Raw genomic sequence first — 57,671 nt, 5'->3', positions numbered from 1 at the left:
CGAGGGACCAGCGGCCGCCGACTGTCGGGGGGCCGCTGCGCGAGGCGGTGGGGCGGCCCGTACGCCCGGCGGCGGCGGAGCCGTACCTGCCACGGGGGACCGACCGCCGGGCTCGGTGGGCGGTGGCACCGGCGGTCCGGCCGGAGCCCAAAAGGGCGCGCAGCGGGGCGAGGGTGTCGTTGGTGAGCCGCCCGGACCAGGCGAGATCCCAGACCGCGTCGGCGAGCTGGGGGTCGGTGGCCTCGGGGTGGGTGGTGGCGCGGACCTGGTCGGCGAGCTGGCGGAAGAACAGGCCGTAGCCCGGGGCGAGGGCGGCGAGGACGGATTCGTGCAGCGCGGTCGGCTCGAGCGGGAGCGGCGGCGCGAGCAGCAGCGGCGCGGTGTCGGCGAGATGCAGGGAGAGCCAGCCGTCCTTGCCCGGCAGCGCGCCGGCGCCGGCCCACAGCACCTCGCCGGTGGCGGTCAGCTCGTCCAGGAGGGCGGGGGTGTAGTCGCCGACCCTGGAGGGCAGGACCAGCTTTTCCAGGGCGGAGGCGGGCACCGGGGCGCCCTGGAGCTGCTCGACCGCGCGGACCAGGCCGTCGATGCCGCGCAGGGCGTGCGAGGAGCAGCCGCGCCGGCCGGCCGTCGGGGCCGGGGCGCTGACGTGCTGCCACTCCGGGAGGAAGGCGGCGAGGGCGGCGGGCGGCACCGGCTCCAGCTCCTCGCGCAGCGCGGCCAGGGAGCGGCGGCGCAGCCTGCGCAGCACTTGGGCGTCGCACCACTCCTGGCCGATTCCGGCGGGGTGGAACTCGCCCTGGACGACGCGGCCGGCGGCGGCCAGGCGCTGCAGGGCGCCGTCGGTGACGGCGCTGCCGAGGCCGAAGCGGGCGGCGGCCTGCTCGGAGGTGAACGGGCCGTGGGTGCGGGCGAAGCGGGAGAGCAGGTCGCCGAGCGGGTCCTTCACCGGTTCGGTGAACGATTCCGGGACGCCGACCGGCAGGGCCGTGCCCAGCGCGTCCCGCAGCCGTCCGGCGTCCTCGACGGCCGCCCAGTGGTCGGCCCCGGCGATGCGTACCGTGATGGCGCGGCGGGCGGCGACCAGCTCCCCCGCCCACGCCGGCTCCGCGCCGCGCTCGGCCAGCTCGGCGTCGGTCAGCGGCCCGAGCACGCGCAGGGCGTCGGCCAGGCCCTCGGTGTCCTTGACGCGCCGGTCCTCCGTGCGCCACTGCAGCTCGCGCTCCAGCTCGGCCAGCACCTCGGCGTCCAGCAGCTCGCGCAGCTCGGCCTGGCCCAGCAGCTCGGCCAGCAGCCGGGAATCGAGGGAGAGGGCGGCGGCGCGACGCTCGGCCAGCGGCGAGTCGCCCTCGTACAGGAACTGGGCGACATAGCCGAAGAGCAGTGAGCGGGCGAACGGCGACGGCTCGGGTGTGGTGACCTCCACCAGGCGGACCCGGCGGGCCTCGATGTCGCCCATCAGCTCCGTCAGGCCCGGTACGTCGAAGACGTCCTGGAGGCATTCGCGGACCGCCTCCAGCACGATGGGGAAGGACCCGAACTCGCTTGCCACCTGGAGGAGCTGGGCGGCGCGCTGGCGCTGCTGCCACAGCGGGGTGCGCTTGCCGGGGCTGCGCCGGGGCAGCAGCAGGGCGCGGGCGGCGCACTCGCGGAACCGTGCGGCGAAGAGGGCGGAGCCGCCGACCTGGTCGGTGACGAGCTGGTCGACGTCGCCGTGGTCGAAGACGACGTCGGAGGCCCCCACCGGCGACTGCTCCGGGTCCCACTCCGCGCCCCGGGCGGCCGGGTCGGCGGACGGCTCGAAGCCGTCGCCGTCGAGGAGGTCGAGTCCCATCAGGTCCGCGTCCGGCAGCCGCAGCACGATGCCGTCGTCGGCGTGCATCACCTGGGCGTCCATGCCGTAGCGCTCGGCGAGGCGGGCCCCCAGGGCCAGCGCCCAGGGGGCGTGGACCTGCGCGCCGAAGGGGGAGTGGACGACCACCCGCCAGTCGCCGAGCTCGTCCCGGAACCGCTCGACGACGATCGTGCGGTCGTCCGGGACATGCCCGCAGGCCTGCTTCTGCTCGGCTAGATAGCCCAGGACGTTGTCGGCCGCCCAGTCGTCGAGACCGGCGGCGGAGAGTCGGGCGCGGGCGTCCGCCGGCGCCAGCGAACCGATCTCGCGCAGAAACGCGCCGAGGGCGCGGCCGAGCTCCAGGGGGCGGCCCAGCTGGTCGCCCTTCCAGAACGGCAGCCTGCCCGGGACTCCGGGGGCGGGGGTGACCAGCACCCGGTCGCGGGTGATGTCCTCGATGCGCCAGGACGTCGTGCCGAGGGTGAAGACGTCGCCGACCCGGGACTCGTAGACCATCTCCTCGTCCAGCTCGCCCACCCGGCGCCCGCCGCCCCTGCCTGCATCGCCGCCCGCCAGGAAGACGCCGAACAGACCGCGGTCGGGGATCGTGCCGCCGGAGGTGACGGCCAGCCGCTGCGCCCCGGGGCGGCCCGTCACGGTCCGGGCGACGCGGTCCCACACGATGCGCGGCCGCAGCTCCGCGAAGGCGTCCGAGGGATAGCGGCCGGCCAGCATGTCCAGCACTCCGGTGAACGCCGACTCGGGGAGCGCGGCGAACGGCGCGGCCCGCCGGACGACGGCCAGCAGCTCCTCGACGTCCCAGGTGTCCATCGCGGTCATCGCGACGATCTGCTGCGCCAGCACGTCCAGAGGATTGCCGGGCACCCGCAGCGCCTCGATGGCGCCCGAGCGCATCCGCTCGGTGACCACCGCCGCCTGCACCAGATCGCCGCGGTACTTGGGGAAGACGATGCCCCGTGAGACCGCGCCGACCTGGTGGCCGGCCCGGCCGACCCGCTGCAGTCCGGAGGCGACCGACGGCGGCGATTCCACCTGGACGACCAGATCGACCGCGCCCATGTCGATGCCCAGCTCCAGGCTGGACGTGGCGACCACCGCCGGCAGCCGGCCCGCCTTGAGGTCCTCCTCCACCTGGGCGCGCTGCTCCTTGGAGACCGAACCGTGGTGCGCCCGGGCCAGCAGCGGCGGCGCGCCCCTGGCGGCCCCGGCCTCGGCCATCAGCTCGGCGGGGGAGTGGTGCTCGGGCAGCGGCTCGCCGGTGGTGCGCTCGTACGCGATTTCGTTCAGGCGGTTGCACAGCCGCTCCGCGAGGCGACGGGAGTTGGCGAAGACGATCGTGGAGCGGTGGGCCTGGACGAGATCGGCGATCTTCTCCTCGACCTGCGGCCAGATGGACGGCTTCTCGCCCGTCCCACCCTCCTGGACGGGGGAGCCGCCGAGGACGCCCATGTCCTCGACCGGGACGACGACCGAGAGGTCGAACCGCTTGCCCGACGGCGGCTGGACGATCTCCACCCGCCGCTGCGGCGACAGATAGCGGGCGACCTCCTCCACCGGGCGCACCGTCGCCGACAGGCCGATCCGCCGGGCCGGGCGGCCGGGCCCCCCGTCGCCGGCCCCGAGCAGTTGGTCCAGCCGCTCCAGGGAGAGCGCCAGATGCGCGCCGCGCTTCGTGCCGGCGACGGCGTGCACCTCGTCCAGGATGACCGTCTCGACGCCCGCCAGGGCCTCCCGGGCCGAGGACGTCAGCATCAGGAACAGCGACTCGGGAGTCGTGATCAGAATGTCCGGCGGGCGGTTGGCGATCGACCGGCGCTCGGCGGGCGGGGTGTCGCCGGAGCGGATGCCCACCGTGATGTCCGGCTCCGGCAGCCCGAGCCGGACCGACTCCTGGCGGATGCCCGTCAGCGGGCTGCGCAGATTGCGCTCGACATCGACGGCGAGGGCCTTGAGCGGGGAGACGTACAGCACCCGGCAGCGCTTCTTCGGCTCGGCGGGCGGGGGTGCGCTCGCCAGCGCGTCCAGTGAGGCCAGGAACGCGGCGAGGGTCTTTCCCGATCCCGTCGGCGCCACCACCAGCACGTCCGAGCCCGCGCCGATCGCCTGCCAGGCCCCCTCCTGCGCGGCGGTGGGCGCGCTGAAGGCGCCGCTGAACCAGCCGCGGGTGGCGGGAGAGAACGAGTCGAGCGCTGACTTGGCCATGTCCTCCATCGTGCACCGCACCACTGACAACGCCGCCGCGCGGCGACCCACGCCGCCCGGTCATGCCGCCCGGCCCCGTCGCCCGCCCATGGTCCGGGCACGCGGTCCGCGGCCGCCGGTGCGTGGCGCCCCGGTTCAGCCGACGGGACGTCCGTACGCCCGCAGGGTCAGCAGGGCCTCCAGCGTCACCATCGGGCGGCACTCCAGGGACGTCCCCGGTGCCCAGGTTCGCCAGTTGACCGGCCAGCCGCCGTCCTCCTCCTGGAGCGACGCGAGGTGGTCCAGGGCCCGGTCCAGCTCCGCGTCGCCGAACCACTGGCGGGCCAGCGAGTCGGGCGACGGGGCGAAGTCGTAGGCCAGGTGGTGCTCCCCGGGCGCGTACCCCGGCGCCACCGGGACATCCGCCGCCCGCTCCGGGTCCAGCAGCACCAGCCCCCGGTCCCGTACGAGCTTGCCCAGCCGCTGCGCCGCCGCGGCTGCCCGAGGGCGGTCCGGGGCGCCGTCCAGGAAGGCCACCGCCGCCTCGACCTCGTAGGGATGGGTCTCCTCCAGGGACTCCACCGCCGCCCAGCAGTAGTCCGTGGCCCGGAACAGCCAGGCGTGCCACACCTCGTTGCGGTGCAGCACGCCCACCACCGGGCCGGTGGACAGCAGGGCGCTGGGCGGATCGTCGACCACCGGGATCCACGGAGCCGCCGGGTAACCGCGCAGCGACGGGTGCAGCGCGGGCAGCGCGCCCTGCGGCGTCGAGATCCGCGTCAGATAGCGGCAGACCCGCTCCACCTGGCGGCCGTCGCAGCGCCCGATGCGGTGCAGGACCTTCAGGGCGTGCGCGACGTGCAGCGGCTGGCTGACCGGACCCCGCAGATCGGGCTCCAGCGCGTGCCCGTAGCCGTCGTCGTCGTTGCGGTACGCGGCGAGCGCGGTCTGCACCGGGTCCGCCCCGCCGCCGAGGAAGTGGTACTCGAAGAGCCGCTGCTCCAGCACCCGGGCGGTCAGCCAGATGAAGCGCTCGGCGCGTGCCAGAGGGGTGGCTGGTGAGCTCACGTTTTCGGCCATGGCAAAGACCGTAGGGCCGAAACCCCCCGGGGACACCGGCTCGTGCCCTGCTGCCCTCCCAGGGCGGGATACTGAGGGCATGCGGTTGACGGTCTTCTGGCAGCGGATGGCGGATCACTTCGGTGCGGCGTACGCCGACTCCTTCGCGCGCGATCATGTGATGTCCGGCCTCGGCGGCCGGACCGTCCACGAGGCGCTCGCCGCGGGCTGGAGTGCCAAAGAGGTGTGGCGGGTGGTCTGCGCGACGATGGAGGTCCCCTACGACCGGCAGTGAGCCGCGGGCCGCCCCGGGCGGCCCGCCGCCGGCCGGCGCGTTCCGGGGGAGGGCGAGGGGTGTCGGCGCGGTACGCGACACTGGCACGGTGTCCGCGACAGATGAGATCACCAGCAACGACGTCCCGCGCCCCGATGACGGGCGCGACGCACGCATGCCGCGCTGGCTGCCGCGCGCCATGGTGCTCGCGCTCGCCCTGGTGGCCTGCTTCCAGCTCGCCACCTGGGGGTTCCACCAGCTGATCACGCTGCTGCTGAACATTCTGATCGCGTTCTTCCTGGCGCTGGCCGTGGAGCCGGCCGTCGACTGGATGGCGGCCCGCGGCATGCGGCGCGGGGCGGCCACCGGAGCGGTCTTCCTCGGCATCCTCGTGGCCGCGGCCGGCTTCTTCGCCCTTCTCGGCTCCATGCTCGCCGGCCAGATCGCCAAGATGGTGGAGGAGTTCCCGCAGTATCTGGACTCCGTCATCAGCTGGTCGAACGGCACCTTCCACACGCATCTCTCGCGGGTCGAGGTGCAGAACAACCTGCTGCGGTCCGACTGGCTGCAGAAGTACGTCCAGGACAGTGCGAACAACGTCCTCGCCGTCTCCGCCACGGTGCTGGGCAGCCTGTTCAACCTCCTGTCGGTGGCGCTGTTCTCCTTCTACTTCGCCGCCGACGGCCCTCGGCTGCGGCGTGCGCTGTGCTCCGTCCTGCCGCCGCGACGCCAGACGGAGGTGCTGCGGGCCTGGGAGATCGCGGTCGCCAAGACCGGCGGCTATCTCTACTCCCGCGGGTTGATGGCGCTCATCTCCGGTGGCGCGCACTACGTCCTGCTGGAGATCCTCGGTGTGCCGTACGCCCCGGCGCTGGGCATGTGGGTCGGCCTGGTCTCCCAGTTCATCCCGACCATCGGCACGTATCTGGCGGGGGCGCTGCCCATCCTGATCGCGTTCACGGTCGACCCCTGGTACGCGGTGTGGGTGTTCGGCTTCGTGGTGATCTACCAGCAGTTCGAGAACTACCTGATCCAGCCCCGGATCACCGCCAGGACCGTGGACATCCATCCGGCCGTCGCGTTCGGCTCGGTCGTCGCGGGCACGGCCCTGATGGGCGCGGTGGGCGCACTGATCGCGATCCCGGCGACGGCGACACTGCAGGCGTTCCTGGGCGCCTACGTCAAGCGCTACGAGGTCACCGACGATCCCCGCGTCCACGGCAGGACCCGCCGGATGCGCGGCACCAGGGCACTGGCCCGGATACGGCGCACGCTGCACCAGGAACAGCCGTCGGCCCCGTTGGAGGACCGCAGGACGGATGCGGATGCCGCTGCGGATGCGGGCGCGGGGGACGGTGCGGGCTGAGCCGTAGCGGCCCGGCCCCGGCGTGCCGCGGCGGAGGCGGCACGCTTGACACTAAAATCGAACATCCATTCTTATGGAGGTCCCGGCCTGTATCCGAGCGACTTTCGGCAGAGTTATCCACAGGTCGGAGCCGGGTCCGGGCGCATTGTCAGTGGCAGGCGTTAGCGTCATGGACGTGAAGCGATCGACTCAAGCAAATCGGGTGGAACCCATGGCAGGCACTGACCGCGAGAAGGCGCTGGACGCCGCGCTCGCACAGATTGAACGGCAATTCGGCAAGGGCGCCGTGATGCGCATGGGGGAGCGGCCGAACGAACCCATCGAGGTCATCCCCACCGGGTCGACCGCGCTCGACGTCGCGCTCGGCGTCGGCGGCATCCCGCGCGGCCGGGTCGTCGAGGTCTACGGCCCGGAGTCCTCCGGTAAGACGACCCTGACCCTGCACGCCGTCGCGAACGCCCAGAAGGCCGGCGGCGCCGTCGCGTTCATCGACGCCGAGCACGCGCTCGACCCCGAGTACGCCAAGAAGCTCGGCGTGGACACGGACGCGCTGATCCTGTCCCAGCCGGACAACGGCGAGCAGGCCCTGGAGATCGTGGACATGCTGGTCCGCTCCGGCGCGCTCGACCTCATCGTGATCGACTCCGTCGCCGCCCTGGTGCCGCGGGCCGAGATCGAGGGCGAGATGGGCGACTCCCACGTCGGCCTCCAGGCCCGGCTGATGAGCCAGGCGCTGCGCAAGATCACCAGCGCGCTCAACCAGTCCAAGACCACCGCGATCTTCATCAACCAGCTCCGCGAGAAGATCGGCGTGATGTTCGGCTCGCCGGAGACCACGACCGGTGGCCGCGCGCTCAAGTTCTACGCCTCGGTCCGGCTGGACATCCGCCGTATCGAGACCCTGAAGGACGGCACCGACGCGGTCGGCAACCGCACCCGCGTCAAGGTCGTCAAGAACAAGGTCTCGCCCCCCTTCAAGCAGGCCGAGTTCGACATCCTCTACGGCCAGGGCATCAGCCGTGAGGGCGGCCTGATCGACATGGGTGTGGAGCACGGCTTCATCCGCAAGTCCGGCGCCTGGTACACCTACGAGGGCGACCAGCTCGGGCAGGGCAAGGAGAACGCCCGTAACTTCCTCAAGGACAACCCGGACCTCGCCAACGAGGTCGAGAGGAAGATCAAGGAGAAGCTCGGCATCGGCGTGAAGCCGCAGGAGCCGGTGGCGGAGCCGGGTACGGACGCCGTCCCGGGCGCGGCGGCCGACGCAGCGGTTCCGGCCCCGGCAACCGCGGCGAAGAGTGCCAAGGGCTCCAAGGCCGCCGCGGCCAAGAGCTGACCCGCCATGACACGGCGAACGGAATGGCCGGGCAGCGAGGCGGAAACGACCAGCGCTGCGGGCGACGCCGAGACCCGTCACGGTGGTACGGGCCGCAGGGGCCGTAAGGACAGCGGTGGTTCCGCCTCGTCGAGGGCCGGGACGGAACCACCGCGTACACCCGAGGAGCAGGCACGGGCGATCTGCCTGCGCCTGCTCACCGGCAGCCCGCGTACCCGCAAACAGCTCGGGGACGCCCTTCACCAGCGGGGCATCCCCGACGAGGCCGCGGAAGAGGTGCTGTCCCGCTTCGAGGACGTCGGCCTGATCGACGACGCCGCCTTCGCCGATGCCTGGGTGGATTCCCGCCACCACGGCCGCGGCCTGGCACGCCGCGCCCTCGCCCGCGAGCTGCGCACCAAGGGGGTGGACTCCGCCGTGATCGATGCGGCCGTCGGCCGTCTCGACTCCGAGCAGGAAGAGTCCACCGCCCGGGAGCTCGTCGACCGCAAGCTCCGGGCGACCAGGGGGCTGGACCGCGACAAACGCCTGCGCCGCCTGGCCGGTGTGCTGGCCCGTAAGGGCTATCCGGAAGGCCTCGCCCTGCGGGTGGTCCGCCGGGCGCTGGAGGAGGAGGGCGAGGACCCGGAGCTCCTGGAGCAGCATCTGCCGGACGTCTGAGGCGCGTCGGCCCGGAGCCTGCTCCCGGCCGGGGGACTCACTCCCGGACCGGCAGCCCCGCCGCGCGCCAGGCCTGGAAGCCGCCGGTCAGGTCCGTCGCCCGGCGCAGTCCCAACCGGCCCAGGGAGACCGCCGCCAGGCTGGAGGCGTACCCCTCGTTGCAGATCACCACGACCTGAAGATCATGGTGGGTTGCCTCCGGGGCACGGTGCTCGCCGGTCGGATCGAGCCGCCATTCCAGCTCGTTGCGCTCCACGATCAGTGCGCCGGGGATCGTGCCGTCGCGTTCCCGCAGCGCCGCATAGCGAATGTCCACCAGCAGACCGCCGGCCTCCTGGATCGCGGCAGCCTCCAGTGGCGCCACCCGCCGCAGCTCGCCGCGGGCCCGCGCGAGCAGATCGTCGACGGCGCTCACTGCCACTCCTGAGGGCGCTCGACCTCTTCGAGACGCAGCAGCGGACCGGTGCGGCTGTAGCGCCGCATCAGGGGGAGTGGCGGGTAGTAGGCGTGCACCGAGACCGCGTGGATGTCCGTGGACAGGTTCAGCACCTGATGGACATGGTGCGGGCCGAACGCCCGGCCGCGGCCGGCGCCGAGTCGGCGCTCGCGGTCCACCCCGTCGGCGAGTTCCAGGGTTTTCCAGCCCTCGGTGGGCAGTTGGGCGGTGAGCGACTGTTCCGTCAGCTCGCCCGTGGCCGCCGCGAAGGCGCCGCGTGAGCCGCCGTGGTCGTGCCAGCCGGTGCCGGTACCGGGCGGCCAGCCGATCAGCCAGGCCTCGCTGCCGCCCGGCCCGTCCAGCCGGATCCAGGTGCGGCCCTCCGGGTCGAGGGGAAGTGCGGCGACCAGTGTGGTGTCCGCGGCGGTGCGGCGGACGAAGTCGAGGAGTTCCGAGGCGCTCGGGCCGCGGTCGGGGTCCGCCTCGTCGCCGCTGGTGTGCGGGCGCACGGGGGTACGTACATCGGGCACGGGAACCGTCCTGAGTGATCGCGAAGAGGCGCGCGGCCGCTCAAGGAGAGCGCGGGGCCGCGCGGGAAGGAAGGCGGATCAAACGGACGGACGACACCTGCAGCTCGCATAGCGGACCAGGTCCAGATGGACCCTCCGCCAGAATCGCGAGCCGTGATCAGTCATCCTCGGAGTGAAGCACGGGCGCTCCCGCAGGGTCAACCGCCGCACCGTCCCCCTTCTCCTCGGCCTCGCCCGTGGGCCCGTCCTCTCCCTTGTCCCGGTCCGTGCCCGTGTCCTCGCCCGCCGCCGCCCCGGGGGCGGCCTCCCGCCGTCCCGGCGCGCCGCCGCCCCGTACCGCGTCCGCGCACGCGCGCAGCTCGGCCGGGCGGACGCCGGACAGCGCCGTCACGAGATGTCCGTCGGGCCGTACGACCAGGACGCTGTGTGCGGCGGCGCCCGGGTAGGACTCGGTGACCAGGATCTCGGCCTCCATCGGCAGTGCCTCGACGGCGCCGGCCAGCTGCGGCATCAGGCCCGCCGACTGCCAGTGCCGCCGGTCCCAGACACCGGTGCCGGGCGCCACCAGCACCACCAGGAGCCCCCGCCCCAGACGGTCCCGCAGCCGTACCACCGAGCCGTCGCCCGCGGTCACCGGCACGTCGCAGACCGGCGACCCGGGGCGGGTGCCGACGGTGCTGCCGCCCGCCTGCCCGGCGTCCGGGGCGAGCGGGGACCGCGGGTAGGCGGGCGGCGCACCCAGCGGGCCGCGGCCCAGATGGCCGTCCGTGAGCAGCGCGCTCTGGCCGCGCGCCGCACCCGGCAGCACGGTCCGCCAGCGCACCGCGCCGCCGTCCCGCAACAGCGGCAGCGCCTGGTCCGCCGCGCGCAGCCGGGCCGCGACCGCGCCCCGGCGCTCGGCCTGATAGCTGTCCAGCAGCGTCTCGGAGGCGCCTTGGTGCCAGGCCAGGCCCAGCTTCCAGGCCAGGTTCTCGGCGTCCCGCAGCCCCTCGTCCAGGCCCTGGGTGCCGAGCGCGCCCAGCAGATGCGCGGCGTCCCCGGCGAGGAACGCGCGGTCCTGCCGCCAGGTCCGGGCGAGCCGGTGGTGGACGGTGTGCACTCCGGTGTCGAGGAGCTCGTACGGCGGGACCTCCCGGGCGGGGCCGCGCCCGCGCGCGGGGCGGCCGCCCTCCTCCTCCGGCTCCGCGGCCCAGCCCGCCAGGGAGTCGCGGATGCGGGCCACCAGTGCTTCCGGGGTGACCAGTTCGCGGCCCGGTGGCAGCAGCCAGTCCAGCCGCCAGACGCCGTCCGGCAGTGGCCGGGCGGACACCTCGCCGACGGGGCCGCCGCCGGGCCGGGCCGGCCAGCGGTGCAGGAGCGCCTCGCCGGGCCAGGGCAGCTCGGTGCGGAGCGCGGCGACGGCATGCCGTTCGACGGCCGTCCGGCCCGGGAAGCGGATGCCCAGCAGCTTGCGGACGGTCGAACGCGGTCCGTCGCAGCCGACCAGGTAACTCCCCCGCCACCACGTGCCGTTGGGGCCGCGGGTGTGCGCGCTGACGCCGCCCGCGTCCTGCTCCAGCTCGGTCAGCCGGCTGCCGGTGACGAGCTGGGCGAGCTCCTCCCGGGCGAGGGCGGCGCGCAGCGCACGGGTCAGGGAGTGCTGGGGGAGATGCACCGGGGAGGTCAGCGCGGACGACGCCTCGTCCGGGACGCGGGGGGCGAACGCGATCCGCTCCTGGAGCCGGCGGCGGCGTACGGTGCGCCAGGCCGTCCAGCGGGTGCCCGCGCTGTCGAGGGTGTCGGTGCAGCCGAGGCGGCCGACGAAGGCCGCGGTGTCCTGACGGAGGACGGCCGTGCGGGCCGGGCGGGAGTCGTCCTGGCCGGTGGTCTCGTCCAGAACGACGGACGGTACGCCGCCGCGGGCGAGCGAGAGGGCGAGGCAGAGGCCGACCGGGCCGGCCCCGACGACGATCACCGGGTCCACGGCGTGGCTCCCGGGGCCTCGCGGTGCTGACGGTACGTAGGAGAACTGGTGGTCGGAGCCCGGTGCGTGATCACACAGCGTATGCAACCCACTGCGACGGCCCGCGTCAAGTGACGGAGGCGGCGGCTTGCGCGCCGCCGCCTCCGTCCTCTGCACAGACCGCCTGTCGAGGCGTCAGATCCCGTCCGGCCGTCAGTTCGTCGAGTCGGCCGAGCCGTCGGCGGTCATGCCGACGCCCACCGCCGCCGTCACCGCGGCCGCGGTACCCACGTCACCGACCTCGACGATCCCGATGCCGGTCCTGGCCCGCCGGCCGCGCCGCTCGATCCAGGTGGCGAGCGCGGTCAGCGCCAGGCACATCGCGACATAGATCGTGCCGGTGACGATGATGACCGGAACATAGACGGCGTCGCCGTTCACGATGATGTTGCCGGCCATCAGGCGGGCGGAGTAGAGGAGTTCCTCGAAGGTGATGATGTAGCCGAGCGAGGTGTCCTTGAGGGTCACCACCAGCTGGCTGATGATCGTCGGCAACATCGCCCGGACGGCCTGCGGCATCAGCACCGTCACCATCACCTGCGTCTTGCGCAGCCCCAGCGCGTAGGCGGCCTCCCGCTGGCCCTTCGGTACGGAGTTGATGCCGGCCCGCAGCACCTCGGCCTGCACCGAACCGTTGTAGAGCGTCAGGCCGATGACCAGCGCCCAGAACTGCGGCTGGTGCCCGGTGAGGCCGAGCGCGTCACGGTTGGTCAGCAGCAGCACCCAGACCACGTAGATCGTGATCAACAGCGGCACGGCGCGGAACAGCTCGATGTACCCGGTCGCCAGCCAGCGGACCGGCTTGTGGTCCGACAGCCGCGCCACCGCCAGCAGCACGCCCAGCAGCAGCGAGAGCACCGCCGCCACCGCGAACACCCCGAGGGTGGTGAGGATGCCGTCGCGGATGCTGGTGCGCACACCGGCGTTGTTGAAGATGTTCCACTTCTCGGGCTCCAGCTCGCCCGTCTGGAACAGCCGCAGTACGACGTATCCCACCACGGCCAGCACCGCGAGCGAGCCGACGACGGTGTAGATGCGGTTGCGTGCCTTCGCCTTCGGTCCTGGTACGTCGTAGAGAACGCTGGCGCCGCTCATGCCCTTACCTCGCTTCGTTCCGCCCCGCCCGCGCGCGGCACCCTCGTGATGCTGTTCCGCCGGCCGTGCCCGTTCATCGGACGACCCCCATCCGGCGCTCCAGCAGACGGAAGCAACCGCTGATGGAGAAGGTGACGATCAGGTAGGCGAGGGCGACCCACAGGAAGATCAGGGCGATCGCGTACCCCTTGTCGCTGAGCAGCTTCGCGACGCCGAACATCTCGGTGACGCTGAACGCGCCCGCGATCGCGGAGTTCTTCGTCAGCGCGATGAAGATGCTGCTCAGCGGCTGCAGCACGGTGCGCGTGGCCTGGGGAAGAACGATCAGGCGCAGGGTCTGGACGAACGACATCCCCAGGCTGCGTGCCGCCTCCGCCTGGCCGATGGGCACGGTCGAGATACCGGAGCGCACGGCCTCGCACACGAACGACGAGGTGTAGCAGCCGAGTGCGAGGGTGGCCAGGGCGAACGGGCTGGCACCGTGGAAGAGGATCTCCGGCACGACGAAGGTCGCCACCAGGAAGAGCAGCGTCAGCGGGGTGTTGCGCAGGAGCGTGACCCAGGCCGTCCCGAACGCGCGCAGCGGTGGGATCGGGGAGACCCGGAAGCCGGCTATGAGAATGCCGAGCACCAGGGCGATCACCGCGCTGGCGGCGGTGATCACCAGGGTTCCGAGAAACCCGTCACGGAACTCGGGCAGGTAATCGAGGAGTACGTTCATGGGGTCTCCGCGGTAGCGGTCGGGTCGACGGCGGTCAGGGACGGGTCAGCCGCACAGCGGCCGGAAGACGACGCGCCCCGTACGCCCGCCGCGGCGGGCGTACGGGGCGGCGCAGTCGGGAAGAGCGCGCGGCGCCTCAGTAGCGGGGCAGCGGCGTCTGCGGTGCGACGTAGTCCGAGCCCGACTTGCCGAGGGTGCCGACGTAGGCCCGCTTGTAGTCGCCGTTCTTGATGTGCTTCTCGATCGCGTCGCTGATCGCGTTGCGCAGGGCCTTGTCGTTCTTGTCCATACCGACGCCGTAGGGCTCCTTGGTGAACGGCTGGTCCACCACCCTGAGCTTGTCGGGACGCTGGGCGGCGTAGCCCTTGAGGATCGCGTCGTCGGTGGTGAGCGCGTCGACCTGCTTGTCGAGCACCTTCTGCACGCAGTCCGAGTACTTGTCCAGCTCCTGGGTGTCGGCCCCGTACTTCGGCTTCTTGATCTCCTGCAGCGGGGTCGAGCCGGTGATCGAGCAGACCTTCTTGCCCTTGAGGCTGTCCGGACCCGTGATGGTCTTGTCGTCCTTGCGCACCAGAAGGTCCGCGCCGGCCGTGTAGTACGGGCCCGCGAAGCCGACCTGCTTCTTGCGCTCGTTGTTGATCGTGTACGTACCGACGAGGTAGTCGACGTCGTGGTTCGAGATCTTGGTCTCACGGACGTTGGAGTTGACCGTCTGGAAGGAGATCTGCTTCGTGGAGAAGCCCAGGTCCGCCGCGATCATCTTGGCGATCTCGATGTCGAAGCCGGAGTACTTCTTCGTCGAGGGGTCCTGGTAACCGAGGAACGGCTGGTCGGCCTTGACGCCGATGACGAGCTTCCCGCGCTTCTGCGCCGCCTTCAGCGTGGGCGAGTCGAGCTTGACGTTCTTGGCGGGCGTGTAGTCGTGGCTGTAGACCTCGCCGCCGGCCGGCTTGTCGCCCGCCGAACCCGACTCGCCGCCACATGCCGTCGCCGTAGCCGCCAGAGCGAGCACCACCACGCCGGCCGCAGCCGTCTTACGAATCCTCATCGTCAACATCCTTCTGTTCAACAAGTGTTGGCAAGCATCGTGGCCCAACTGCGGGCTCAGTGGTGGAGGATCTTCGAGAGGAAGTCCTTGGCGCGGTCGCTGCGCGGGTTGTTGAAGAACTGGTTCGGGTCGGCCTCTTCGACGATCCGGCCGTCCGCCATGAAGACCACGCGGTTCGCCGCGGAGCGGGCGAAGCCCATCTCGTGGGTGACCACGATCATCGTCATGCCGTCCCGGGCGAGCTGCTGCATGACCTCCAGCACCTCGTTGATCATCTCCGGGTCCAGCGCGGAGGTCGGCTCGTCGAAGAGCATCACCTTCGGCTCCATCGCCAGCGCCCGGGCGATCGCGACCCGCTGCTGCTGGCCGCCGGAGAGCTGCGCGGGGTACTTGTCCGCCTGGGTGCCGACGCCGACCCGGTCGAGCAGCTCGCGGGCCCGCTCGGCGGCGGCGTTCCGGTCCTTCCTACGGACCTTGATCTGGCCCAGCATCACGTTCTCGAGCACCGTCTTGTGCGCGAAGAGGTTGAAGGACTGGAAGACCATGCCCACATCGGCGCGGAGCCGTGCGAGCTCCCGCCCCTCCTGCGGCAGCGGCTTGCCGTCGATCGTGATGCCGCCGGTGTCGACGGTCTCCAGGCGGTTGATCGTGCGGCAGAGCGTCGACTTGCCGGACCCGGAGGGGCCGATCACCACGACGACCTCGCCGCGGTGGATGGTCAGGTCGATGTCCTGGAGCACGTGCAGCGCGCCGAAGTGCTTGTTGACGTTGTCCAGCACGACCAGCGGTTCCCCCGTCGGCGCGGGACCCTCGGCGTTCTTGGTCACCGATACTTCGCTCATCGGCGTACAGCTCCGTCCTCCTCGGTTGGGGAGGAACCTATGACGGCCTGCGACCAGCGTCATTACATCTGAGGGAGAATTGAGCATAACGATCCGGGCGCACCCGGGAACCCCGTCCGAACGGGATGCGGCGGAGCGAAGGAGTCCGGTCGTACCGGCTGGGTAACGGATGGTGGCCTGCGGGCGGCCGCCTCTTGACGGGCACACCTCCTATCGCCGTAGATGCCCTGTGGCCTGTTCGCGGCCGGCCGACCGTACCCGCACGCACCGAAGGAGGTGGCCGAATGAGACTCCTGCTGGTCGAGGACGACAACCATGTCGCCGCGGCCCTGTCCGCGGTGCTGGCGAAGCACGGCCTCGAGGTCCGGCACGCCCGCAGCGGCGAGGAGGCCCTGCAGGCCCTGCTGCCCGATGACGCCGAGCCGTACGCGGTGGTGCTGCTCGACCTCGGCCTGCCCGACCAGGACGGCTTCGAGGTGTGCGGTCGGATCCGCAAGATCAGCAGCACTCCGGTGATCATGGTCACCGCGCGCTCGGACGTCCGCTCGCGCATCCATGGCCTCAACCTCGGCGCCGACGACTATGTGGTCAAGCCCTACGACACCGGCGAACTGCTCGCCCGCATCCACGCGGTGAGCCGCCGCAACGCCACCGGGAGCGGCGAGCAGCCGGCGGAGGAGTCCGCCGCCGAGGAGGCACTGCGCTTCGGCGCGGTCGCCGTCGAACTCTCCACCCGTCAGGTGTCGGTGGGCGGTACGGCGGTGCCGCTCACCCGCAAGGAGTTCGACCTCCTGGCACTCCTCGCGCAGCGCCCCGGGGTCGTCTTCCGCCGGGAGCAGATCATCAGTGAGGTGTGGCGGACGAGCTGGGAGGGGACCGGCCGGACGCTGGAGGTGCACATCGCCTCGCTGCGGGCCAAGCTGCGGATGCCCGCGCTGATCGAGACCGTACGGGGCGTGGGCTACCGCCTCGTCGTCCCCGCCGCCGGCACCTCCGCCACCCCGGCGTCCTGAAGACCGCCCCGACCACGTGCGCACCCGACTCCTCCCACTCCTCATCGTCCTCATGGCCGCGGTGCTGCTCGCGCTCGGCGTCCCGCTCGCCGTGATCACCGCGGGTGTGGAGCAGCAGAAGGTGGTCGTCGACCGGATCGACGACGCCGCGCGGTTCGCCTCGCTCGCCCAGTTCGTCACCGCCCGGCCCGACGCCGGATCCGCCACCAAGAGCCCCGACGAGGACGAGCGGCGCGCCACCCTCCGGGCCGAGCTGGCCCGCTACGACGACCTCTACGGCATCCGCGCCGGCGTCTTCTACCGCGACCACACCCCGATGGCCGCCGCCCCCCGGGACCTGCCCGTGCCACGGAGCGGCGAGGGTGCCCAGGCGTTCCGCGAGGCGCTGGCCGGGCGCCGCAGCCACGACCCGCACCAGGTGTGGCCCTGGGACGACACCGGTCGCATCCCGGTCGCCTCGCCGGTCATCCGCGACGGGGACGTCGTCGCCGTGGTCGTCACCGATTCGCCCACCGCGCCGCTGCGGGCACGCATCCTGCGCGGCTGGCTGGTGATCGCGGCCGGGGAGTGCGCGGCCATGCTCGTCGCCGTCGGCGCGGCCATCCGGCTCACCGGCTGGGTGCTGCGGCCCGTGCGGGTCCTCGACACGGCCAGCCACGACATCGCCACCGGCCGGATGAAGGCCCGCGTCGCCGCCACCGCGGGGCCGCCGGAACTGCGCCGGCTGGCCCGCTCGTTCAACGAGATGGCCGACCACGTCGAGGACGTGCTCGAACAGCAGCGTGCCTTCGTCGCCGACGCCTCCCACCAGCTGCGCAACCCCCTCTCCGCCCTCCTGCTGCGGATCGAGCTGCTGGCCCTCGAACTCCCCGACGGCAACGAGGAGATCGCCTCGGTCCGCACCGAGGGCAAACGGCTGGCCCGGGTCCTGGACGATCTCCTCGGCCTCGCCCTGGCCGAACACGCCGCCGCCGACCTCCAGCTCACGGACATCGCCGCGCTGGCCGCCGAGCGCGTCGACTCCTGGCACCCGCTGGCCGACGACAGAGGCGTCCGCCTCACCTACGAGGGCCACCCTGCGCTCACCGGCTGGGCCGACCCGGTGGCGCTCTCCAGCGCCTTGGACGCCGTCGTCGACAACGCCCTGAAGTTCACTCCGCGCGACCAGCCGGTGACGGTGTCGGTCGCGGCCGACGGCGCACAGGTGACGATCACCGTTGCCGACCGCGGCCCCGGCCTGACCGAGGACGAACTCGCCCGCATCGGAGACCGCTTCTGGCGCAGCGGCCGCCACCAGAACGTCTCCGGCTCGGGCCTGGGGCTGTCGATCACGCGCGCGCTGCTCGCCGCCGGCGGCGCCGCCATCGCCTACGCCCCGCACCCGCCGCACGGACTGACGGTCACCGTCACGGTCCCCCGCACCGCACCGTGACCCGCCCCCGTACGTCTGTGCTAGCCTGGGGCACGTTGCAGTTGTGGTACCCGCGAACTTTGTGCGCGCCCGGAGGCTGGAAGCCCCGGGCGTTCCTTGTTTTTCCGGACGTGTTCCGGTGTGGGGCGATCATCTCGGCGACAAGGAGGCCGCGCAGTGTGGTCTCCGGTTTGCCCCATGAAGGAGAAAAAAATGGCTTCCGGCACCGTGAAGTGGTTCAACTCGGAAAAGGGCTTCGGCTTCATCGAGCAGGACGGCGGCGGCCCCGACGTCTTCGCCCACTACTCCAACATCCAGTCCCAGGGCTTCCGTGAGCTCCTCGAGGGCCAGAAGGTCACCTTCGACGTGACCCAGGGCCCCAAGGGCCCGCAGGCGGAGAACATCATCCCCGCCTGACGCACCTGCGTTCTGCGGACAGGGCCCGCACCGGCCACCCCGGTGCGGGCCCCGTCCCGTTTCCGCAGGGGGCCACCCGCCCTGCGGACACCTCCCCACCCCTCCACCTGAAGGGCATTCCGTGACCCGAGCGACCGCACCGCGACCGAGCGCCGACCCGAAGCCGTCCACCGCGACGGATTCCCCCACGCCCGCCGGCTCCTTCGACGAGCTGCCGCTGGCCCCGGCCCTCCTCACCGCACTGCGGGCGCAAGGTGTCAGCGAGCCGTTCCCCATCCAGGCCGCCACCCTGCCCGCGACCCTCGCCGGACGCGATGTGCTCGGTCGTGGCCGTACCGGCTCCGGCAAGACCCTCGCCTTCGGGCTCGCGCTGCTCAGCCGCACGGCGGGCCGGCGCGCCGCGAGCAAGCGCCCGCTGGCGCTGGTGCTCGTGCCCACCCGTGAACTCGCCGGACAGGTCACCGACGCGCTCGCGCCGTACGCCAAGGCGCTCGGGCTGCGCACCGCCACCGTCGTCGGCGGCACCTCCATCAACCGCCAGGTCGAGACGCTGCGCCGGGGCACCGACGTCCTCGTCGCGACCCCCGGCCGGCTCGCCGATCTCCTCGACCGCCGTGCCTGCGCGCTCGACGACGTCACCATCACCGTCCTCGACGAGGCCGACCAGATGACCGACATGGGCTTCCTGCCGCAGGTCACCCGGCTGATGGAGAAGGTCGCCCCGGGCGGTCAGCGGATGCTGTTCTCCGCCACCCTCGACCGCAACGTCGACAAGCTGGTCCGCCGCTTCCTGACCGACCCGGTCACCCACTCCGTGGACCCCTCGGCCGCGACGGTCACCACCATGGACCACCACGTCCTGTACGTCGACGACACCGACAAGCGCGCCACCGTGACCGAGATCGCCGCCCGCGACGGCCGCGTGATCATGTTCGTGGACACCAAGCGCGGTGCCGACCGGCTCACCAAGCACCTCCTCGCCCAGGGCGTGCGCGCCGCGGCGCTGCACGGCGGCAAGTCCCAGCCGCAGCGCACCCGGACCCTGGAGCAGTTCCGCACCGGTCACGCCTCCGTGCTGATCGCCACCAACGTCGCCGCCCGCGGCATCCACATCGACGGCCTGGACCTCGTCGTCAACGTCGACCCGCCGACCGAGGCCAAGGACTACCTGCACCGCGGCGGCCGCACCGCCCGTGCCGGCGAGTCCGGCACCGTCGTCACCCTCGTCACGCCCGCCCAGCGCCGCGACATGACCCGGCTGATACGTCAGGCGAAGATCACCCCGTCCACCGCCAAGGTCCGCCCCGGCGACGACGACCTGACCCGGATCACCGGCGCCCGCGTCCCCACCGGGGTCCCGGTCACCGTCACTGCGCCCGCCCCGGCACCCGCGGCCGCCGGCACCGGTGGCGGCGGCAACCGTCGCCGGCGCCCCCGCCGCGGCCGTCCGGCCCGGCGGCCCTCCGCGCAGGCCCCTAGGGCTTGACCGACATGTAGTAGCGCCGGGCGCCCCGGTGCAGGGCCAGCGGATCGGTGAACACCGCCGTCCGCAGGTCCACCCGCTGCGCGGCGTGCACCTGGCGCCCGATCCAGTCGCGGCTGTTGATGACGGTGCGGGTGACGCCGAAGGTCAGTGCGGCGTCCTCCCGGTCCGTCGTCACCAGCAGATTCGCCACCGCGATGGTTTTGACCGCCTGACCCTTCTGCACCGTGGGATACGCGTCGGCGGGCATCACGGCAGCCCGGTAGTAGCGCGTCGGCTCGCCCTGCGCGTGCAGTGCCCTGCTGAGGTCCCCGAGCTGCACCAGCCGGACGGGGAACCGCCCCGCCAGGCGCTGCACCGCGGTGGTCGGCAGCCCGCCCGACCAGAAGAAGGCGTCCAGCTTGCCCCGCTCCAGCAGCTCGGGCATCCGGTCGATACCCACCCGGACCGGCGTGATGTCCTTGTCGAAGTCCAGCCCTGCCGCCGCCAGCAGCCGCCGGGTGATCAGCTGTACGCCGGAGCCGTCCGCGCCGACCCCGACCCGCAGCCGCTTCAGCCCCCTGGCCGAGCGGACCGCGGACTTCTTCGGCACCACCAGCTGCATGTAGTCGTCGTACAGCCGCACACAGGCCCGCAGCCGGTCCGCACCGCGCTCGTGCCGGGCCTTGAACGTGGACACCGCGTCCGCCGTGGCGATGGTGAACTCCGCGCGCCCGGCGACCAGTTGGCGCAGGTTGTCGATCGACCCCTCGCTGCGCATCAGACGGAGGTCCACATTCGGCAGGTCGTGCGCCAGATCCTGCTTCAGCAGTTCCCCGTAGCGCGCGTACACCCCCGTCGGCACACCGGTCGCCAGCGTCACCCGCCCGCCCGGTGTCCGCTCACCGCCCAGCGGCAGCAGCCACCACGCCACCAGGGCGAGGGCGACCAGCGCCGCGGCCGCCGCGGGGAGTGCCCGGCGGCCGCTTATTCGGGGGAGTGCTGTGACCATGGGCGGGATCCTGCCAGTCCCCGGGCGTGAACGGGAGGGGAGATACCCAACCGTGCTACTGGAGGGCTTCGCCCAGCAGGTCCAGCAAGGCCCTGGCCGCGGGCCCGGCGGGCCCGTCCGTCCTCCGGGCCAGCGCAATCCGGCCACGTGGCCGCGGCCGTCCGCCGATCGGCAGGGTCCGCAGCCCGTACGCCTCGGCGGCCTCGGCCGGCAGCTCGGGCACCACGGCCACGCCCAGCCCACGAGCGGCGAGCTGCGCCAGCAGATGCGGTGAGGCCGCCTCGAAGGCGATGCGGGGCCGGAAGCCGGCAGCCGCGCAGCAGCGTTCGAGCACGCCCCGCAGCCCGGTGCCGGGCGGCAGGCTGATCAGCGGGCGGTCGCGGAGCGCGGACGGCGGAATGCCCGCGGGGCCCGCGTGGGCGACGAGCGGGTCGTCCGGTGCCACCGCGGCGACCAGGGGGACGTCGAGCACGATCTGCGCGCAGATGCCCGGGGGCGGCTCGTCCGGCAGCCCGATCACGGCGATGTCCAGCTCCCCGGCGCGCAGCGCCGCCAGCATCCGCTCGGAGTTGTCCTCGGTGAGGGCGATCTCGACCGCCGGGTGCGCGTCGTGGAAATCGGCCAGCAGGGATGCCACGTCGAACCGGTCGGCGGCGGCACCGGAGACCACCCCGATCGTGACCCGGCCGCGCAGCAGCCCGGTGAACTCGTCCACCGTCGCCCGCACCCCCTCGACCGCGGCGAGCGCCGCCCGCGCGTACGGCAGCACGGCCTCACCCACCTCCGTCGGCGTCACCGACCCGCCGGACCGGTCCAGCAGCGCCTGCCCCAGTTCGCGCTCCAGCTGCCGGATCTGCGCACTCACCCCCGGCTGGGCCAGGTGCAGGCGGGCGGCGGCGCGGGTGAAGTTGGCCTCCTCCACCACGGTGACGAAGTACCGCAACTGACGAAGCTCCATAACCAGTGATGCTAGTGACGAGAAAGAGCTTCTCTTGGACTTATACCGCCCCGCCCGGCAGCCTGAGGACACGGCCTTGATCAGCGGCCGGGGGAGGAGATCCACCATGGACATCACCGAGGCCATCGCGGCCGAACGACGCGAACTGGCCGATCTGTTCGACGCACTGCCGCCCGGCTCCTGGGACGCTCCCACCCTGTGCACGGGGTGGCGGGTACGGGAGGTCGTCGCCCATATGTCGATGGGCTTTCGCTACTCGTTCGCCCGGCAGGCCCGCGAACTCCTCACGGCGCGCGGCAGTCTGCACCGGATGACCGACCGCTGCGCCCGCCGGGACGCGGCGGCCGCCGCACCGCGGGAACTCGCCGCCTTCCTCCGCGACAACGCCCACCACCCCTGGACGCCGCCGGTCGGCGGGCTCGCCTCGGCGCTCGGGCACGATGTGATCCACGGCCTCGACGTCACGGTCGCCCTGGACCTCGGCCGCCGCGTCCCCGAGGACCGCCTGCGCACCGTCCTGGGGACCCTGAGCCCCCGCTCCGCGCGCTTCTTCGGCGCCGACCTCACCGGCGTCGCCCTGCACGCCGACGACCTCGACTGGTCCTTCGGCACCGGCACCCCCCTGTACGGCGCGGCCCAGGACCTGGCGCTGGTCGCCTTCGGCCGCAGGCTGCCGCCGGGCCGCCTCCGGGGCGAGGCGAGCGGGCGCTTCACCGCCGCCTGAGGCCCTCGGCGCCGTCCCCGGCCGGCGCCGGGCGGCCGGGCACGGCCCGCCGGCGGGAATCCGCACGCGAGGGCGCGCACAGTGGGAGGTACCGGGGACCCGTGCCGCCGCCGGTGCGGGTCCGGGGCACCTCGCCGAAGGGAGCCGTGGCGATGGAGCGGACCACCTGCTGTGTGGTGGGCGGCGGGCCCGCCGGAATGGTGCTCGCCCTGCTGCTGGCCCGGGCGGGCGTGGCCGTCACGGTCCTGGAGAAGCACGGCGACTTCCTGCGGGACTTCCGCGGCGACACCGTGCACCCCTCCACCCTGGCGCTGCTGGACGAGCTGGGGCTGGGCGAGCGGTTCGCCCGGCTGCCCCAGCGGCGGGTGACCACCGTCCAGCTCCCGGTCGGCGGGGACGGTTCGCTGGTGACGGTCGGCGACCTGACGGCGCTGCGGGGCGCGTACCGCTACATCGCGATGGTGCCGCAGTGGGACCTGCTGGACCTGCTGGTGGACGAGGCCCGGCGGGAGCCGTCCTTCGCCGTGCGGATGAACACCGAGGCGACCGGCTTCCTGACGGCGCGCGGCCGGGTCGTCGGCGTCCGGTACCGCACGTCCGACGGCCGTACCGGCGAGCTGCGGGCCACCCTCACGGTCGCGTGCGACGGCCGGGACTCGCTCGCCCGGTCGTTGCCCGAACTCGGGCTGCGCACCTTCGCCTGCCCGATGGACGCGTGGTGGTTCCGCCTGCCGCGACGCGGCGGCGACCCGCACGGCCTCGTGGGCGGTGTCGGCGACGGCCTCCTGGCCGCCCTGATCGACCGCGGCGACTACTGGCAGTGCGCCGCGCTGATCCCCAAGGGAAGCGACGCCGAGCGCCGCGCCGCCGGCCTCGCACCGTTCCTGGCCCGGTTCACCGCCGCCGCCCCCTGGCTGGCCGACCGGGGCCGCGCGGTCGCCTCCTGGGACGAGGTCAAGCTCCTGGACGTGCGGCTCGATCGGCTCCGGCGCTGGCACCGGCCGGGGCTGCTCTGCATCGGCGACGCGGCCCACGCGATGTCGCCGGTCTTCGGCATCGGCATCAACCTCGCCGTCGAGGACGCGGTGGCCGCCGCCCGGTATCTCGTCCCCCCGCTGAGCGCCGGCACGGTCGGCCTGCGGGACGTCCGCGGCATCCAACGCCGGCGGTGGCCCACCGCGGCCCTGACCCAGGCCCTCCAGCGGACCGCCCATGCGCGGGTCATCGCCCCCGTACTGGCGGGCCGGGCGCCCTTCGGCAACACCAGGCGGGCGAAGCGGGTGGCCGAACTGCTCACCACCTCGCGGTGGCTGAACCGCCTGCCGGCGTACTTCCTCGCCTACGGCGCCGTACGGGAGAGGCCGCCGGCCGCGTCGGTGCGCTGAGCCGCGGCCGGCCCGCTCCACGCCTGCGCCGCACCCGCCCCGGCCGTCGCGCGGGGCGGCCTCGCGGACGCCCGGCCCCAGCCGTTCACCAGCGCACGGCGGTGAAGTCGATCGGCCGGGGCCGCAGCGCTCGCACCCGGGCCGTCAACTCCCGCATGCGCCGCGCCATTTCGGGCGCGGGCAGGTGCTTGCGGTCGCCGTGGCCGGCCAGCAGCCACTCGAAGCGCAGCCGGCCGGCCGTACGGTCCAGCGAGGCGGCCAGCTCGGTGATCGAGTACCAGGTGACGCTGTCCGCCACCTCGATGTCCCCGGTCGCCCGCGACCAGTAGAAGCTGTCCCCGCTGAAGCAGTACCGCTCGTCCGCCACGTAGAGCACGCTGCCCCTGGTGTGGCCCGGCAGGGGATGGGCGAACACCCCCTCGGCGATCTCGACGCTCCCGGTCCCGCGCAGCACCCGGTCGGCATCGGGAGCCGCGGCCAGGTCCCCCTCGTGGATCCACAGCCGGGCCCCGAACCGGTCGGCGTACCGCCGCCCGTGCACCGCGTGGTCCTGGTGGGTGAGCAGCACATCCGTGACGGGGCCGAGCCGTTCGTACCGCGCCGCCAGCGTCTCGCTCCAGCGAGGTGTGTCGATCATCATCAGCGTCCCGGCGGGACGCCGGAGGAGGAAGGAGTTGGCCCCCGCGTTCTGCGTCGAGTTGTGTCCGCAGAGCAGCACGGTGTCGTCGGCGTCGTCGAGCGGCAGCGGATACGGGTCCTTCGCCGCGTCGAGCCGCCGCGAAGGCCGCCGCACGGAACGGGTGTGACAGGCGAACGCGGCGGCGTGTAAAAGGCGCTCCTCCGCCTCGCCGCGCGGCTGCCGCACGACCTCGGACCGCCCGCCCACTTCGGCGATCAGGCCCGGCGCCAGCTGGCGGGCAACGTCACAGTTGTTGCACCGGTCGTCCACGTACCAGCCGTCGGCTTCGCCGTCGGCCGCCGCTGCGGCGGGTGCGGTGGAGGTGTCGTCCATGGGGTGTGTCTCCCTGTCCCGAGTACCGGTACCCGGTGTTCCGGCCTTCGTGGCAACGACCTTCGCCGGTGGCTGCCCCAAGGGGAAGGGGGTTCGGATCTTGTTTCTTTCGGCTGGGGGCTCTCTCACTGCGACACGAGGAGGGCAGGTGCATGACAAAGACGTCGCGGTGGCGCCGAGCCGCTCCCAGCGCGTCGACGGTGTCGGTTTCGGGCCCCGCCGCACGCCGTGGTCCGGCGTCCGAAGGGGCGTCCGGCACCGCCTACCCTTGTCGCATGAGCAGCAGCGACCGGAGTCAGGCCATGGACGTCAAGGGAACATACGAGGTGCGCACCTACGGGTGCCAGATGAACGTCCACGACTCCGAGCGATTGTCGGGCCTTTTGGAGGGTGCCGGATACGTCCGGGCGCCCAAGGACGCCGACGGCGCCGATGTGGTCGTCTTCAACACCTGCGCGGTCCGCGAGAACGCCGACAACCGGCTCTACGGCAACCTCGGGCAGCTCGCCCCGCAGAAGGCCGCCCGGCCCGGGATGCAGATCGCGGTCGGCGGCTGCCTGGCACAGAAGGACCGGGACACCATCGTCAAGAAGGCGCCCTGGGTGGACGTGGTCTTCGGGACGCACAACATCGGTCAGCTGCCGGTGCTGCTGGAGCGTGCGCGGATCCAGGAAGAGGCGCAGGTCGAGATCGCCGAGTCGCTGGAGGCGTTCCCCTCGACGCTCCCGACCCGGCGCGAGAGCGCGTACGCGGCCTGGGTGTCGGTCTCCGTGGGCTGCAACAACACCTGCACCTTCTGCATCGTGCCCGCGCTGCGCGGCAAGGAGAAGGACCGCCGGCCCGGCGACATCCTCGCCGAGGTCGAGGCGCTGGTCGCCGAGGGCGTCTCCGAGATCACCCTGCTCGGCCAGAACGTCAACGCCTACGGCTCCGACATCGGCGACCGCGAGGCGTTCAGCAAGCTGCTGCGGGCCTGCGGGAAGATCGAGGGCCTGGAGCGGGTCCGGTTCACCTCTCCGCACCCCCGCGACTTCACCGACGACGTCATCGCCGCGATGGCCGAGACGCCCAACGTCATGCCGCAGCTGCACATGCCGCTCCAGTCCGGCTCCGACCAGGTACTGAAGGCCATGCGCCGGTCGTACCGCCAGGAGCGCTACCTCGGCATCATCGAGAAGGTGCGCGCCGCCATGCCGGACGCCGCGATCTCCACGGACATCATCGTCGGCTTCCCCGGCGAGACCGAGGAGGACTTCGAGCAGACCCTGCACACGGTCCGCGAGTCCCGCTTCGCGCAGGCCTTCACCTTCCAGTACTCCAAGCGCCCCGGCACCCCCGCCGCCGACATGGACGGCCAGATCCCCAAGGCCGTCGTCCAGGCGCGCTACGAGCGGCTGGTCGCCCTCCAGGAGGAGATCTCCTGGGAGGAGAACAAGAAGCAGGTCGGACGCACCCTGGAGGTCATGGTCGCCGAGGGCGAGGGCCGCAAGGACGGCGCCACGCACCGGCTGTCCGGCCGCGCCCCCGACAGCCGCCTCGTGCACTTCACACGTCCCGACGAAGCGGTCCGCCCCGGCGACCTGGTGACCGTCGACATCACCTACGCCGCCCCGCACCACCTGCTCGCCGAGGGCCCGCCCCTGGCCGTCCGGCGCACCCGGTCCGGCGACGCCTGGGAGAAGCGGAACGCCGCCCCCGCCGAGAAGCCCCAGGGCGTCCTGTTGGGCCTGCCCACCATCGGGGCCCCGGCACCCGCCCCGGCCGCGCCGGCGGGCTGCGGCTGCGACTGAGCGGCCCGCCGGGGAACCCGGCACACACGGTGGCCACGGCCCAGCGCCCCGCGACGGGGCGTTACGCTGCGTGGCATGCTCGTAGCCGCCGCCATCTGCCCCTGCCCGCCGCTCCTCGTGCCGGAGGTCGCCGCCGGCGCGGCCCCCGAGCTGGACGCGCTGCGGGCCGCCTGTCTCGACGCGGTCGGGGTGCTGGCCGCCGCCCGCCCCGACCGGCTGGTCGTTCTCGGGCCGGCCGAGCAGGCGGGGCGCGGCCCGCACCCGCAGGGCGCCATCGGCTCGTTCCGCGGCTTCGGCGTGGACCTCGAGGTGCCGCTGGGCGCGGCGGAGGGCGCGGGGGAGCGGGAACTCCCGCCGTCGCTGTCCGTAGGGGCCTGGCTGCTGGCCCGCGCCGACTGGGACGACGCTCCCGTCGAGGGCCTGGGGGTGGGAGAACCGTTGACCCGCGACCGCTGTCTGCCGGTCGGCCGCGAGATCGCCGCGTCGGCCCCCCGCGTCGCCCTGCTGGTGATGGGGGACGGCAGTGCCCGCCGCACCGTGAAGGCCCCGGGGTACTTCGACGAGCGGGCCGAGGGGTTCGACGCGTCGGCGGCCCGTGCGCTGGGTTCCGCCGACACCGCCGCGCTGACCGCACTCGACGAAGAGCTCGCCGCCGACCTCCAGGTGTCCGGCCGCGCCTGCTGGCAGGTCCTGGCGAGCGCGGCCCACGGCGCGGGCCTGCAGGGGGAACTGCTCCGCGAGGAGGCGCCGTACGGGGTCGGCTACTTCGTGGCGACCTGGTCCTGAGGCCGTACCCGCGGTCCGCACGCATGCGACGGCCGCGGGGCAGTACGCCCCGCGGCCGTCGCATGCGGCGACGTGGAGAGCGACGCCGGCGCCCGCCGTCACCCGTGGGCCCGCCCACGGGCCGCGCGGTGCGCTACGCGTGGGCGCCGTCCCCGGCGTCACTGTCGGCCGCCTCCTGCGCGGACTGCTGGCGCGGAATCCCGGGGCCCTCGGCGCCGTCCGACTCTGCGGCCTGTGGCGCCTCGGCCGCCGGGCCGTCCGACGCCCCGGTGCCGTCCTGCGGCGCCGGTGTCACCACGTGCGCAGCCGCTGCTTCCGTCCCCTCCACGGACTCCGCGGACTGCACGGACTCCACAGACGCCGCCGCCCCGGATTCCGGGGACTCCTTGCGCCGACGAAACCGCGAAAACAGGCCCATAACCGCTCCTACCGTGCTCATGTGGTGGAAATCCGTCGTGGCCCGGAGCGTCCCATTGCGCCGCCCGCGGGCGCCGGCCGTGCGCCGGCTCTCGGGACCTCGAACAGGCAACGACCCCATGGGTGACCCGTCACGTAGCTCGTTCGGGACGGGGACGTGAAGTTTGCGAGACTGGCGGGGTGAACACCGCCGTTCCCGCTCCGCGGGTCATCGCCGTCGTCGGTCCCACCGCGGCCGGAAAGTCCGATCTGGGCGTCGCCCTCGCGCAAGCCACGGGCGGCGAGGTCATCAACGCCGACTCCATGCAGCTCTACCGCGGCATGGACATCGGTACCGCCAAGCTCACGCCCGAGGAGCGGCAGGGCGTCCCGCACCGCCTGCTGGACATCTGGGACGTGACCCGGGCCGCCAGCGTCGCCGAGTACCAGCAGCTGGCCCGCGCCGAGATCGACCGGCTGCTCGCCGAGGGACGCACACCCGTCCTCGTCGGCGGCTCCGGCCTGTACCTCCGCGGCGCCCTCGACGCCCTGGAGTTCCCCGGCACCGACCCCGCGGTTCGCGCCCGCCTGGAGGCCGAACTGGCCGAACACGGCAGCGGCGCCCTGCACGCCCGGCTCGCGGTCGCCGACCCCGAGGCGGGCCGCGCGATCCTCCCCGGAAACGGCCGCCGCATCGTGCGCGCCCTGGAGGTCATCGAGATCACCGGCCGCCCCTTCACCGCCAACCTCCCCGGCCACGAAGCCGTCTACGACACCCTGCAGATCGGCGTCGACGTCGAGCGCCCCGAGCTCGACGAGCGGATCGCGCGCCGGGTGGACCGGATGTGGGAGGCCGGCCTGGTGGACGAGGTGCGCGGGCTGGAGGCCGCGGGGCTGCGCGACGGCCGGACGGCCTCCCGGGCCCTGGGCTACCAGCAGGTGCTCACCCAGCTGGCGGGGGACTGCACCGAGGAGGAAGCGCGTGCGGAGACGGTACGCGCCACCAAGCGCTTCGCGCGCCGTCAGGATTCCTGGTTCCGCCGCGACCCCCGGGTCCACTGGCTCAGCGGTGCCGCCGACCGCCGCGCGGACCTCCCGCGACTCGCGCTGGCGTTGCTCGAACGACCGGTCACAGCCTGATCACGTCATGGCATCGGGACGCTCCGGCCGTCATCAGGGCCCCTGAGGGCGTGTCATCATCGACCTTCGATCGAGGCGTGCAGTCTGCAGTGGGGAGGGCGCGTGGCAATGGAAGCCGGCCCTCGCAACAGAGCCCGGAAAACGGATCACCGCGGCGCCGACGGCATTCCGCCGGCCCCGGACGGCCCGGACGCCCCCGACGACCTGACCGCCACCGATGACGCCCCGCTCGCCGAGCCGGGCGCGCTGGACGACTCGGACGGCCCGGACGCCGGGACGGACCCCGCCGAGGGCGGCGAGTCCTTCCGCGAACTCCGCCCGCCGCGGCGGCTGCGCCTGTGGCAGCTCGCGCCGATCGTGGTGCTCGCCTCCGTCGGCTCCCTGATGTTCGCCTTTCCGCTCGCCTTCGAGTTCGGCGGCGACGGCGGCGCGGTGATAGCGATGCTCGGCCTGCTGCTGTGCTGCTGCGCCGCCGGCTGGGGCATGATGGCCGCCCGCCGCGTCGGCCACACCTGGCCCGGCCTCCCGGTGCGCGGCTCGGGCCGCCGCGCCGGCTGGCGCGTGGTGGTCGTCTACGCCGCGGTGGTGGCCGTCCTGGCCGCCCTCGCCATCTGGCGGGTGGCCCGGCTGCGCTGAGCGGCCCACCCGCTCTCGCCCCTGGACGGCCGGATCGCCCGCCGCCCCCGTACCATGCAGGGGTGACCAGCACGCAGCGCATCGCTTTCCTCAAGGGCCACGGCACCGAGAACGACTTCGTGATCGTTCCCGACCCGGAGGGCCGCCTCGACCTGTCCGCGGCCGCCGTCGGCAGGATCTGCGACCGGCGGGCCGGGCTCGGCGGCGACGGCCTGCTGCGCGTGGTGCGCTCCGCCGCGGACCCCGAGGCGCGCGCGATGGCCGACGAGGCCGAGTGGTTCATGGACTACCGCAACGGCGACGGTTCGATCGCCGAGATGTGCGGAAACGGCGTCCGCGTCTTCGCGCGCTATCTGCTGCACGCCGGCCTGGTGCAGGCGGGCGACCTCGCCCTCGCCACCCGCGCCGGTGTGCGCCGGGTGCACCTCGCCAAGACCGGCGATGTCACGGTCTCCATGGGCCGGGCCGAGCTCCCCGAGGAGCGCGTCCAGGTCACGCTCGACGGCCGCAGCTGGCCGGCCGTCAACGTGAACATGGGCAACCCGCACGCGGTCGCCTTCGTCGAGGACCTGGCCCACGCCGGTGATCTGCTGGCCGTACCGCCGTTCGGCCCAGCGGCGGTTTACCCGGACGGCGTGAACATCGAGTTCGTCGTCGACCGCGGGCCGCGCCACGTGGCCATGCGGGTGCACGAGCGCGGCTCGGGCGAGACCCGCTCCTGCGGCACCGGCGCCTGCGCGGTCGCGGTCGCCACCGCCCGCCGGGACGGCAGCGACCCCACCGTGAGCGGCCTGCCCGTCACCTACACCGTCGACGTGCTCGGCGGCAGTCTCTCGATCACCGAGCTGCCCGACGGCAGGGTCGAGATGACCGGCCCCGCCGAGATCGTCGCCGAAGGCACCTTCGACCCGGCCTGGCTCACCACAGCGCTCGCCTGACGGGCAGCAGTTCGCCTCACGGGTCGCTCGAACGGGTGATCCGCATCACGCTGAGCGAGAGCTGGTCAGCCGTGCGTGATGGGCTCGATAGCATCAAGCACCGGCCCGGGCTTTCCGAGTGACGACGCCCAACCGCCGGTCGACGCTGCCGGAGGGTGCCCATGAGCGCAGAGGCCACTGACCCTGGTAATGCGGAAGCGGCGGGCCGCAGGCGCGTCCGCCCCCGGCTGGATGTCCAGGGGCTGCGCCGGATCGGCCGCGCCGCACTGCTCGGCCCGGCTCCCCGCGACGGCCTCCCCGACGCCCTGGAGCACGTCGCCAAGGTGCACCGCCGCCACCACCCGCACGCCGATCTGGACATCCTGAGCAAGGCGTATGTGCTGGCCGAGACCTCGCACCGCGGCCAGATGCGCAAGAGCGGCGAGCCGTACATCACCCACCCGCTCGCGGTCACCCTCATCCTCGCCGAACTGGGCGCGGAGACCACCACCTTGACCGCCTCCCTCCTCCACGACACCGTCGAGGACACGGAGGTGACGCTCGACCAGGTACGCACGGAGTTCGGGGCCGAGGTCTGCTATCTGGTCGACGGCGTGACGAAGCTGGAGAAGGTCGACTACGGTGCGGCCGCCGAACCGGAGACCTTCCGCAAGATGCTGGTGGCCACCGGGAACGACGTCCGCGTGATGTCCATCAAGCTCGCCGACCGGCTGCACAACATGCGCACCCTCGGAGTGATGCGCCCCGAGAAGCAGGTCCGCATCGCCAAGGTGACCCGCGACGTCCTGATCCCGCTCGCCGAACGCCTCGGCGTCCAGGCGCTGAAGACCGAGCTGGAGGACCTGGTCTTCGCGATCCTGCACCCGGAGGAGCACGCCGCCACCTGCCGCCTGGTCCGCGAGCACGCCGGCCGGCCCGACCCCCTCGCCGCCATCGCCGCGCGGGTCCGGACCACCCTCGCCGAGGCCGGCATCCACGCCGACGTCCTCGTGCGGCCGCGACACTTCGTCTCCTTGCACCGGGTCCGGCTCACCCGCGGCGAGCTGACCGGAGCGGACCTGGGACGGCTGCTGGTCCTGGTCGCCGAGGACGCCGACTGCTACGCGGTCCTCGGCGAGCTGCACACCTGCTTCACCCCGGTCGTCTCCGAGTTCAAGGACTTCATCGCCGCGCCGAAATTCAACCTCTACCAGTCGCTGCACACCGCCGTCACCGGCGAGTCGGGCCAGATCGCCGAGACGCTGATCCGCACCCACCAGATGCACCGTGCCGCCGAGGCCGGGGTGATCGCGCTGGGCAACCCGTACGCCCCCACGGACGGCCCCGACGCCCCCGACGGCGAGCGGGCCGACCCGACCCGCCCCGGATGGCTCTCCCGCCTCCTGGAGTGGCAGCGCGCCACCCCCGACCCGGACGCCTTCTGGAGCTCGCTCCGCGACGACCTGGCGCAGGACCGGGAGATCACGGTCTTCTGCGCGGGCGGCCCGGCGAACGGCCCCGCCGACGGCTCCCTCGGCCTGCCCGCGGGCGCCAGCTGTGTGGACGCCGCCTACGCCCGGTACGGCGAGGCGGCGCACTGCTGCATCGGGGCCCGCGTCAACGGCCGCCTCGCGACGCTCGCCACCGTCCTCCGAGACGGCGACAGCCTGCACCTCCTGATGGCCCCGGAGTCCGCCACCGGGCCCGCGCCGGAGTGGCTCGACCACGCGCGTACCCCCGCCGCCCGGCTCGCCATCTCCCGGTGGCTGGCGCGCCCCGCCGGGACGGACACCGGCGAACCGCCCCCGCACCCACCGACGGCACCCGTCGTCGCGGACCACGACCCCGCGGACCACGACCCCGCGGCGGCCGAGCTGACCCCCGCCGCCGTCCTGGCCGTCGCCGACCTGCCGGGCGCGCCGGTCAGACTCGCGGGCTGCTGCACCCCGGTGCCGCCGGACAACGTCACCGGCTTCGCCGTACGCGGCGGCACGGTCACCGTGCACCGCGCCCTGTGCCCCGTCGTGGCACGCATGGCCGCGACCGGCAGGCAGCCGGTCGGAGTGCGCTGGCGGCGCCCTGGCCGGACCGGGCACGGCTGCCGGGTGACCCTCCTGGCCGAGGCGTTCAGCCGGCCGCACCTCCTGGCCGACCTCACCGAGGCGATCGCCGCACAGGGCGTCGCCGTGGTGTCCGCGGCCGTCGAGCCCCCGCACGAGCAGCGGGTACGGCACACCTACACCCTGCACCTGCCCAACGCCGCCGGACTGCCCTCCCTGATGCGGGCCATGCGCGAAGTCCCGGGCGTCTTCGACGTGTTGAGGGCCGGCCGCCCCACGCCCACCGCGGCACTACGCCCCTGACGGCCGCGCCGCATCCCGGCGTAAGCCGGACGCCCGAACCGCCGCCCTTTCGGGTGCCGTACTGCCGTGCCGTCCACGGGCCGGGGGGCCGCGCTGATAGCCGTAGCCCATGTCGCTTCGCTCGCGTCGACCGTCCCCCGATCCCGACCGCCGTGCCGCTGCCGCGCTCCCCCTGCCGCGCCGGCGGACCCCGTCCCGGGCCGGCCGTGCCGCCGTCCTCTCCCTGGCCGCCGTCGCCCTCATCGGCGCGGCACCGCCCCCGGATGCCCCCGGTGTGCGCGGTCTCGGCGACCGCCTCTTCCCCTCGCTCGGAAACCCCGGCTACGACGTCACGTCCTACGACGTCGACCTGGACTACTCCGGCCACAACGACCGGCCGCTGAAGGCCGTCACCGAGATCAACGCCCACGTCACCGGGGCCCTCGAGCACCTCAACCTCGACTTCGCCCGCGGCAAGGTCAGCTCCGTCGAGGTCAACGGCCTGCCGGCCCGCCACCAGCAGTACGGCGAGGACCTGGTGATCACCCCCTCCGCCGTCCCCGTCCCCGGCCAGCAGCTGCGGATCGTCGTGCGGCACACCAGCGATCCGCGCGGCAAGAGCGACGGCGGCTGGATCCGCACCGGCGACGGGCTGGTGATGGCCAACCAGGCCGACGCCGCACACCGCGTCTTCCCGTGCAACGACCACCCGTCCGACAAGGCCTTCTTCACCTTCCACATCAGCGCCCCCCGGGGCGTGACGGCCGTCGCCAACGGAGAGCTCCAAAACCGAAGCGACCGGGGGCCGCGCCGCACCTGGCTGTACCGGACCGTGCACCCGATGGCCACCGAGCTGGCGCAGGTCTCCCTGGGCCGATCCAGCGTGATCCGTGCGCTCGGGCCGCACGGCCTGCCCGTACGCAGCGTCGTCCCGGTCGCCGACCGCAAAACGCTCGCCCCCTGGGTGGCCAGGACCCCCGCCCAGCTGGACTGGATGGAGCGCAAGGTCGGACCGTTCCCCTTCGAGAACTACGGGGTGCTGATCGCGGACGCCACGACCGGCTTCGAGCTGGAGACCCAGACGCTCTCGCTCTTCGAGAAGGGCCTGTTCGCCGGCCGGCTCCCCCAGTGGTACGTCGAGTCCATCATGGTCCACGAGCTGTCCCACCAGTGGTTCGGCGACAGCGTCAGCCCGCGCCTGTGGTCCGACGTCTGGCTGAACGAGGCCCATGCCAGCTGGTACGAGGCGCTCTACGCCCAGGAGAAGGGCGGCCCCCCGGCCTCCATGGACGCACGGATGCAGCGGGCGTACCAGCTCTCCGACCGCTGGCGCGCCGAAGGCGGCCCGCCGGCCGCACCCAAGGCCGCCCGGGCCGGCCAGAAGATCAGCATCTTCCGCCCGGTGATCTACGACGGCGGCGCACTGGTCCTCTACGCCCTGCGGCACAGGATCGGCCCGGCCGCCTTCGACCGGCTCGAACGCACCTGGGTGACCCGCCACCGCGACGGCGTCGCCGGGACCGGCGACTTCGTCGCCCTGGCCGCCGAGATCTCCGGCCAGGACCTGACCGGCTTCTTCCAGAGCTGGCTGTACGGCGCGAAGACCCCTCCGATGCCCGGCCACCCGGAGTGGCGGGCCGTCCGCAAGCACTGACCGTCCGGGGCACCGATGGGCCGTCCGCGGTACGGCGGGTGCCGCCCCGGGAAAACGCCGGAAACCCGCGTGACGCGCCGTAACGGACCGTGCGACCATCTTCGAGTCGACGCCGAGGCGCGGCCGGGAATCTCCCGGGCGGCCCGGACGTTGTCACCACCGAGAGTCCCGGTGGGACCGCAGGTCCCCGACGAGGACTTCCCAACGACACAAAGGATCAAATGACCTCCTCTTCTTCCCTTCCGCAGGACCGGCAGCGACTTCCGGAGAGCCTTCGGGCCGACGCCCTGATGGAAGAGGACGTCGCCTGGAGCCACGAGATCGACGGGGAGCGTGACGGCGACCAGTACGACCGCTCGGCGCGCGCGGCGCTGCGCCGTGTGGCCGGCCTGTCCACCGAGCTCGAAGACGTCACCGAGGTCGAGTACCGGCAGCTCCGTCTGGAGCGGGTGGTACTCGTCGGCGTGTGGACCAGCGGCTCGGTCCAGGAGGCGGAGAATTCCCTCGCGGAGCTCGCCGCCCTCGCGGAGACGGCCGGCGCCCTGGTGCTCGACGGCGTGGTCCAGCGCCGCGACAAGCCCGACCCGGCCACCTACATCGGGTCCGGCAAGGCGCTGGAGCTGCGCGACATCGTCCTCGAATCCGGGGCGGACACCGTGGTGTGCGACGGTGAGCTCTCCCCGGGCCAGCTGATCCACCTGGAGGACGTCGTCAAGGTCAAGGTGGTCGACCGGACCGCCCTGATCCTCGACATCTTCGCCCAGCACGCCAAGTCCAGGGAGGGCAAGGCGCAGGTCGCGCTGGCGCAGATGCAGTACATGCTGCCCCGCCTCCGCGGCTGGGGTCAGTCGCTGTCCCGGCAGATGGGCGGCGGCGGCTCCGGTTCGGCGGGCGGCGGCATGGCCACCCGTGGTCCCGGTGAGACCAAGATCGAGACGGACCGGCGGCGGATCCGCGAGAAGATGGCGAAGATGCGCCGGGAGATCGCGGAGATGAAGACCGGCCGGGACATCAAGCGCCAGGAACGCCGGCGCAACAAGGTCCCCTCGGTCGCCATCGCCGGCTACACCAACGCCGGCAAGTCCTCCCTGCTCAACCGCCTCACAGGGGCCGGCGTCCTGGTGGAGAACGCCCTGTTCGCCACCCTGGACCCGACGGTCCGCCGGGCCGAGACCCCCAGCGGGCGGCTCTACACCCTCGCCGACACCGTCGGCTTCGTCCGGCACCTGCCGCACCACCTCGTCGAGGCGTTCCGCTCCACGATGGAGGAGGTCGGCGACTCCGACCTCATCCTCCATGTGGTCGACGGCTCGCATCCGGTGCCGGAGGAGCAGCTGGCCGCCGTACGCGAGGTGATCCGCGACGTGGGCGCGACGGACGTGCCCGAGATCGTGGTCGTCAACAAGGCCGATGCGGCCGATCCGCTGGTGCTGCAGCGCCTGCTGCGCAACGAGAAGCACGCCCTCGCAGTGTCGGCCCGTACGGGCCAGGGCATGACGGAGCTGCTCGCCCTGCTCGACGAGGAACTGCCGCGCCCCCAGGTGGAGATCGAGGTGCTGGTGCCCTACACCCAGGGCGCCCTGGTATCGCGGGCACACGCCGAGGGCGAGGTCATCTCCGAGGAGCACACCGCGGACGGCACGGTCCTCAAGGCGCGGGTCCACGAGGAACTGGCGGCCGAGTTCCGGCCGTTCGTCGCGGCGGCCTAGCCGCGCGGACACACGAAGGCCCGCCCCGGGGCAACCCGGGGCGGGCCTTCGTCGTGCCGTGCCGTGGTGCGGTGCGGCCGGGTGCCCGCCGGAGCGCGGCGGGCACCCGGCCGTCAGCGGGTCACTGCTTGCTGGCCCACTTCCGGCTCATGGCGGTGAAGAGGGACTTGGCCTCGGGGCCCAGGTGCGGGCCGGCCGACCAGCGGGCCGGGCGCGGCCCCATCGACATGTTGGAGACCAGGACCGGCTTGCCGTCCTTGCCCTTGACGAACCAGGGACCACCGGAGGAACCACCGGTCATGGTGCAGCCGATCCGGTACATCGTCGGCTTCTTGGCGTCCATCGACAGGCGGGTCGGCTTGTCGGTGCACTGCTGCTGCGACGCACCGTCGAACGGCGCCTCGGCCGGGTAGCCCTGCGCGGTCAGGCTCGGGATCTTGCCGATCGCCGGAGCGTTGAAGTCGACCGCGTACGCGCCGCCGGCCATCTCCTCCAGCGACTTGCCGCCGCTGTTCTCCTCGGGACGCACATGCATCAGCGCGAAGTCGTACGGAGCCATCGGCACGCCCGGAACGGCGCCGCCGGCGTTGATCCACTCCTTGGACGTGGCCAGGTCGTCCGCCCACCACTTGCCCGCCGGGACGCGGTCCTCGAACGGCGCGGTCTTCAGCTTGTCGGCGGAGCCGCCGTTCCTGTTGAAGCTGGGGACGAACACCAGGTTGCGGTACCAGCCGCCGTTCTTGCCGGCGTGCACGCAGTGCGCCGCGGTCCACACGAGGTTGGACTTGCCCGGGTGCGCAGGGTCCTTGACGACGGTGGCGGAGCACCGCGACTCGCCCTCGGGGGTGCTGAACACCAGCAGGCCGACGCCGGGAGCGGTGGTGTCGTACGGCGTGCCGACCGCCTTCGCCGGGACGGCCGCGGGCTCCGGGTCGGTCTTGCCCTGGTCCTCGGAGACGTCCCCGGGCTTGGTCTGGTCCTGCGGCGGCTTGGCCTTACCGATCTTGTCCGGGTTGTCCCAGAAGTTCTTGATGACCGGGTTGATGAACTGGCCGGCTTCGCGGAGCCACTTGTCCTTGTCCCAGTTCTTCCACTCGCCGTTCTTCCACTTGTCCAGGTCGATGCCGTGTTCCTTGAGCTTGTCCTGGATGTCCTGAGGGATCTTGATCTCACCCCCACCCGGGTTGCCTTGGGCCGACTGGCTCGGCTTGGCGTCCGCGTTGTCGCCCTCCGGGCCGCAGCCGGTCGCGGTCAGCGCCACTACGGCGGTGAGGGCGGCGGCGACCAGGACTGGCCGACGTATCGATCGCATGGGTGAGTTCCCCCTGGGTGGATGAAACCGGGCCGTGTGGCCGGTGTGCAGTCGCGCTGTGAACTTGTCATGGACCTTTAGATCCCGACGCGGCCCCAACTATGCCGGTGCCGGGCTAGACGGCGACAGTCGGGTCCCCGGTTCCGTCGCCGCAGGGATCTTGACGGTGGCCGTGATCCGCCGTCGGCGCCGTCGTTGGTACCTACGGGGCCCGCCGCGCTGCCCGGACGGCCCGCGCGGCATCCAACAGCACATCAGCAGGAGGACACAACTGCCGTGGCGTTGACCGAAACCGTGCCGGCGGAAGCGCCGTCGGCCCACGAAGGGATCCTGCGCCGCCAGTCCCTGCGTGAGTCCGCTGCCCGTACCTACGCGCGCTCGCTGCCGATCGTCCCGGTGCGCGCCCGGGGGCTCACCATCGAGGGCGCCGACGGCCGCCGGTACCTCGACTGTCTCTCCGGCGCCGGCACCCTGGCGCTCGGGCACAACCACCCGGTGGTGCTCGAAGCCATCCGCACGGTCCTCGACTCCGGCGCACCGCTGCACATCCTGGACCTGGCCACCCCCGTCAAGGACGCCTTCACCACCGAGCTGTTCGCCACCCTGCCCCGGGAATTGGCCGAAAAGGCGCGCATCCAGTTCTGCGGGCCGGCCGGCACGGACGCCGTGGAGGCCGCCTTCAAGCTCGTCCGCACGGCCACCGGGCGGGACGGCCTGATGGCCTTCTCCGGCGCCTACCACGGCATGACCGCCGAGGCGCTCGCCGCCTCCGGGGGAGCCCGGCACACCAGCGTGACCAGGCTGCCCTACCCCTACGACTACCGCTGCCCCTTCCAGACCGGCGGCGAGCGCGGCGCGGAGCTGGGCGCCCGCTGGACCCAGAGTCTGCTCGAAGACGACAAGAGCGGGGTGCCGCGGCCCGCCGGCATGATCCTCGAACCCGTCCAGGGCGAGGGCGGCGTCATCCCCGCCCCCGACACCTGGGTGCGGCGGATGCGCGAGATCACCGCCGACCGGCACATTCCGCTGATCGTCGACGAGGTGCAGACCGGCGTCGGCCGCACCGGCGCCTTCTGGGCCATCGAACACAGCGGGATCGTGCCGGACGTCCTCGTCCTGTCGAAGGCGATCGGCGGCAGTCTGCCGCTCGCCGTGATCGTCTACCGCGAGGAACTCGACACCTGGCAGCCCGGCGCGCACGCCGGCACCTTCCGCGGCAACCAGCTCGCGATGGCCGCAGGCAGCGCCACCCTCGCCTACGTACGGGAGAACCAACTCGCCCGCCGAGCCCAGGAACTCGGCGCCCGGATGCTCGCCCGGCTGAGCTCGCTCGCCGCCGTCCACGACTGTGTCGGCGACATCCGCGGCCGCGGACTGATGCTCGGCGTCGAACTCGTCGACCGGGACGCCGGCGCCGACGCCACCGGCGCCCGGCCCGCCGACCCCGCGCTGGCAGCCGCCGTCCAGCGCGCCTGCCTGGACCGCGGCCTGATCGTCGAACTGGGCGGCCGGCACTCCGCCGTCGTCCGCCTGCTGCCACCCCTGACCATCACCGACGAACAGGCGGAAGCGATCCTCGACCGCCTCGCCGACGCCATCACGGCGGCGGTCCGCACCACCCCCGGGCCGATGGGCTCGTCCCCCACGACAATGCGAGGCACCACCCCATGAACGAACGCCCCGGTTCCGACGGACCCCCGGCCCCCGAGCGGCCGACCGCCCACCAGGGGGGCGGCGCCACCACCGAGCAGACCGTCCCCCGCCAGCAGCGGCACACCGCGGACGACGACACCTGCCACCAGCCGCTCGAGGACCGCCAGACCCGGACCGCGGCCGCCGGCCACGGCGCCCCCCGCCCCTGCGACCGCTCCCTGCCCGCCGACCCCGACCCCCTCGACCACCCGGACCCGGCCGCCGCCGCCGACTCCGCCGGCATCGAGAGCCTGCTGCGCTGCTGGATCCGCGAGAGCGGCGCCCGCCGCCCGGCCGCCGGCCGGCTGCGCATCCCGCTGTACGCCGGCGGCACCGCCCTGCACATCCCCGTCCGCTACTGGTCACCCACCGGCTGGCACCGCCTCGACGCCCCCACTCTCGAAGGCGCACCCGCCGGCGCAGCCCCCCTGGACGCCGTCACCATCGCCGCCCTGCTGCGCCGGGAGGCCGCATACGGCGGTGAGCGCCGGGCGCCGGCCCCGGGCGCGCCGTCCCCCGACGACGGCGCACCCCCGGCGGCCGGCGAGCGGCACCACGCGCCCGAGGGCGAGCGGCCGCAGGCCCCCGACGGCGACGGCGCCGAACTCGTCGGCCGGGTCGCCGCCTCCGTCCGCAGCACCGCCGTCTTCCTCGCCGACCGCCGCACCCGCCCCGCCGACCCGCACACCTCCCTCTTTCTCGAAGCCGAGCAGTCCCTCCTCCTGGGGCACCCCCTGCACCCCACCCCCAAGAGCCGCGAGGGGCTCACCGACGCCGAGACCCGCGCCTATTCACCCGAACTGCGCGGCTCCTTCCCGCTGCACTGGACGGCCGTCCACCGCTCCGTCCTCGCCGCCGACTCCGCCTGGACCGAGCGTGGCAAGCCCGTCCCCGCGGAACAGCTCGCCGCCCGGCTCGCCGTAGCGGACCTCCGACTCCCGGAGGACACCGTCCCCCTGCCGCTGCACCCCTGGCAGGCCCGTGAACTCGCCGCTCGCCCCGACGTCGCCGCCCTCCGCGACGCCGGCCTGCTGCACGACCTCGGCCCGCACGGCCCCCTCTGGCACCCCACGTCCTCCGTACGCACCGTCTACCGCCCCGACGCGGAGGCCATGCTCAAGCTCTCCCTGGGCCTGCGCATCACCAACTCCCGCCGGGAGAACCTCCGCAAGGAACTGGAACGCGGCGTCGAGGTCCACCGGCTGCTGCGCACCGGCCTCGCCGAGCAGTGGCAGGCCGTCCACCCACGCTTCGACATCGTCCGCGACCCCGCCTATCTCGCCGTCGACGGCCTGGACGGCTGCCCCGTCCAGGGCCTGGACGCCGTCATCCGCCACAACCCCTTCACCACCATGGACGACGCCGTCTGCATCGCCGGACTCACCTCGCCCCGGCCCTGGCCCGGGCATCCGGGCATGCGCTCCCGGCTGGCGGCCCTCGTCGGCGTGCTCAGCGCCCTCTCCGGCCGCTCCCAGGGCGCCGTCGCCACCGAATGGTTCCTGCGCTACCTCGAGGCGGTCGTCCGGCCCGTCCTGTGGCTCGACGGCACGGCGGGCGTCGCCCTGGAGGCCCACCAGCAGAACACCCTCGTCCTGCTGGACCCCGACGGCTGGCCGGTCGGCGGCCGCTACCGGGACAACCAGGGCTACTACTTCCGGGAGTCCAGGCGCGCCGACCTCCAGCGGCGGCTGCCCGGCATCGGCGCGAGCAGCGACACCTTCGTCACCGACGACGTCACGGACGAACGCTTCGCCTACTACCTCGGCATCAACAACGTCCTCGGCCTCATCGGCGCCTTCGGTGCCGAGCGCCTGATCCGCGAGGAGGTCCTGCTCGCCGCCTTCCGCCGCTTCCTCGCCGACGCCGCCGCGGCCCCCCGCGCGCACCGCTCCACCCTCCCCGAACACCTGCTCACCGCCCGCACACTGCGCTGCAAGGCCAACCTCGCCACCCGGCTGCACGGCCTGGACGAACTGGTCGGCCCGGTCGACACCCAGTCCGTCTACGTCACCGTGCCCAACCCCCTCGCCACCTAGCCCCGCCGCCCGACCCGATGCAGCCGCCTGCCGGCCCACAAGGCCCCGAGGCAGGCGGCCACGAGAGGAGAACGTCGCCGTGCCAGCCACCGAATCCGGCCTCAGCGCCGGCTCCGAGGACACCCTCGCCCTGCACATCCCGCCCGAATGGGGCGGGTCGGCCGCGGGCGTGCCCAGGCCGCCGGCCCCGCCCGGGACCCCGGCCGCCGGCGCCCCGCTCGACGACCCCGCCCGCTGGGCCCCGGCCGACACCCCCGCCGGCCCGTTCGCGCTCGTGCCCGTCCGCCCGGACCGCGATCTGGGCCGGATCGCCGGCTGGATGAACGACCCGGCCGTCGCGGCCTTCTGGGAGCTGGCCGGCAGCCCGGAGATCACCGCCGCCCATCTGCGCACCCAGCTGGACGGCGACGGCCGCAGCGTGCCCTGCCTCGGAGTGCTGGCCGGCGTCCCCATGAGCTACTGGGAGATCTACCGCGCCGACCTCGACCCGCTCGCCCGCCACTACCGGGCCAGGCCGCACGACATCGGCCTGCACCTCCTCATCGGGGAGACCGGCGACCGGAGCCGTGGCCTGGGCAGCGTGCTGCTGCGCGCCGTCGCCGATCTCGTGCTCGACCACCACTTCCGGTGCCGACGCGTCGTCGCCGAGCCCGACCTGCGCAACATCGCCTCCGTGGCGGCCTTCCTGAGCGGAGGCTTCCGCTACACCGAGGAGATCGCACTGCCCGACAAGCACGCGGCGCTGATGGTCCGCGACCGCGCCCACCGCCACCTGCTCTGACCCCGGGGCCGCCCTCGACGGCCCCGTCCAGGAGCCTGCCGCACCACCCTTCTCCCGCCACCTCGCCCGGTTGTCCCCCGTGCCGGGCCCGTCCCGATTCGAGGAGTCCCGCCTTGTCTCCCGCGCCCCAGCCCCCGCACAGCGCCTGGCAGCACGCCGCACGCCGACTCTTCGCCAAGACCCTGGCGGAGTTCGCGTACGAGGAAATCCTCACCCCCGAGCCCGACGGCACCGCCCCCGACGGCACCCCCCGGTACCGCCTGCCCGTCACCGACGACCTCGTCTACCGCTTCCGCGCCCGCCGCGGCGCCTACGGACACTGGCGCGTCGACCCCGAGTCCATCACCCCCGACGCAGACCCCCTCCGCTTCCTCACGCACGCCCACGACACCGTGCTCGGCCTCTCCGGCGACACCACCGGCCACCTGATCCGCGAGCTGACCGCCACCCTCGCCGCCGACACCCGTCTCGACGGCGACGCCGCCGACGCCGCCGATCTCGCGGACCTCGACTACGCCGCCCTCGAAGGCCACCAGACCGGCCACCCGTGGCTCGTCGCCAACAAGGGCCGCCTCGGCTTCTCGGCCGACGACGCCGCGCGCTGGGCCCCGGAAGCCCGTACCCCCGAGCGGCTGCCGTGGATCGCCGCGCACCACAGCCTCGCCCACTACCGCGGTGTCCCCGCCCTGGCCACCCCCGACCGCCTCTACCACGAGGAACTCGCCCCAGCCGTCCGCGACACCTTCGCCCGCACCGTCGCCGACCAGGGCTGCGCCCCCGCCGACTACCTCTACCTCCCCGTACACCCCTGGCAGTGGGACGAGACCATCGCCCCGCTCTTCGCGCCGCAGCTCGCCGACCGGTCCGTCATCGCGCTGCCCACCGACAACGACCTCCGGCTCCCGCAGCAGTCCATCCGCACCTTCACCAACGTCAGCCGTCCCCAGGGCCGGACGGTGAAGCTGCCGCTGTCCATCCTCAACACCCTCGTGTGGCGGGGCCTGCCCACCGAACGCACCCTCGCCGCCCCCGCCGTCACCCGCTGGGTCCACGGACTGCGCGACGAAGACCCCTATCTGCGGGACGAGACCCGGGTCATCCTGCTCGGCGAGATCGCCTCCGTCACCGTCGAGCACCCCCTCTACGACCGGCTGCCGAACGTCCCGTACCAGTTCAAGGAACTGCTCGGCTGTATCTGGCGCGAGCCGGTCACCCCGCATCTCGACCCCGGCGAACGCGCCCGCACCCTCGCCTCGCTGCTGCAGACCGACCCCCACGGCCGGGCCCTGACCGCCGAACTGGTCCGCCGCTCGGGCCTGGCCCCGCGCGTCTGGCTGCGCCGTCTGTTCGCCGCGCTGCTGCCGCCCCTGCTGCACTTCCTCTACCAGTACGGCACGGTCTTCTCCCCGCACGGCGAGAACGCCATCGTGGTGTTCGACGAGCACGACGTCCCCGCCCGCCTGGCGGTCAAGGACTTCGTCGACGACGTCAACACCAGTTCCTGGCCGCTGCCCGAGCACGACTCCATGGCGGAGGAGGTACGGGCGGTGCTGCTGACCGAACCGCCGTCCTTCCTCATCCAGTTCATCCACTCCGGCCTGTTCGTCGGTGTCTTCCGCTACCTGGCGCCGCTGTGCGAGGAACAACTCGACGTGCCCGAGGCCGAGTTCTGGTCACTCGTGCGGGCCGAGATCCTGCGCCACCACGAGCGCTTCCCGCACCTGAAGGAACGGCACGAGACCTTCGACCTGCTCACCCCGCGGATCGCCCGGCTCTGCCTGAACCGCAACCGGCTGCACGTCGACGGCTACCGCGACCGCCGCGACCGCCCGCACGCCGCGGTGCACGGCACCGTCCCCAACCCCCTGCACGCGCTGTGACCGGTGGTCCGCCCGGTACCCGGTCCGACTGTCAGTGGTCCCGCGTAGGCTTGCAGACGCTATGACGAAGCCCTCCCTCCCCGATCTGCTCCACGCCGCCGTCACCGCCGTCGGCGGCACCGAGCGCCCCGGCCAGGTGGCGATGGCCGAGGCCGTCGCCGAGGCCGTGGACGACGGCTCCCACCTGCTGGTCCAGGCCGGCACCGGCACCGGAAAGTCGCTCGGCTATCTGGTCCCGGCCCTCGCCCACGGCGAGCGCGTGGTGGTCGCCACGGCCACCCTCGCCCTCCAGCGCCAGCTCGTCGAGCGCGATCTGCCGCGGACGGTCGAGGCGCTCCATCCGCAGCTGCGCCGCCGCCCCGAGTTCGCCATGCTCAAGGGCCGCTCCAATTACCTCTGCCTGCACCGCCTCCGCGAAGGCGTCCCGCAGGAAGAGGAGGACGGTCTCTTCGACGTCTTCGAGCAGGCGACGCCCACCAGCAAGCTCGGCAAGGATCTGCTGCGGCTGCGCGACTGGGCGGACGAGACGGAGACCGGCGACCGCGACGCCCTCACTCCTGGCGTCTCCGACCGGGCCTGGGGCCAGGTCTCGGTCTCCTCCCGGGAGTGCCTGGGCGCCTCGAAGTGCGCCTACGGCGCGGAGTGCTTCGCCGAGGCCGCCCGGGAGCGCGCCAAGCTCGCCGATGTGGTGGTCACCAACCACGCGCTGCTCGCCATCGACGCCATCGAGGGCGCGCCGATCCTGCCGCAGCACGAGGTCCTGATCATCGACGAGGGCCATGAGCTGGTCTCCCGGGTCACCGGCGTCGCCACCGGTGAGCTCACTCCCGGACAGGTGAACCGCGCGGTGCGCCGGGCCGCCAAGCTGGTCAACGAAAAGGCCGCCGACCAGCTCCAGACCGCCTCCGAGACCTTCGAGCGCCTGATGGAGCTGGCGCTGCCCGGCCGTCTGGAGGAGATTCCCGAGGAGCTCGGCTACTGCCTGATGGCGCTGCGCGACGCGGCCCGTACGGTCGTCACCGCGCTCGGCTCGACCCGCGACAAATCCGTCCAGGACGAGGACGCCGTCCGCAAGCAGGCCCTCGCCGCGGTGGAGAACGTCCACGCCGTCGCCGAGCGCATCGCCAACGGCTCCGAATACGACGTGGTCTGGTACGAACGCCACGACCGCTTCGGCGCGTCCCTGCGGGTGGCGCCGCTCTCGGTCTCCGGGCTGCTGCGCGAGAAGCTCTTCGCCGACCGCTCGGTGGTGCTCACCTCCGCCACCCTCAAGCTGGGCGGCGACTTCAACGGCGTCGGTGCCTCCCTGGGGCTCGCCCCTGAGGGCACCGCGGGCGAGGACGTCCCCTCCTGGAAGGGGCTGGACGTGGGCTCGCCCTTCGACTACTCCAAGCAGGGCATCCTCTACGTCGCCAAGCATCTGTCCCAGCCCGGCCGTGAGGGCAGTCGCCAGGACATGCTCGATGAGCTCGCGGAGCTGGTCGAGGCCGCGGGCGGGCGGACGCTCGGGCTGTTCTCGTCGATGCGCGGCGCCCAGGCGGCGGCCGAGGAGCTGCGCGGTCGCCTCGACGTGCCGGTTCTCCTCCAGGGCGAGGAGACGCTCGGCGAGCTGATCCGGACCTTCTCCGAGGACCCCCGGACGTGCCTGTTCGGCACCCTGTCCCTGTGGCAGGGCGTCGACGTACCAGGGGCCAGCTGTCAGCTGGTGGTCATGGACCGGGTGCCGTTCCCGCGCCCGGACGACCCGCTGATGAGTGCCCGGCAGAAGGCCGTCGAGGAGGCCGGCGGCAACGGCTTCATGGCGGTCGCCGCGACCCATGCGGCCCTGCTGATGGCCCAGGGTGCCGGCCGGCTGGTCCGTGCCACCGGCGACCGCGGCGTGGTCGCGGTCCTGGACCCGCGCGTGGAGCGGGCCCGCTACGGCTCGTTCCTGCGGAAGTCCATGCCGGATTTCTGGTACACCACGGACCGCAATCAGGTGCGCCGCTCCCTGGCGGCGATCGACGCGGCGGCGAAGGAGCAGGAGAAGTAGCCGTCCCGGTGCTGTGCGGCGGCGCCGCACAGCACCGAGCCCCGGAACAGCACAGAGCCCCGGAACCGGCGCAGTGGTCCCGGGGCTGTCCTGTGGGCGGGGTCAGACGCGGCGCAGCACTGCCACGACCTTGCCGAGGATGGTCGCCTCATCGCCGGGGATGGGCTGATACGCGGCGTTGTGGGGGAGCAGCCACACATGACCGTCCTCGCGCTTGAACCGCTTGACGGTGGCCTCGCCGTCCAGCATCGCGGCGACGATGTCGCCGTTCTCGGCGACCGGCTGGCGGCGGACGGTGACCCAGTCGCCGTCGCAGATCGCGGCCTCGATCATGGAGTCACCCACGACCTTCAGCACGAACAGCTCGCCGTCGCCGACCAGCTGCCGGGGGAGCGGGAAGACGTCCTCGACCGATTCCTCCGCGAGGATCGGCCCACCGGCCGCGATCCGGCCGACCAGCGGCACGTAGGACGCCGCGGGCTTGCCGGCCGTCTCCGTGGCCGCGCTGGTGGACTGGTCCGAGCCGCGGACCTCGTACGCGCGGGGACGGTGCGGGTCGCGGCGCAGGAAGCCCTTGCGTTCCAGAGCCATCAACTGGTGGGCGACGGACGAGGTGCTGGACAGCCCGACCGCCTGGCCGATCTCCCGCATGGACGGCGGGTAGCCGCGCCGCTGCACCGAATCCCGGATCACTTCGATCACCCTGCGCTGGCGGTCGGTGAGTCCCGAACTGTCGGCCCGGATCCCTGGTGGCCGGCCCGGCAGTGAGCGCGTGGGCTTCGGCTCTTCGGAGTCCAACGTGGCGTCGTCCATCGGCGTGCTGCGCGCCGATTGCGGATGCTCGAATCGGCTCTGGGAGTGGCTTTGTGCGGTGATGGTCGCGCTGTCTGCGGTGGTGGTCACGTCGGCCCCTCTCGAAATGTTCTCCCTAGTTAGCCAACGGTAGTTGCTTTCGAAAGGTTGCGCCAAACACACGTTCGAGTGAAAAAGTCGCTGATTGGCTGACCCGATCAAGTAGCCGGGTGTATGGCGAATAGCTAATTCGGACTTCTGCCGCACGTTTTCGCGAGCGTCCCCGGCCGTCTGCGCCGTGGCCGATTCTGTCATCTCCGCCCCTGTGCCCCGCCGCCCGGGTGGCTTCCCGTACTCTCGTGGGCGACCGCTCCGGCCTGCCTCCACCGCGACGCGCGGTAGGCGGCTATAAGCGGCCCGACACCACATCTAGTGCTTGTGCGCGCTTCGTTGCCTACAAGTTGTGGTGCCTGGTCCTTCACGGCCCGGCGGATCGCCTATGCTGGTGACTGCTCCGAAGGGACCGTACGGACCCCGCGGGGCCATTCAGTCGTACGCCTGGTTCGATGGCGTACGCCCGTACACGAGGGTGAGGAGGGTCGAGCCATGCACTGCCCCTTCTGCAGGCACCCCGACAGTCGGGTCGTCGACAGCCGCACCACGGACGACGGCACCTCGATCCGCCGGCGCCGGCAGTGCCCCGACTGCGCCCGTCGCTTCACGACTGTCGAGACGGCGTCCCTCATGGTGGTCAAGCGGAGCGGGGTCACCGAGCCCTTCAGCCGCAACAAGGTCATCGCGGGCGTGCGCAAGGCGTGCCAGGGGCGCCCGGTCACCGAGGACGCCCTGGCCAAGCTCGGCCAGCGGGTCGAGGAGGCGGTGCGCGCCACCGGCAGTGCCGAGCTGTCCACCCATGACGTCGGGCTGGCCATACTGGGCCCGCTGCGGGAGCTGGACCTCGTCGCGTACCTGCGCTTCGCGTCCGTCTACCGGGCGTTCGACTCGCTCGAGGACTTCGAGGCGGCCATCGCCGAGCTGCGGCAGCAGCGCGAGCAGGGGCCGCCCGCGCAGGACTGCGGGAGCGAGGGGGAGGCCGGCGGCCCGGCCCTCGCCGTTCCCGTGGGGCCTGCCCCCACCGCCGACTGAGCTCGGCGCACATCCAGGACCTGGTCGGAGCCAGAGCAGGCGGCCCCGGCTTCAGCAAGACATACACCGTGCCACGGAATGAGTGTGCACATATGGGCGTTTGCCCGTATAGGGAGGCGGAATGACAGAGACGACGAGCGGCCCGGCACGAGGCTCCCGCGCCAAGGGCAGCAAGGCGAGCAAGGGTCTGCGTATCGAGCGCATCCACACCACCCCCGGCGTGCATCCGTACGACGAGGTGGAGTGGGCGCGCCGTGACGTCGTCATGACCAACTGGCGCGACGGCTCGGTCAACTTCGAGCAGCGTGGCGTCGAGTTCCCCGACTTCTGGTCGGTGAACGCGGTCAACATCGTCACCAGCAAGTACTTCCGCGGCGCGGTGGGCTCACCGAACCGCGAGTCCAGCCTCAAGCAGCTCATCGACCGCGTGGTCAAGACGTACCGCAAGGCCGGCGAGGACCACAGCTACTTCGCCTCCCCGGCGGACGCCGAGATCTTCGAGCACGAGCTCGCGTACGCGCTGCTGCACCAGGTCTTCAGCTTCAACTCCCCGGTGTGGTTCAACGTCGGCACCCAGCAGCCGCAGCAGGTCAGCGCCTGCTTCATCCTCTCCGTGGACGACTCCATGGAGTCGATCCTGGACTGGTACAAGGAAGAGGGGATGATCTTCAAGGGCGGCTCCGGCGCCGGCCTGAACCTCTCCCGCATCCGCTCCTCCAAGGAGCTGCTCTCCTCCGGCGGCAACGCCTCCGGCCCGGTCTCCTTCATGCGCGGCGCCGACGCGTCCGCCGGAACGATCAAGTCGGGCGGCGCCACCCGCCGCGCGGCCAAGATGGTCGTCCTGGACGTGGACCACCCGGACGTCGAGGCCTTCATCGAGACCAAGGTGAAGGAGGAGGAGAAGGTCCGCGCGCTGCGCGACGCCGGCTTCGACATGGACCTGGGCGGCGACGACATCACGTCCGTCCAGTACCAGAACGCCAACAACTCGGTCCGGGTGAACGACGAGTTCATGAAGGCCGTCGAGACCGGCTCGAAGTTCGGGCTGCGCGGCCGGATGACCGGCGAGGTCATCGAGGAGGTCGACGCCAAGGGTCTCTTCCGCAAGATGGCGGAGGCCGCCTGGGCGTGCGCCGACCCCGGCATCCAGTACGACGACACCATCAACCACTGGCACACCTCGCCGGAGTCGGGCCGGATCACCGCGTCCAACCCCTGCAGCGAGTACATGCACCTGGACAACTCCTCGTGCAACCTCGCCTCGCTCAACCTCCTGAAGTTCCTGCGCGACGACGACCTGGGCAACCAGTCCTTCGACGCCGAGCGCTTCGCCAAGGTCGTCGAGCTGGTCATCACGGCGATGGACATCTCCATCTGCTTCGCCGACTTCCCCACCGAGAAGATCGGTGAGACCACCCGGGCCTACCGCCAGCTGGGCATCGGCTACGCCAACCTCGGCGCCCTGCTGATGGCCACCGGCCACGCCTACGACTCCGACGGCGGCCGCGCGCTGGCCGGTGCCATCACCTCCCTGATGACCGGCACCTCCTACAAGCGCTCCGCCGAACTGGCCGCGGTCGTCGGCCCGTACGACGGCTACGCCCGTAACTCCGACGCCCACAAGCGCGTCATGAAGCAGCACTCCGACGCCAACGGCACCGCTGTGCGCATGGACGACCTGGACACTCCGGTGTGGGCCGCGGCGACCGAGGCATGGCAGGACGTTCTCCGCCTCGGTGAGAAGAACGGATTCCGCAACGCCCAGGCCTCCGTGCTCGCCCCCACCGGCACCATCGGCCTGATGATGGACTGCGACACCACCGGCGTCGAGCCCGACCTGGCCCTGGTCAAGTTCAAGAAGCTGGTCGGCGGCGGCTCCATGCAGATCGTGAACAACACGGTCCCCAAGGCGCTCAAGCGGCTCGGCTACCAGCCCGAGCAGGTCGAGGCGATCGTCGCCCACATCGCCGACCACGGCAATGTCGTCGACGCCCCGGCCCTGAAGGCCGAGCACTACGAGGTCTTCGACTGCGCCATGGGCGTGCGTTCGATCTCCGCCATGGGCCATGTGCGCATGATGGCCGCGGCGCAGCCCTTCCTGTCCGGTGCGATCTCCAAGACGGTCAACGTCCCGGAGACGGCCACCGTCGAGGAGATCGAGGAGGTCTACTTCGAGGGCTGGAAGCTCGGCCTGAAGGCGCTCGCGATCTACCGCGACAACTGCAAGGTCGGCCAGCCCCTCTCCGCCAAGACGAAGGAGGAGAAGAAGAAGGCCGAGCCGGTCGCCGAGAAGAAGGTCGTCGAGTACCGCCCGGTGCGCCGTCGCCTGCCCAAGGGCCGTCCCGGCATCACCACCTCCTTCACGGTCGGCGGCGCCGAGGGCTACATGACCGCCAACTCCTACCCGGACGACGGTCTCGGTGAGGTCTTCCTGAAGATGTCCAAGCAGGGCTCGACCCTCGCGGGCATGATGGACGCGTTCTCGATCGCCGTCTCGGTCGGCCTCCAGTACGGCGTGCCGCTGGAGACCTACGTCTCGAAGTTCACCAACATGCGCTTCGAGCCGGCCGGTATGACCGACGACCCGGACGTGCGGATGGCACAGTCGATCGTCGACTACATCTTCCGCCGCCTGGCGCTGGACTTCCTGCCCTTCGAGACCCGTTCGGCACTCGGCATCCACTCCGTCGAGGAGCGCCAGCGCCACCTGGACACCGGCTCGTACGAGCCGTCCGACGACGTCGACGTCGAGGCTCTGGCCCAGTCCGCACCGCTCCAGCCCGAGACGACGCAGTCCGCCTCGGCGGCCGCCGTCGTCGAGGAGACCGCCGGCGCGGCTCCGAAGCAGGCGCACACCAACGCGGAACTGGTCGAGATGCAGCTGGGCATCAACGCCGACGCACCGCTCTGCTTCTCCTGCGGCACCAAGATGCAGCGGGCCGGCAGCTGCTACCTGTGCGAGGGCTGCGGTTCGACCAGCGGCTGCAGCTGACCGCGGCATGCTCGGTCGGTGAATGACTGAACAGAGGCGGTGACCGGAATTCCGGTCACCGCCTCTGTTGTGCTCTTCGTTCTTCGCTCTTCGTTTTTGTTCTTTGCGTTCTGTTCTTTGCGTTCTGTTCTGTGTGCGGCCGCAGCGGCGATGGCGATGGCGATGCCGGTGTGAGCTCGCGGATCTCGGGCCGTCAGGCGCCCATCAGCCCGGCGAACGCGTTCGGGTCGGTGTCGAACCCGCGGAGTACGGCGCGGAAACGCCACTCACCCGCTTCGTCCCGGGTGAACTCGGCGACCGTGGCAGCCGTCGCCTGGGCGACATCGGCGAAGTCGTTCTCGGTCAGGGCGGTGTGTCCCTCGCGGACGAGTACGGCGGTGTTGGCGATGTCGCCGAAGGCCTTGCGGCCCTCGCCCTGCTGAATGGCGACGCCGACGACGACACGTGTGTAGGTCTCCGACAGCCGGTTGAGCTCCAGCGTCATGACCTCGTCGGCGCCGAAGCCCTTGCCCGTGCGGCTGTCCCGGTTGAGGTTGATGGTGCCGTCGGGCGACCTGCTGTCGAAGTGCACCAGATAGGCCGGTTCGCCGTGCGGCGCGTTCCCCGTGTACGTCGCCGCGATGATGTCGAGGTCATTGTCCGGGGTGCCGATGGGGCTGGGGTCCCACTTGAGGGTCACCTCGACCTTCTCTGTCCCTTTGTTGAGATTGCTCACCGGGCTCCCCCTTCGTCGCATGCTTCGTACCCGGGGCGGCTCCGCCCGGTCGTGCGGACAGGCTCCCCGGGACTTCCCCTTGGCGACCATCGTGCCACGCCGGAAGGGCCTGCGTGCGGCGTGAAGTGCGGCCGTGCCGAACGGGGTTGGGCGGGAGTGGTGGCTCGATCGTGCCGTCGGCCCGCCAAGCGGTGGCTGCGCCCCGGGAGTCATGATGACGGGCTGCGCACCGTGGCAGTTTCGTCGGGGTGCCGGGACGCCCATCCACCCGCGCCCGCAAAGGAGTTCCAGGTGCTCGGCAGGTGACGCGCAGTGATGCCCGGGGCGTTCTGGGCCTTACGATGGCGCGGTGCTGGTCAAGTGGATTCGCCTCACCGTCGTGGACCGTCGTGGGTTCGAGCGGGGGCAGCGGAAATGGGCGGGGCTGCTGGGTGAGCCGGGGTTCCGCGGGCAGGGCGGCGGCTGGAGCCGCAGCCGGCCGGGCGTCGCCCACCTGGTGGCCTTCTGGGAGAGTCGGGCGTTCTACGACTCCTTCATGGCCCGCTCCCACGACCGGCTGGCGGCCGCCCAGGTGGGCACCTTCAAGGACCACCAAGTGCGGCTCTTTGAGCACGAATTCGATGTGAAGGTGGGCTTCAAGCCGTCCTTCGGTGATGCGGATGTGCTGCGGCTGGCGCACAGTCAGGTGCGCCAGGACCGCGTCGATCACTTCATGCTGATGCAGGAGAAGGTCTGGAACCCGGCGATGGCGGGCTCGCCGGGCATGCTGCGGGGAATGCTGGGGAGGGCTCCGGGGGAGGAGTTCTTGGTGGTGTCGTTGTGGCAGTCGGCGGCCGAGCGCGGAAAGTACCGGCCCGAACGGATCGAACGGCTCGCGCTGCGCGCCCAGATAGCCGCGGACGTCCGGGCGATCGCGGGCGATGTGGTGCAGCTCGAGCCGTCGTGGACGGTGTGAGCCACGCTCAGGAACCGTCACCGGAAGCGGAACCCTGGCCGGGAGCGGAATGGGCGCCGGAACCGACACCCGGGTCGGGCGCGCCGGCCCCGCCGCCCGTGGTGAACGCCCCGGCTCGGGCGGCGGCCAGCGCCGCCGCCGCGGCTTGGTCGGCGAGCGCCTCGTCGACCGGCTCGCGGGTGATGAACAGGCGGAAGAAGATCGGTGCGCACACCGCCCGGGCCAGCGCGCCGGCGTCGACCCCGGCGCCCGGGGCCGGCCCGGCCGGAGCGTCGTCCGCCGCGGAGGGCAACTCCCCGCGCCCGGCAGCGCGTTCCACGATCACCCCGCAGCGCCGGAACCGCTCGGTGTAGTAGGCGCGCAGGGCCTCCGCGGCCCGCTGCGACTGGAATCCGGCCGCGATCATCGCGCAGCCGGACGCGGCCACCGCGGGGTCGGTGAAGGAATGGACGGTCTCGCGGGCGAGGGCGCGCAGGTCGCCTTCCAGGGACCCGGTGTCCGGCGGCAGCCAGCTGTCCTCGCCCGCCAGGTCCAGGGCGTCGGCGACCAGGCCCTCGAGATCTCCCCAGCGGCGGTAGAGCGTCGTCTTGTGCACGCCGGAGTGCTCGGCGACGTATTCGACGGTCAGGCCGGGATAGCCGTGGTCGGTCAGGCCGCTCAGTACGGCGTCGCGTACGGCGGCCCGGGTGCGGGCGGTGCGGCCACCGGGCCGCTGGGTGCCGGGCCGCTGGGTGCCGGGGCGTCGGGCACCCCTCGTCTCGTCATCGTCGCTCACGTCGGGCAATTGCAACTCCTGTTGCCTTAGCGGTGGCCGTGTGTCATCATCATCGTAACGCAACAGTCGTTGCATTTGTTGGTCGGGCGGAGCGCTGGGGGAGTGCTCGGCCATCGCTGCCCCGCCGGCCCGACGTACCCGCCGCCGACCAGACGGAGGTTTGCTTGCCCACTCAGATCTCGTTGCACGAAGTCACCAAGTCCTACGCCGACCGACCCCTGCTCGACGCCGTATCGCTGTCCGTGCGCCCCGGAGAGCGCGTCGGGATCGTGGGGGAGAACGGCGCCGGGAAGTCGACCCTGCTGCGCATCATCGCGGGCGTCGAACAGCCCGACGACGGCCACGTCGTGCTCAGCGCCGACGGTGGCACCGGCTACCTCGGCCAGATCCCCGACCTCCCACCGCACCACACCGTCCAGGACGCCGTCGACGCGGCCCTGGCGGACCTCAGACGGATGGAGAGCCGACTGCGGTCGCTGGAGCAGGGCCTCGGCAGCGCCGAGGCCGGGCAGCTGACGGAGTACGGCGATCTGCTCACGCTCTTCGAGCTGCGCGGCGGCTACGAAGCCGACGCCCGGGTCGACAAGGCCCTGCACGGCCTGGGCCTGCAGCGACTCGACCGCGACCGACTGCTCGGCAGCCTGTCCGGAGGCGAGCAGGCCCGGCTCGGTCTCGCCTGCCTGATCGCTGCGTCCCCCGAGGTCATGCTCCTGGACGAGCCGACCAACCACCTCGACGAGGCCGCCCTGGACTGGCTGGAGGAGGCCCTGCTCGCCCACCGCGGCACCCTGCTCACCGTCTCCCACGACCGGCTCTTCCTCCAGCGGATCGCCACCGCGATCGTCGAAGTGGACGCCGACCGCCGCACCCTCGCCAGGTACGGCGACGGCTACGGCACCTTCGTCGCCGCCAAGGCCGCGGCCCGCCGCCGCTGGGAGCAGGACCACGCCCGCTGGTGCGAGCAGCTGGCGCAGCTCACCGACTTCGCGGCGGGCAGGGCGCGCAGTGTCGCCCAGGGCCGTGGCATCAAGGACGGCAACAAGATGGCCTACGACCGGGCCGGAGGCCGCGTCCAGTCCTCCGTCTCCAGCAGAGTGCGCAACGCCGAGGAGCGGCTGCGCAGACTGCGCGAGGCGCCGGTGCCCGCTCCGCCGGATCCGCTCCGCTTCCGCGCGCAGCCCGGCACGGGCGAGGCGGAGGGAACCCTCGTCTCCCTCGAGGGCGTGCGGGTCGGATCCCGTCTGGCAGTGGACGCCTTCTCCGTGTCCGCCGGCGAGCGATTGCTGGTCCACGGCGCCAACGGCGCGGGCAAGACCACGCTGCTGCGGGTTCTGGCGGGAGTCACCGAGCCGGACAGCGGCACGGTCCTCCGCCGCGGACGCATCGGCCTCCTGGCCCAGGAGATTCCCGTCTCGCGCCCCGCCGAGCCGCTGCTGGCCGCCTTCGGCCGAGGGCTGACCGGGGACGCCGAGGAGCTGTCCGCTCTGCTGCTCTCCTTCGGGCTCTTCCGCGAGCGTGACCTCCGCGTGCCGGTCGGGGCGCTGTCGGCCGGCCAGCGGCGCCGGCTGTCCCTGGCCCGGCTGCTGGCCCGCCCGGCCGACCTGCTCCTGCTGGACGAACCGACCAATCACCTCGCCCTCGGCCTCGTCGAGGAGGTGGAGGAGGCCCTCGCACAGTGGCCCGGCGCCCTGGTCGTCGTCTCCCACGACCGGCTGCTGCGCAGGCGCTTCGGTGGCCGCCCCTACGAGATACGCGACGGCCGGCCGGCGCTCACCGGCTGATGTCCCCGCCCGACGTTCCCCGCCCGACGCCGGACGGAGAGGTCACCCGGCCGGTGCGGCCGGTGCGGGTTCGAGCGTGGTGGCCGGGGGCGGGAGCGCCGACCGCGGAATCCGGCGCGCAGCGATCGGCCCACCGCGGCCGCAGCAGCATGCGGCATGTACAGAGCAGGCGTTTTAGGCTGGCGGCATGGCCCGGCCCCGACGCATCGTCCTCATCCGCCACGGAGAGTCGGAGGGGAATGTCGACGACACCGTGTACGAACGGGAACCCGACCACGCGCTGCACCTCACCAAGGCCGGCCAGCGGCAGGCGGAGGAGGCCGGCGGCTCACTGCGCGAGATGTTCGGCGACGAACGGATCTCCGCCTACGTCTCGCCGTACCGCCGCACCCACCAGACCTTCCGGGAACTGGGACTGGACCCCGCCAACATCCGCGTCCGGGAGGAGCCGCGGCTGCGCGAGCAGGACTGGGGCAACTGGCAGGACCGCGACGACGTCCGCCGGCAGAAGGCCTACCGCGACGCCTACGGCCACTTCTTCTACCGCTTCGCCCAGGGCGAGTCCGGCGCGGACGTCTACGACCGGGTCGGGGCGTTCCTGGAAAGCCTGTGGCGCAGCTTCGAGGACCCGCACCACCCGCCGAACGTCCTGATCGTCACCCACGGCCTGACCATGCGGCTGTTCTGCATGCGATGGTTCCACTGGTCGGTGGCGGACTTCGAGTCGCTGTCCAATCCGGGCAACGCCGAATCGCGCACCCTGCTCCTCGGCCCGGACGGACGCTACTCGCTCGATCGGCCGTTTGACCGCTGGTGTGTACCCGAGCCTTATGGCGTCACCGGTTAGAGTGCACACCGATGACCGCCGACCACCGTGACGCAGACCGCCGCGAGCGGGCTCTGGCGAGCCTGCGCGGACTGGCCGTGGGTGACGCCCTCGGATCCCAGTTCTTCGTCCCCGCCCATTACCCCTCCCTCAAGCGCCGTGAGCTGCCCCCGTCCCCCTGGCAGTGGACCGACGACACCGAGATGGCCTGCTCCGTCCTGGCCGTGCTCACCGCCCACGGCCGGATCGACCAGGACGCGCTCGCCCGCTCCTTCGCCGACCACCACGACTTCGACCGCGGCTACGGCCCGGCCGTCAACCGCCTCCTCCGGCTGATCCGCGAGGGCGGCGACTGGCGCGAACTCTCCTCGGCGCTCTTCAACGGCCACGGGTCCTGGGGGAACGGCGCCGCCATGCGCATCGCCCCCCTCGGCGCCTGGTATGCCGATGACCCCGAGCAGGCCACCCACCAGGCGGAGATCTCCGCCTACACCACGCACCAGCACCGCGAGGCCGTGGTCGGCGCCATGGCCGTGGCCGCCGCGGCCGCCCTGGTGGCCGACCCGTCGCGGAGCCTGGGCCCCGAGGACCTCTTGGACGGCGTCCTGGCCCTGATCCCGCGCAGCGCCGTACAGGCCGGACTGCGGCGGGCCCGCGACATGCTCGACTACGCCGACTCCGGCACCGTCGCCGCCGTCCTGGGCTGCGGCCGGCGCACCAGCGCCCACGACACCGTCCCCTTCACGCTCTGGGCTGCGGCCCGCCACCTCGGCGACTTCGAGAAGGCGTTCTGGGCCACCGCCCAGGCCGGCGGCGACGTCGACACCACCTGCGCCATCGTCGGCGGCATCGTCGCCTCCCACCCCGGCGGCGCCCCGCCCCGGGCCTGGTCGGACGGCACCGAGTCCCTCCCGGCCTGGGCGCCCCTGCCCGCCAGCTGATCACGGCCCACCGGCGCCCCAACGGGCGTCGCCGGCAGCCGAGTTCACCCCCGTGAGCCGCCGCGCACGCACCGGGCCACCCGGCGTCCGCCACCGCACCGGCCCACCCGGCGTCCGCCACCGCACCGGCCCACCCGGGCCCCGTGTCGAACGCCCCCCGGAACGGCCCCGTCCACGCCCCCGGCGAAGCCTGCGCGCACCCGGTCGGCACGGAATCCGTATCCGGTGCGGACGGCTGCGCCGAATAGGCGTACGCTTGCTGGCGCCATGCCGTACGAGCCCCCCACCCATACCGTCGAGCGATCGCTTCGCGCCACGACGGGAGCCAAGATCGTTGCAGGTGTCGACGAGGTCGGGCGCGGAGCCTGGGCGGGACCGGTCAGCGTCTGTGCAGCCATCACCGGTCTGCGCCGGCCACCCACCGGACTCACCGATTCCAAGCTGCTGACCGTCAAGCGCCGCACCGAACTGTGCGGTCTGCTCGGCGACTGGGTCACGTCGTACGCCCTGGGGCACTCCTCGCCGCAGGAGATCGACGAGCTGGGCATGACCGCGGCACTCCGGCTCGCTGCCGTCCGCGCCCTGGAGGCGTTGCCGGTCCGGCCGGACGCGGTCATTCTCGACGGCAAGCACGACTACCTGGGCACGCCATGGCGGGTCCGCACGGTCATCAAGGGGGACCAGTCCTGCGTCGCGGTCGCCGCCGCGTCCGTGATCGCCAAGGTGCGACGCGACGCGATGATGGCCGAACTGGGCCTGGAATACACCGACTTCGACTTCGCGGCCAACGCCGGCTACCCCTCACCGACCCATCGCACCGCCCTGGAGGAGTACGGTCCAACGCCGCAC

Annotated in this window: 47 protein-coding genes (2 of these 47 cut by a window edge); 30 read left to right on the top strand and 17 right to left on the bottom strand. The window is 72.6% G+C overall.

Translation table 11 applies throughout. The features are described 5' to 3' along the window. Positions 1-4,054: the 5' portion of a DEAD/DEAH box helicase gene (locus tag ACGFML_RS34000; protein ID WP_393549510.1), read on the bottom strand. The gene continues 713 nt to the left of window position 1, outside the view; only the first 4,054 of its 4,767 coding nucleotides appear in the window; it begins with the start codon at positions 4,052-4,054; the stop codon falls past the left edge of the window. Positions 4,055-4,189: 135 nt separating this feature from the next. Beyond that, complete coding sequence (locus ACGFML_RS33995; protein ID WP_393549509.1) at positions 4,190-5,113, bottom strand: hypothetical protein; 924 nt, start codon at positions 5,111-5,113, stop codon at positions 4,190-4,192. Between the two features lie 79 nt (positions 5,114-5,192). Between ACGFML_RS33995 and ACGFML_RS33990 the strand changes: the two genes are divergently transcribed. The 4 genes from ACGFML_RS33990 (at position 5,193) to recX (ending at position 8,728) form a co-directional block, all read left to right on the top strand. Continuing rightward, positions 5,193-5,387: a DUF3046 domain-containing protein gene (locus ACGFML_RS33990; RefSeq protein WP_393549508.1), complete on the top strand. Its 195-nt coding sequence runs from the start codon at positions 5,193-5,195 to the stop codon at positions 5,385-5,387. A gap of 88 nt (positions 5,388-5,475) precedes the next feature. Continuing rightward, a complete protein-coding gene (locus tag ACGFML_RS33985) occupies positions 5,476-6,732 on the top strand; it encodes an AI-2E family transporter (RefSeq protein ID WP_393549507.1) in 1,257 nt (418 codons plus the stop codon). A 211-nt stretch (positions 6,733-6,943) separates the two neighbouring features. Then, the gene (recA, locus tag ACGFML_RS33980; RefSeq protein WP_393549506.1) at positions 6,944-8,068 is read left to right on the top strand and encodes a recombinase RecA; all 1,125 of its coding nucleotides are present in this window, start codon (positions 6,944-6,946) and stop codon (positions 8,066-8,068) included. A gap of 6 nt (positions 8,069-8,074) precedes the next feature. Further along, positions 8,075-8,728, top strand: coding sequence for a recombination regulator RecX (recX, locus tag ACGFML_RS33975; protein ID WP_393549505.1), 654 nt, complete (start codon positions 8,075-8,077; stop codon positions 8,726-8,728). Positions 8,729-8,765: 37 nt separating this feature from the next. On the opposite strand, the gene ACGFML_RS33970 is transcribed toward recX, so the two are convergent. The 7 genes from ACGFML_RS33970 to ACGFML_RS33940 form a co-directional block, all read right to left on the bottom strand. Further along, the gene (locus ACGFML_RS33970; RefSeq protein WP_393549504.1) at positions 8,766-9,143 is read right to left on the bottom strand and encodes a rhodanese-like domain-containing protein; all 378 of its coding nucleotides are present in this window, start codon (positions 9,141-9,143) and stop codon (positions 8,766-8,768) included. Beyond that, positions 9,140-9,694: a cysteine dioxygenase gene (locus ACGFML_RS33965; protein WP_393549503.1), complete on the bottom strand. Its 555-nt coding sequence runs from the start codon at positions 9,692-9,694 to the stop codon at positions 9,140-9,142. Before ACGFML_RS33965 ends, ACGFML_RS33970 begins: the two co-directional genes overlap by 4 nt. 157 nt (positions 9,695-9,851) lie before the next feature. Next, positions 9,852-11,657 carry an FAD-dependent monooxygenase gene (locus ACGFML_RS33960; RefSeq protein ID WP_393549502.1) on the bottom strand — a complete coding sequence of 602 codons (1,806 nt, stop codon included), beginning with the start codon at positions 11,655-11,657 and terminating at the stop codon, positions 9,852-9,854. Positions 11,658-11,849: 192 nt separating this feature from the next. Beyond that, positions 11,850-12,791, bottom strand: a complete 942-nt coding sequence (locus ACGFML_RS33955) for an amino acid ABC transporter permease (RefSeq protein ID WP_393549501.1) — start codon at positions 12,789-12,791, stop codon at positions 11,850-11,852. Positions 12,792-12,864: 73 nt separating this feature from the next. After that, entirely contained in the window at positions 12,865-13,512 is a 648-nt protein-coding gene (locus ACGFML_RS33950) for an amino acid ABC transporter permease (protein WP_393549500.1), read from the bottom strand. 136 nt (positions 13,513-13,648) lie between these two features. Then, positions 13,649-14,560, bottom strand: a complete 912-nt coding sequence (locus ACGFML_RS33945) for a glutamate ABC transporter substrate-binding protein (protein WP_393549499.1) — start codon at positions 14,558-14,560, stop codon at positions 13,649-13,651. Between the two features lie 56 nt (positions 14,561-14,616). Then, the gene (locus ACGFML_RS33940) at positions 14,617-15,402 is read right to left on the bottom strand and encodes an amino acid ABC transporter ATP-binding protein (RefSeq protein ID WP_393549498.1); all 786 of its coding nucleotides are present in this window, start codon (positions 15,400-15,402) and stop codon (positions 14,617-14,619) included. A gap of 284 nt (positions 15,403-15,686) precedes the next feature. Here ACGFML_RS33940 and ACGFML_RS33935 point away from each other — a divergent pair, with 284 nt between their 5' ends. From ACGFML_RS33935 to ACGFML_RS33920, 4 genes are all read left to right on the top strand, one after another. Then, entirely contained in the window at positions 15,687-16,415 is a 729-nt protein-coding gene (locus ACGFML_RS33935; protein WP_393549497.1) for a response regulator transcription factor, read from the top strand. A 16-nt stretch (positions 16,416-16,431) separates the two neighbouring features. After that, positions 16,432-17,847: an ATP-binding protein gene (locus ACGFML_RS33930; RefSeq protein WP_393549496.1), complete on the top strand. Its 1,416-nt coding sequence runs from the start codon at positions 16,432-16,434 to the stop codon at positions 17,845-17,847. 192 nt (positions 17,848-18,039) lie between these two features. Continuing rightward, the gene (locus ACGFML_RS33925) at positions 18,040-18,243 is read left to right on the top strand and encodes a cold-shock protein (protein WP_384434400.1); all 204 of its coding nucleotides are present in this window, start codon (positions 18,040-18,042) and stop codon (positions 18,241-18,243) included. 121 nt (positions 18,244-18,364) lie between these two features. After that, a complete protein-coding gene (locus ACGFML_RS33920; RefSeq protein ID WP_393549495.1) occupies positions 18,365-19,729 on the top strand; it encodes a DEAD/DEAH box helicase in 1,365 nt (454 codons plus the stop codon). Here ACGFML_RS33920 and ACGFML_RS33915 read toward each other — a convergent pair. Next, positions 19,719-20,717 (bottom strand): TAXI family TRAP transporter solute-binding subunit, encoded by a 999-nt coding sequence (locus tag ACGFML_RS33915; protein WP_393549494.1) that lies wholly within the window; start codon positions 20,715-20,717, stop codon positions 19,719-19,721. The two genes, ACGFML_RS33920 and ACGFML_RS33915, sit on opposite strands and share 11 nt — an antisense overlap. Positions 20,718-20,772: 55 nt before the next feature. After that, positions 20,773-21,675, bottom strand: a complete 903-nt coding sequence (locus tag ACGFML_RS33910) for a LysR family transcriptional regulator (RefSeq protein ID WP_393549493.1) — start codon at positions 21,673-21,675, stop codon at positions 20,773-20,775. A gap of 106 nt (positions 21,676-21,781) precedes the next feature. Here ACGFML_RS33910 and ACGFML_RS33905 point away from each other — a divergent pair, with 106 nt between their 5' ends. Together ACGFML_RS33905 and ACGFML_RS33900 are read left to right on the top strand one after the other, a co-directional pair. Beyond that, the gene (locus ACGFML_RS33905) at positions 21,782-22,399 is read left to right on the top strand and encodes a maleylpyruvate isomerase family mycothiol-dependent enzyme (protein ID WP_393549492.1); all 618 of its coding nucleotides are present in this window, start codon (positions 21,782-21,784) and stop codon (positions 22,397-22,399) included. Positions 22,400-22,551: 152 nt separating this feature from the next. Further along, the gene (locus ACGFML_RS33900) at positions 22,552-23,784 is read left to right on the top strand and encodes an FAD-dependent oxidoreductase (RefSeq protein ID WP_393549491.1); all 1,233 of its coding nucleotides are present in this window, start codon (positions 22,552-22,554) and stop codon (positions 23,782-23,784) included. Positions 23,785-23,869: 85 nt separating this feature from the next. Here the strand turns inward: ACGFML_RS33900 and ACGFML_RS33895 are convergent, their stop codons facing one another. Beyond that, entirely contained in the window at positions 23,870-24,796 is a 927-nt protein-coding gene (locus ACGFML_RS33895) for an MBL fold metallo-hydrolase (protein ID WP_393549490.1), read from the bottom strand. Between the two features lie 275 nt (positions 24,797-25,071). On the opposite strand from ACGFML_RS33895, the gene miaB reads away from it, so the two are divergent. Continuing rightward, entirely contained in the window at positions 25,072-26,586 is a 1,515-nt protein-coding gene (miaB, locus tag ACGFML_RS33890; protein WP_393549489.1) for a tRNA (N6-isopentenyl adenosine(37)-C2)-methylthiotransferase MiaB, read from the top strand. A 75-nt stretch (positions 26,587-26,661) separates the two neighbouring features. Further along, the gene (locus tag ACGFML_RS33885) at positions 26,662-27,372 is read left to right on the top strand and encodes a class III extradiol dioxygenase subunit B-like domain-containing protein (protein WP_393549488.1); all 711 of its coding nucleotides are present in this window, start codon (positions 26,662-26,664) and stop codon (positions 27,370-27,372) included. Positions 27,373-27,505: 133 nt separating this feature from the next. Here the strand turns inward: ACGFML_RS33885 and ACGFML_RS33880 are convergent, their stop codons facing one another. Beyond that, entirely contained in the window at positions 27,506-27,790 is a 285-nt protein-coding gene (locus tag ACGFML_RS33880; RefSeq protein WP_393549487.1) for a hypothetical protein, read from the bottom strand. 179 nt (positions 27,791-27,969) lie between these two features. On the opposite strand from ACGFML_RS33880, the gene miaA reads away from it, so the two are divergent. From miaA to hflX, 6 genes are all read left to right on the top strand, one after another. Then, positions 27,970-28,908, top strand: coding sequence for a tRNA (adenosine(37)-N6)-dimethylallyltransferase MiaA (gene miaA / locus ACGFML_RS33875; protein ID WP_393549486.1), 939 nt, complete (start codon positions 27,970-27,972; stop codon positions 28,906-28,908). A 108-nt stretch (positions 28,909-29,016) separates the two neighbouring features. Continuing rightward, the gene (locus ACGFML_RS33870) at positions 29,017-29,544 is read left to right on the top strand and encodes a hypothetical protein (RefSeq protein WP_393549528.1); all 528 of its coding nucleotides are present in this window, start codon (positions 29,017-29,019) and stop codon (positions 29,542-29,544) included. Between the two features lie 62 nt (positions 29,545-29,606). Beyond that, a complete protein-coding gene (gene dapF / locus ACGFML_RS33865) occupies positions 29,607-30,482 on the top strand; it encodes a diaminopimelate epimerase (protein ID WP_393549485.1) in 876 nt (291 codons plus the stop codon). 161 nt (positions 30,483-30,643) lie between these two features. Continuing rightward, complete coding sequence (locus tag ACGFML_RS33860; protein WP_393549484.1) at positions 30,644-32,824, top strand: RelA/SpoT family protein; 2,181 nt, start codon at positions 30,644-30,646, stop codon at positions 32,822-32,824. A gap of 109 nt (positions 32,825-32,933) precedes the next feature. Then, complete coding sequence (locus ACGFML_RS33855) at positions 32,934-34,457, top strand: M1 family metallopeptidase (protein WP_393549483.1); 1,524 nt, start codon at positions 32,934-32,936, stop codon at positions 34,455-34,457. 221 nt (positions 34,458-34,678) lie between these two features. Further along, the gene (hflX, locus tag ACGFML_RS33850) at positions 34,679-36,166 is read left to right on the top strand and encodes a GTPase HflX (protein WP_393549482.1); all 1,488 of its coding nucleotides are present in this window, start codon (positions 34,679-34,681) and stop codon (positions 36,164-36,166) included. A gap of 121 nt (positions 36,167-36,287) precedes the next feature. Here hflX and ACGFML_RS33845 read toward each other — a convergent pair whose 3' ends face one another. Beyond that, on the bottom strand, positions 36,288-37,478 hold the full coding sequence (locus tag ACGFML_RS33845) for a trypsin-like serine peptidase (protein ID WP_393549481.1): 1,191 nt from the start codon (positions 37,476-37,478) through the stop codon (positions 36,288-36,290). A gap of 276 nt (positions 37,479-37,754) precedes the next feature. On the opposite strand from ACGFML_RS33845, the gene ACGFML_RS33840 reads away from it, so the two are divergent. The 5 genes from ACGFML_RS33840 to ACGFML_RS33820 all read left to right on the top strand — a co-directional run bounded on the left by ACGFML_RS33840 (position 37,755) and on the right by ACGFML_RS33820 (position 45,899). After that, the gene (locus tag ACGFML_RS33840; RefSeq protein WP_393549480.1) at positions 37,755-39,149 is read left to right on the top strand and encodes a diaminobutyrate--2-oxoglutarate transaminase family protein; all 1,395 of its coding nucleotides are present in this window, start codon (positions 37,755-37,757) and stop codon (positions 39,147-39,149) included. After that, positions 39,146-41,206, top strand: a complete 2,061-nt coding sequence (locus ACGFML_RS33835; protein ID WP_393549479.1) for an IucA/IucC family protein — start codon at positions 39,146-39,148, stop codon at positions 41,204-41,206. Before ACGFML_RS33840 ends, ACGFML_RS33835 begins: the two co-directional genes overlap by 4 nt. Before the next feature lie 79 nt (positions 41,207-41,285). Then, positions 41,286-41,987 (top strand): GNAT family N-acetyltransferase, encoded by a 702-nt coding sequence (locus tag ACGFML_RS33830; protein ID WP_393549478.1) that lies wholly within the window; start codon positions 41,286-41,288, stop codon positions 41,985-41,987. A gap of 113 nt (positions 41,988-42,100) precedes the next feature. Further along, on the top strand, positions 42,101-43,867 hold the full coding sequence (locus tag ACGFML_RS33825; protein WP_393549477.1) for an IucA/IucC family protein: 1,767 nt from the start codon (positions 42,101-42,103) through the stop codon (positions 43,865-43,867). Between the two features lie 61 nt (positions 43,868-43,928). Next, positions 43,929-45,899 (top strand): ATP-dependent DNA helicase, encoded by a 1,971-nt coding sequence (locus ACGFML_RS33820; protein WP_393549476.1) that lies wholly within the window; start codon positions 43,929-43,931, stop codon positions 45,897-45,899. Between the two features lie 102 nt (positions 45,900-46,001). Here ACGFML_RS33820 and lexA read toward each other — a convergent pair whose 3' ends face one another. Further along, positions 46,002-46,802 carry a transcriptional repressor LexA gene (gene lexA, locus ACGFML_RS33815; RefSeq protein WP_393549475.1) on the bottom strand — a complete coding sequence of 267 codons (801 nt, stop codon included), beginning with the start codon at positions 46,800-46,802 and terminating at the stop codon, positions 46,002-46,004. Between the two features lie 495 nt (positions 46,803-47,297). Between lexA and nrdR the strand changes: the two genes are divergently transcribed. Both nrdR and ACGFML_RS33805 read left to right on the top strand, forming a co-directional pair. Beyond that, positions 47,298-47,837 carry a transcriptional regulator NrdR gene (gene nrdR, locus ACGFML_RS33810; protein WP_393549474.1) on the top strand — a complete coding sequence of 180 codons (540 nt, stop codon included), beginning with the start codon at positions 47,298-47,300 and terminating at the stop codon, positions 47,835-47,837. A gap of 121 nt (positions 47,838-47,958) precedes the next feature. After that, positions 47,959-50,829, top strand: coding sequence for a vitamin B12-dependent ribonucleotide reductase (locus tag ACGFML_RS33805; protein ID WP_393549473.1), 2,871 nt, complete (start codon positions 47,959-47,961; stop codon positions 50,827-50,829). Between the two features lie 193 nt (positions 50,830-51,022). Here ACGFML_RS33805 and ACGFML_RS33800 read toward each other — a convergent pair whose 3' ends face one another. Then, positions 51,023-51,544, bottom strand: coding sequence for a TerD family protein (locus tag ACGFML_RS33800; RefSeq protein WP_393549472.1), 522 nt, complete (start codon positions 51,542-51,544; stop codon positions 51,023-51,025). A gap of 349 nt (positions 51,545-51,893) precedes the next feature. Here ACGFML_RS33800 and ACGFML_RS33795 point away from each other — a divergent pair, with 349 nt between their 5' ends. Next, complete coding sequence (locus tag ACGFML_RS33795; protein ID WP_393549471.1) at positions 51,894-52,499, top strand: YdbC family protein; 606 nt, start codon at positions 51,894-51,896, stop codon at positions 52,497-52,499. A gap of 7 nt (positions 52,500-52,506) precedes the next feature. Here the strand turns inward: ACGFML_RS33795 and ACGFML_RS33790 are convergent, their stop codons facing one another. Continuing rightward, positions 52,507-53,274 carry a TetR/AcrR family transcriptional regulator C-terminal ligand-binding domain-containing protein gene (locus tag ACGFML_RS33790; RefSeq protein WP_393549470.1) on the bottom strand — a complete coding sequence of 256 codons (768 nt, stop codon included), beginning with the start codon at positions 53,272-53,274 and terminating at the stop codon, positions 52,507-52,509. Positions 53,275-53,438: 164 nt separating this feature from the next. Here ACGFML_RS33790 and ACGFML_RS33785 point away from each other — a divergent pair, with 164 nt between their 5' ends. The 4 genes from ACGFML_RS33785 to ACGFML_RS33770 all read left to right on the top strand — a co-directional run. Further along, positions 53,439-55,055, top strand: a complete 1,617-nt coding sequence (locus ACGFML_RS33785) for an ABC-F family ATP-binding cassette domain-containing protein (RefSeq protein WP_393549469.1) — start codon at positions 53,439-53,441, stop codon at positions 55,053-55,055. A 187-nt stretch (positions 55,056-55,242) separates the two neighbouring features. Next, positions 55,243-55,902 carry a histidine phosphatase family protein gene (locus ACGFML_RS33780; RefSeq protein ID WP_393549468.1) on the top strand — a complete coding sequence of 220 codons (660 nt, stop codon included), beginning with the start codon at positions 55,243-55,245 and terminating at the stop codon, positions 55,900-55,902. A gap of 11 nt (positions 55,903-55,913) precedes the next feature. Continuing rightward, complete coding sequence (locus ACGFML_RS33775; protein ID WP_393549467.1) at positions 55,914-56,822, top strand: ADP-ribosylglycohydrolase family protein; 909 nt, start codon at positions 55,914-55,916, stop codon at positions 56,820-56,822. A 267-nt stretch (positions 56,823-57,089) separates the two neighbouring features. Next, on the top strand, positions 57,090-57,671 hold the 5' portion of the coding sequence (locus ACGFML_RS33770) for a ribonuclease HII (RefSeq protein ID WP_393549466.1). It continues 120 nt past the right edge of the window; the window shows 582 of its 702 coding nt (coding positions 1-582); the start codon lies at positions 57,090-57,092; its stop codon lies beyond the right edge, outside the window.

Origin of the sequence: Streptomyces sp. NPDC048650, from assembly GCF_043199095.1 — a bacterium.
In the GTDB taxonomy this organism is placed as follows: Bacteria; Actinomycetota; Actinomycetes; order Streptomycetales; family Streptomycetaceae; genus Streptomyces.
This window is presented reverse-complemented; position numbering and strand designations above follow the sequence as displayed.

What these genes read in the sequence shown, in the direction of transcription:
- ACGFML_RS33900 (WP_393549491.1), top strand. Translation starts at nt 22,552, where the DNA reads ATGGAGCGGACCACCTGCTGTGTGGTGGGCGGCGGGCCCGCCGGAATG.
- ACGFML_RS33910 (WP_393549493.1), bottom strand. Translation starts at nt 21,675, where the DNA reads ATGGAGCTTCGTCAGTTGCGGTACTTCGTCACCGTGGTGGAGGAGGCC.
- ACGFML_RS33905 (WP_393549492.1), top strand. Translation starts at nt 21,782, where the DNA reads ATGGACATCACCGAGGCCATCGCGGCCGAACGACGCGAACTGGCCGAT.
- recA (WP_393549506.1), top strand. Translation starts at nt 6,944, where the DNA reads ATGGCAGGCACTGACCGCGAGAAGGCGCTGGACGCCGCGCTCGCACAG.
- ACGFML_RS33990 (WP_393549508.1), top strand. Translation starts at nt 5,193, where the DNA reads ATGCGGTTGACGGTCTTCTGGCAGCGGATGGCGGATCACTTCGGTGCG.
- miaB (WP_393549489.1), top strand. Translation starts at nt 25,072, where the DNA reads ATGAGCAGCAGCGACCGGAGTCAGGCCATGGACGTCAAGGGAACATAC.
- hflX (WP_393549482.1), top strand. Translation starts at nt 34,679, where the DNA reads ATGACCTCCTCTTCTTCCCTTCCGCAGGACCGGCAGCGACTTCCGGAG.
- ACGFML_RS33955 (WP_393549501.1), bottom strand. Translation starts at nt 12,791, where the DNA reads ATGAGCGGCGCCAGCGTTCTCTACGACGTACCAGGACCGAAGGCGAAG.
- ACGFML_RS33860 (WP_393549484.1), top strand. Translation starts at nt 30,644, where the DNA reads ATGAGCGCAGAGGCCACTGACCCTGGTAATGCGGAAGCGGCGGGCCGC.
- ACGFML_RS33925 (WP_384434400.1), top strand. Translation starts at nt 18,040, where the DNA reads ATGGCTTCCGGCACCGTGAAGTGGTTCAACTCGGAAAAGGGCTTCGGC.
- ACGFML_RS33950 (WP_393549500.1), bottom strand. Translation starts at nt 13,512, where the DNA reads ATGAACGTACTCCTCGATTACCTGCCCGAGTTCCGTGACGGGTTTCTC.
- ACGFML_RS33915 (WP_393549494.1), bottom strand. Translation starts at nt 20,717, where the DNA reads ATGGTCACAGCACTCCCCCGAATAAGCGGCCGCCGGGCACTCCCCGCG.
- ACGFML_RS33870 (WP_393549528.1), top strand. Translation starts at nt 29,017, where the DNA reads ATGGAAGCCGGCCCTCGCAACAGAGCCCGGAAAACGGATCACCGCGGC.
- ACGFML_RS33945 (WP_393549499.1), bottom strand. Translation starts at nt 14,560, where the DNA reads ATGAGGATTCGTAAGACGGCTGCGGCCGGCGTGGTGGTGCTCGCTCTG.
- ACGFML_RS33845 (WP_393549481.1), bottom strand. Translation starts at nt 37,478, where the DNA reads ATGCGATCGATACGTCGGCCAGTCCTGGTCGCCGCCGCCCTCACCGCC.
- ACGFML_RS33775 (WP_393549467.1), top strand. Translation starts at nt 55,914, where the DNA reads ATGACCGCCGACCACCGTGACGCAGACCGCCGCGAGCGGGCTCTGGCG.
- ACGFML_RS33820 (WP_393549476.1), top strand. Translation starts at nt 43,929, where the DNA reads ATGACGAAGCCCTCCCTCCCCGATCTGCTCCACGCCGCCGTCACCGCC.
- ACGFML_RS33995 (WP_393549509.1), bottom strand. Translation starts at nt 5,113, where the DNA reads ATGGCCGAAAACGTGAGCTCACCAGCCACCCCTCTGGCACGCGCCGAG.
- ACGFML_RS33805 (WP_393549473.1), top strand. Translation starts at nt 47,959, where the DNA reads ATGACAGAGACGACGAGCGGCCCGGCACGAGGCTCCCGCGCCAAGGGC.
- ACGFML_RS33880 (WP_393549487.1), bottom strand. Translation starts at nt 27,790, where the DNA reads ATGGGCCTGTTTTCGCGGTTTCGTCGGCGCAAGGAGTCCCCGGAATCC.
- ACGFML_RS33940 (WP_393549498.1), bottom strand. Translation starts at nt 15,402, where the DNA reads ATGAGCGAAGTATCGGTGACCAAGAACGCCGAGGGTCCCGCGCCGACG.
- ACGFML_RS33885 (WP_393549488.1), top strand. Translation starts at nt 26,662, where the DNA reads ATGCTCGTAGCCGCCGCCATCTGCCCCTGCCCGCCGCTCCTCGTGCCG.
- ACGFML_RS33855 (WP_393549483.1), top strand. Translation starts at nt 32,934, where the DNA reads ATGTCGCTTCGCTCGCGTCGACCGTCCCCCGATCCCGACCGCCGTGCC.
- nrdR (WP_393549474.1), top strand. Translation starts at nt 47,298, where the DNA reads ATGCACTGCCCCTTCTGCAGGCACCCCGACAGTCGGGTCGTCGACAGC.
- ACGFML_RS33895 (WP_393549490.1), bottom strand. Translation starts at nt 24,796, where the DNA reads ATGGACGACACCTCCACCGCACCCGCCGCAGCGGCGGCCGACGGCGAA.
- ACGFML_RS33935 (WP_393549497.1), top strand. Translation starts at nt 15,687, where the DNA reads ATGAGACTCCTGCTGGTCGAGGACGACAACCATGTCGCCGCGGCCCTG.
- ACGFML_RS33835 (WP_393549479.1), top strand. Translation starts at nt 39,146, where the DNA reads ATGAACGAACGCCCCGGTTCCGACGGACCCCCGGCCCCCGAGCGGCCG.
- ACGFML_RS33780 (WP_393549468.1), top strand. Translation starts at nt 55,243, where the DNA reads ATGGCCCGGCCCCGACGCATCGTCCTCATCCGCCACGGAGAGTCGGAG.
- recX (WP_393549505.1), top strand. Translation starts at nt 8,075, where the DNA reads ATGACACGGCGAACGGAATGGCCGGGCAGCGAGGCGGAAACGACCAGC.